At 33.7% G+C, this 57,671-nt stretch carries 54 protein-coding genes (1 of these 54 running past the window's edge); 42 read left to right on the top strand and 12 right to left on the bottom strand.

The window, feature by feature from the left end:
• Positions 1–1,082 carry the 3' portion of a thiolase family protein gene (locus tag CD035_RS09310; protein ID WP_048540497.1) on the top strand. 106 nt of this gene lie to the left of the window's left edge, so only the last 1,082 of its 1,188 coding nucleotides appear in the window; the start codon falls outside the window, past its left edge; its stop codon occupies positions 1,080–1,082.
• A gap of 288 nt (positions 1,083–1,370) precedes the next feature.
• Here the strand turns inward: CD035_RS09310 and mbcS are convergent, their stop codons facing one another.
• Positions 1,371–2,957: an acyl-CoA synthetase MbcS gene (mbcS, locus tag CD035_RS09305; RefSeq protein ID WP_048540498.1), complete on the bottom strand. Its 1,587-nt coding sequence runs from the start codon at positions 2,955–2,957 to the stop codon at positions 1,371–1,373.
• Between the two features lie 387 nt (positions 2,958–3,344).
• On the opposite strand from mbcS, the gene CD035_RS09300 reads away from it, so the two are divergent.
• The 9 genes from CD035_RS09300 to CD035_RS09260 all read left to right on the top strand — a co-directional run bounded on the left by CD035_RS09300 (position 3,345) and on the right by CD035_RS09260 (position 14,306).
• A complete protein-coding gene (locus CD035_RS09300; RefSeq protein WP_048540499.1) occupies positions 3,345–4,874 on the top strand; it encodes an NADH dehydrogenase subunit 5 in 1,530 nt (509 codons plus the stop codon).
• The gene (locus CD035_RS09295; RefSeq protein WP_080964657.1) at positions 4,858–7,407 is read left to right on the top strand and encodes a DUF2309 domain-containing protein; all 2,550 of its coding nucleotides are present in this window, start codon (positions 4,858–4,860) and stop codon (positions 7,405–7,407) included. The genes CD035_RS09300 and CD035_RS09295 overlap by 17 nt, the downstream gene beginning before the upstream one ends.
• A 62-nt stretch (positions 7,408–7,469) precedes the next feature.
• On the top strand, positions 7,470–7,952 hold the full coding sequence (locus tag CD035_RS09290) for a carbonic anhydrase (RefSeq protein ID WP_048540501.1): 483 nt from the start codon (positions 7,470–7,472) through the stop codon (positions 7,950–7,952).
• 29 nt (positions 7,953–7,981) lie between these two features.
• On the top strand, positions 7,982–8,350 hold the full coding sequence (locus CD035_RS09285) for a Na-translocating system protein MpsC family protein (RefSeq protein ID WP_048540502.1): 369 nt from the start codon (positions 7,982–7,984) through the stop codon (positions 8,348–8,350).
• Positions 8,351–8,498: 148 nt separating this feature from the next.
• Positions 8,499–10,151 (top strand): Na/Pi cotransporter family protein, encoded by a 1,653-nt coding sequence (locus tag CD035_RS09280; RefSeq protein WP_048540503.1) that lies wholly within the window; start codon positions 8,499–8,501, stop codon positions 10,149–10,151.
• 307 nt (positions 10,152–10,458) lie between these two features.
• The gene (locus CD035_RS09275; RefSeq protein WP_048540504.1) at positions 10,459–11,535 is read left to right on the top strand and encodes a Gfo/Idh/MocA family protein; all 1,077 of its coding nucleotides are present in this window, start codon (positions 10,459–10,461) and stop codon (positions 11,533–11,535) included.
• Positions 11,536–11,550: 15 nt separating this feature from the next.
• Positions 11,551–12,267 carry a ThuA domain-containing protein gene (locus CD035_RS09270; protein ID WP_048540505.1) on the top strand — a complete coding sequence of 239 codons (717 nt, stop codon included), beginning with the start codon at positions 11,551–11,553 and terminating at the stop codon, positions 12,265–12,267.
• A 17-nt stretch (positions 12,268–12,284) separates the two neighbouring features.
• Positions 12,285–13,325 carry a Gfo/Idh/MocA family protein gene (locus CD035_RS09265; RefSeq protein ID WP_048540506.1) on the top strand — a complete coding sequence of 347 codons (1,041 nt, stop codon included), beginning with the start codon at positions 12,285–12,287 and terminating at the stop codon, positions 13,323–13,325.
• Between the two features lie 12 nt (positions 13,326–13,337).
• Positions 13,338–14,306: a sugar phosphate isomerase/epimerase family protein gene (locus CD035_RS09260; RefSeq protein WP_048540507.1), complete on the top strand. Its 969-nt coding sequence runs from the start codon at positions 13,338–13,340 to the stop codon at positions 14,304–14,306.
• Positions 14,307–15,011: 705 nt separating this feature from the next.
• On the opposite strand, the gene CD035_RS09255 is transcribed toward CD035_RS09260, so the two are convergent.
• From CD035_RS09255 to scdA, 4 genes are all read right to left on the bottom strand, one after another.
• Entirely contained in the window at positions 15,012–15,878 is an 867-nt protein-coding gene (locus tag CD035_RS09255; protein ID WP_048540508.1) for a nuclease-related domain-containing protein, read from the bottom strand.
• Between the two features lie 111 nt (positions 15,879–15,989).
• Positions 15,990–16,427: a VOC family protein gene (locus CD035_RS09250; protein WP_048540509.1), complete on the bottom strand. Its 438-nt coding sequence runs from the start codon at positions 16,425–16,427 to the stop codon at positions 15,990–15,992.
• A 58-nt stretch (positions 16,428–16,485) separates the two neighbouring features.
• Positions 16,486–17,250 (bottom strand): class I SAM-dependent methyltransferase, encoded by a 765-nt coding sequence (locus CD035_RS09245; RefSeq protein WP_048540510.1) that lies wholly within the window; start codon positions 17,248–17,250, stop codon positions 16,486–16,488.
• 15 nt (positions 17,251–17,265) lie between these two features.
• Positions 17,266–17,949: an iron-sulfur cluster repair di-iron protein ScdA gene (gene scdA, locus CD035_RS09240; protein WP_048540511.1), complete on the bottom strand. Its 684-nt coding sequence runs from the start codon at positions 17,947–17,949 to the stop codon at positions 17,266–17,268.
• A gap of 213 nt (positions 17,950–18,162) precedes the next feature.
• Between scdA and CD035_RS09235 the strand changes: the two genes are divergently transcribed.
• The 16 genes from CD035_RS09235 (at position 18,163) to cysC (ending at position 35,163) form a co-directional block, all read left to right on the top strand.
• Positions 18,163–18,726 (top strand): PadR family transcriptional regulator, encoded by a 564-nt coding sequence (locus tag CD035_RS09235; protein WP_048540512.1) that lies wholly within the window; start codon positions 18,163–18,165, stop codon positions 18,724–18,726.
• A 13-nt stretch (positions 18,727–18,739) separates the two neighbouring features.
• The gene (locus CD035_RS09230; protein ID WP_048540579.1) at positions 18,740–19,888 is read left to right on the top strand and encodes an FAD-dependent oxidoreductase; all 1,149 of its coding nucleotides are present in this window, start codon (positions 18,740–18,742) and stop codon (positions 19,886–19,888) included.
• Between the two features lie 70 nt (positions 19,889–19,958).
• Positions 19,959–21,293 (top strand): sodium-dependent transporter, encoded by a 1,335-nt coding sequence (locus CD035_RS09225; RefSeq protein WP_048540513.1) that lies wholly within the window; start codon positions 19,959–19,961, stop codon positions 21,291–21,293.
• Positions 21,294–21,328: 35 nt separating this feature from the next.
• On the top strand, positions 21,329–22,225 hold the full coding sequence (gene cidR / locus CD035_RS09220; RefSeq protein WP_048540514.1) for a cidABC operon transcriptional activator CidR: 897 nt from the start codon (positions 21,329–21,331) through the stop codon (positions 22,223–22,225).
• A 149-nt stretch (positions 22,226–22,374) separates the two neighbouring features.
• On the top strand, positions 22,375–22,758 hold the full coding sequence (locus CD035_RS09215) for a CidA/LrgA family protein (RefSeq protein WP_048540515.1): 384 nt from the start codon (positions 22,375–22,377) through the stop codon (positions 22,756–22,758).
• On the top strand, positions 22,755–23,444 hold the full coding sequence (locus tag CD035_RS09210) for an LrgB family protein (protein ID WP_048540516.1): 690 nt from the start codon (positions 22,755–22,757) through the stop codon (positions 23,442–23,444). Before CD035_RS09215 ends, CD035_RS09210 begins: the two co-directional genes overlap by 4 nt.
• A 339-nt stretch (positions 23,445–23,783) precedes the next feature.
• Positions 23,784–25,406: a BCCT family transporter gene (locus CD035_RS09205; RefSeq protein ID WP_048540517.1), complete on the top strand. Its 1,623-nt coding sequence runs from the start codon at positions 23,784–23,786 to the stop codon at positions 25,404–25,406.
• 454 nt (positions 25,407–25,860) lie between these two features.
• Positions 25,861–26,592 (top strand): phosphoadenylyl-sulfate reductase, encoded by a 732-nt coding sequence (locus CD035_RS09200; protein WP_048540518.1) that lies wholly within the window; start codon positions 25,861–25,863, stop codon positions 26,590–26,592.
• Positions 26,593–26,694: 102 nt separating this feature from the next.
• Complete coding sequence (locus tag CD035_RS09195; RefSeq protein WP_048540519.1) at positions 26,695–28,515, top strand: assimilatory sulfite reductase (NADPH) flavoprotein subunit; 1,821 nt, start codon at positions 26,695–26,697, stop codon at positions 28,513–28,515.
• Positions 28,516–28,529: 14 nt separating this feature from the next.
• Positions 28,530–30,233: an NADPH-dependent assimilatory sulfite reductase hemoprotein subunit gene (locus tag CD035_RS09190; RefSeq protein WP_372587805.1), complete on the top strand. Its 1,704-nt coding sequence runs from the start codon at positions 28,530–28,532 to the stop codon at positions 30,231–30,233.
• 20 nt (positions 30,234–30,253) lie between these two features.
• Entirely contained in the window at positions 30,254–31,024 is a 771-nt protein-coding gene (cobA, locus tag CD035_RS09185; protein WP_048540520.1) for a uroporphyrinogen-III C-methyltransferase, read from the top strand.
• Positions 31,025–31,039: 15 nt separating this feature from the next.
• Positions 31,040–31,780 carry a sirohydrochlorin chelatase gene (locus CD035_RS09180; protein WP_048540521.1) on the top strand — a complete coding sequence of 247 codons (741 nt, stop codon included), beginning with the start codon at positions 31,040–31,042 and terminating at the stop codon, positions 31,778–31,780.
• Positions 31,781–31,805: 25 nt separating this feature from the next.
• On the top strand, positions 31,806–32,420 hold the full coding sequence (locus CD035_RS09175) for an NAD(P)-binding protein (protein ID WP_048540522.1): 615 nt from the start codon (positions 31,806–31,808) through the stop codon (positions 32,418–32,420).
• Between the two features lie 21 nt (positions 32,421–32,441).
• The gene (locus tag CD035_RS09170; protein WP_048540523.1) at positions 32,442–33,350 is read left to right on the top strand and encodes a sulfite exporter TauE/SafE family protein; all 909 of its coding nucleotides are present in this window, start codon (positions 32,442–32,444) and stop codon (positions 33,348–33,350) included.
• A gap of 15 nt (positions 33,351–33,365) precedes the next feature.
• A complete protein-coding gene (gene sat / locus CD035_RS09165) occupies positions 33,366–34,544 on the top strand; it encodes a sulfate adenylyltransferase (protein WP_048540524.1) in 1,179 nt (392 codons plus the stop codon).
• A gap of 19 nt (positions 34,545–34,563) precedes the next feature.
• Positions 34,564–35,163 (top strand): adenylyl-sulfate kinase, encoded by a 600-nt coding sequence (cysC, locus tag CD035_RS09160; protein ID WP_048540525.1) that lies wholly within the window; start codon positions 34,564–34,566, stop codon positions 35,161–35,163.
• Between the two features lie 346 nt (positions 35,164–35,509).
• On the opposite strand, the gene cudC is transcribed toward cysC, so the two are convergent.
• A complete protein-coding gene (gene cudC, locus CD035_RS09155) occupies positions 35,510–36,064 on the bottom strand; it encodes a choline uptake/conversion transcriptional regulator CudC (protein WP_048540526.1) in 555 nt (184 codons plus the stop codon).
• A gap of 208 nt (positions 36,065–36,272) precedes the next feature.
• Here cudC and betB point away from each other — a divergent pair, with 208 nt between their 5' ends.
• Both betB and betA read left to right on the top strand, forming a co-directional pair.
• The gene (betB, locus tag CD035_RS09150) at positions 36,273–37,763 is read left to right on the top strand and encodes a betaine-aldehyde dehydrogenase (protein WP_048540527.1); all 1,491 of its coding nucleotides are present in this window, start codon (positions 36,273–36,275) and stop codon (positions 37,761–37,763) included.
• A 39-nt stretch (positions 37,764–37,802) separates the two neighbouring features.
• Positions 37,803–39,485, top strand: a complete 1,683-nt coding sequence (betA, locus tag CD035_RS09145) for a choline dehydrogenase (RefSeq protein WP_048540528.1) — start codon at positions 37,803–37,805, stop codon at positions 39,483–39,485.
• Between the two features lie 460 nt (positions 39,486–39,945).
• Here the strand turns inward: betA and CD035_RS09140 are convergent, their stop codons facing one another.
• Entirely contained in the window at positions 39,946–40,488 is a 543-nt protein-coding gene (locus CD035_RS09140; RefSeq protein WP_048540529.1) for a recombinase family protein, read from the bottom strand.
• 94 nt (positions 40,489–40,582) lie between these two features.
• Here CD035_RS09140 and CD035_RS09135 point away from each other — a divergent pair, with 94 nt between their 5' ends.
• A complete protein-coding gene (locus CD035_RS09135) occupies positions 40,583–42,034 on the top strand; it encodes a SulP family inorganic anion transporter (protein WP_048540530.1) in 1,452 nt (483 codons plus the stop codon).
• A gap of 80 nt (positions 42,035–42,114) precedes the next feature.
• On the opposite strand, the gene CD035_RS09130 is transcribed toward CD035_RS09135, so the two are convergent.
• Positions 42,115–43,044: a sugar-binding transcriptional regulator gene (locus CD035_RS09130; protein ID WP_048540531.1), complete on the bottom strand. Its 930-nt coding sequence runs from the start codon at positions 43,042–43,044 to the stop codon at positions 42,115–42,117.
• 166 nt (positions 43,045–43,210) lie between these two features.
• Between CD035_RS09130 and CD035_RS09125 the strand changes: the two genes are divergently transcribed.
• Genes CD035_RS09125 through CD035_RS09095 form a run of 7 tightly spaced genes read left to right on the top strand, consistent with a single transcriptional unit; the run spans position 43,211 to position 48,922 of the window.
• On the top strand, positions 43,211–44,458 hold the full coding sequence (locus tag CD035_RS09125) for an NAD(P)H-dependent oxidoreductase (RefSeq protein ID WP_048540532.1): 1,248 nt from the start codon (positions 43,211–43,213) through the stop codon (positions 44,456–44,458).
• Between the two features lie 17 nt (positions 44,459–44,475).
• Positions 44,476–44,832 (top strand): PTS glucitol/sorbitol transporter subunit IIA, encoded by a 357-nt coding sequence (locus CD035_RS09120; RefSeq protein WP_048540533.1) that lies wholly within the window; start codon positions 44,476–44,478, stop codon positions 44,830–44,832.
• A gap of 20 nt (positions 44,833–44,852) precedes the next feature.
• A complete protein-coding gene (srlA, locus tag CD035_RS09115; protein WP_048540534.1) occupies positions 44,853–45,398 on the top strand; it encodes a PTS glucitol/sorbitol transporter subunit IIC in 546 nt (181 codons plus the stop codon).
• A gap of 18 nt (positions 45,399–45,416) precedes the next feature.
• Positions 45,417–46,439 (top strand): PTS glucitol/sorbitol transporter subunit IIB, encoded by a 1,023-nt coding sequence (gene srlE, locus CD035_RS09110; RefSeq protein ID WP_048540535.1) that lies wholly within the window; start codon positions 45,417–45,419, stop codon positions 46,437–46,439.
• A 16-nt stretch (positions 46,440–46,455) separates the two neighbouring features.
• Positions 46,456–47,514: a zinc-binding dehydrogenase gene (locus CD035_RS09105; RefSeq protein ID WP_048540536.1), complete on the top strand. Its 1,059-nt coding sequence runs from the start codon at positions 46,456–46,458 to the stop codon at positions 47,512–47,514.
• Positions 47,515–47,519: 5 nt separating this feature from the next.
• Positions 47,520–48,515 carry a 2-hydroxyacid dehydrogenase gene (locus tag CD035_RS09100; protein ID WP_048540537.1) on the top strand — a complete coding sequence of 332 codons (996 nt, stop codon included), beginning with the start codon at positions 47,520–47,522 and terminating at the stop codon, positions 48,513–48,515.
• A 17-nt stretch (positions 48,516–48,532) separates the two neighbouring features.
• Positions 48,533–48,922, top strand: a complete 390-nt coding sequence (locus tag CD035_RS09095) for a transcriptional regulator GutM (protein WP_025907310.1) — start codon at positions 48,533–48,535, stop codon at positions 48,920–48,922.
• Between the two features lie 87 nt (positions 48,923–49,009).
• On the opposite strand, the gene CD035_RS09090 is transcribed toward CD035_RS09095, so the two are convergent.
• Positions 49,010–49,900 carry a fructose bisphosphate aldolase gene (locus CD035_RS09090; protein WP_048540538.1) on the bottom strand — a complete coding sequence of 297 codons (891 nt, stop codon included), beginning with the start codon at positions 49,898–49,900 and terminating at the stop codon, positions 49,010–49,012.
• A 192-nt stretch (positions 49,901–50,092) separates the two neighbouring features.
• Between CD035_RS09090 and CD035_RS09085 the strand changes: the two genes are divergently transcribed.
• From CD035_RS09085 to CD035_RS09070, 4 genes are all read left to right on the top strand, one after another.
• Positions 50,093–50,422 carry a DUF4889 domain-containing protein gene (locus CD035_RS09085; protein ID WP_025907313.1) on the top strand — a complete coding sequence of 110 codons (330 nt, stop codon included), beginning with the start codon at positions 50,093–50,095 and terminating at the stop codon, positions 50,420–50,422.
• A gap of 112 nt (positions 50,423–50,534) precedes the next feature.
• Positions 50,535–51,014, top strand: a complete 480-nt coding sequence (locus CD035_RS09080) for a GNAT family N-acetyltransferase (protein ID WP_048540539.1) — start codon at positions 50,535–50,537, stop codon at positions 51,012–51,014.
• 153 nt (positions 51,015–51,167) lie between these two features.
• Positions 51,168–51,470, top strand: a complete 303-nt coding sequence (locus tag CD035_RS09075; protein ID WP_048540540.1) for an excalibur calcium-binding domain-containing protein — start codon at positions 51,168–51,170, stop codon at positions 51,468–51,470.
• A gap of 207 nt (positions 51,471–51,677) precedes the next feature.
• Complete coding sequence (locus tag CD035_RS09070; protein WP_048540541.1) at positions 51,678–52,616, top strand: mechanosensitive ion channel; 939 nt, start codon at positions 51,678–51,680, stop codon at positions 52,614–52,616.
• A 385-nt stretch (positions 52,617–53,001) separates the two neighbouring features.
• On the opposite strand, the gene CD035_RS09065 is transcribed toward CD035_RS09070, so the two are convergent.
• Both CD035_RS09065 and bioB read right to left on the bottom strand, forming a co-directional pair.
• Complete coding sequence (locus CD035_RS09065) at positions 53,002–54,363, bottom strand: CitMHS family transporter (protein WP_048540542.1); 1,362 nt, start codon at positions 54,361–54,363, stop codon at positions 53,002–53,004.
• A gap of 148 nt (positions 54,364–54,511) precedes the next feature.
• The gene (bioB, locus tag CD035_RS09060; protein ID WP_048540543.1) at positions 54,512–55,474 is read right to left on the bottom strand and encodes a biotin synthase BioB; all 963 of its coding nucleotides are present in this window, start codon (positions 55,472–55,474) and stop codon (positions 54,512–54,514) included.
• A 173-nt stretch (positions 55,475–55,647) separates the two neighbouring features.
• Between bioB and CD035_RS09055 the strand changes: the two genes are divergently transcribed.
• The gene (locus tag CD035_RS09055) at positions 55,648–56,277 is read left to right on the top strand and encodes an NDxxF motif lipoprotein (RefSeq protein ID WP_048540544.1); all 630 of its coding nucleotides are present in this window, start codon (positions 55,648–55,650) and stop codon (positions 56,275–56,277) included.
• A 30-nt stretch (positions 56,278–56,307) separates the two neighbouring features.
• Positions 56,308–56,682, top strand: coding sequence for a hypothetical protein (locus CD035_RS09050; protein WP_048540545.1), 375 nt, complete (start codon positions 56,308–56,310; stop codon positions 56,680–56,682).
• A 56-nt stretch (positions 56,683–56,738) separates the two neighbouring features.
• On the opposite strand, the gene add is transcribed toward CD035_RS09050, so the two are convergent.
• Positions 56,739–57,671 (bottom strand): adenosine deaminase (add, locus tag CD035_RS09045; protein WP_103354251.1); only part of this gene is annotated, 933 nt, incomplete at its 5' end.

The raw sequence follows: 57,671 nt of genomic DNA, 5'->3' as shown, positions 1-57,671 counted from the left end.
TAAAAGGTGTACTCAATCGTGTAGGTGGTACATTTGATGGAAGTATGGTTCAAGATGTTATCGTGGGGAACTCTTTTCCAGAAGGATTACAAGGTCAAAATATTGCACGTTCAATAGCATTACTTGCTGGATTACCAAATGAAGTTCCTGGACAAACGGTTAATCGTTATTGTTCTTCAGGCTTGCAAACCATTGCGATAGCAGCAAATGAAATTATGTCTGACCAGGCAGATGTGCTTGTAGCAGGTGGCGTTGAATTAATGAGTGCCGTACCAATGGGTGGTAATGAGCCAACAAATAATCCGGAGTTACAAGAAGCGGATACAGGTGTTTCTTATCCTATGGGACTAACGGCAGAAATGGTTGCTGAAGAATATAAAGTTTCAAGAGAAGAACAAGATGCTTATGCAGTTGAAAGTCATAAAAGAGCATCAGAAGCACAAAAATCAGGTAAGTTTGAAGATGAAATTATACCAATTGAAGTGCATAAAGTTAAATACGATGAGAATGGTCCAAATGTGACGAAAGAAATATTTAAACAAGATGAACTCATTCGTCCAGAAACAGATTTAGAAACATTATCTAAATTAAGAACAGTATTTAAAGCTGACGGCACAGTTACAGCAGGTACATCGGCTCCACTTACAGACGGAGCAGGATTTGTTGTATTGATGTCAGGCGACAAAGTAAAAGAATTAGGTGTTAAACCAATTGCTAAATTTGTAGGATTTAAAGCAGTAGGTGTAGACCCTAAATTAATGGGCATAGGACCAGCTTATGCAATACCAGAAGTATTAGAATTAACAAATTTATCAGTAGATGATATCGATTTAGTAGAACTCAATGAAGCATTCGCTTCACAAACAGTAGCATCTATAAACGAAGCAGGGTTAGATATTAATAAGACAAACGTTAACGGTGGTGCAATAGCACTCGGACACCCACTCGGTGCTACAGGTGCTATGTTAACAGGTAAGCTATTGTCAGAAATGAGTAAACGCCCAGACTCCAAATACGGTATGGTAACAATGTGTATCGGTGTCGGAATGGGAGCAGCTGGCATATTTGAATATGTTAGATAATATCAAAAGCATTCGATCATACGGTCGAATGCTTTTTTTGATGGTATAAGGTGGGTGTGTTGGAGATTTGGTGGGAGAGGTGGGGGATTCTTGGCTTAATGTGTGAGTAAAGCCAAGAGATGGATGAAGTCATGGCTTAACGTGTGAATAAAGCCAAGAGATGAGGAAAGTCATGGCTTAATGGCTGAATAAAGCTAAGACATCTCTACATATCTCATCTCAAACAAAAAAAGACGAGACATACATTTTGTCTCGTCCTCCAATCACTACTTTTCAATACTTCTTTTCCTATGATTGTTTATTATATTTTTCTTTTTCAGCTTCTCTTAATTCAACGCGGCGTATTTTGCCTGAGTTAGTTTTTGGTAGTTCGGATACAAATTCGATTGCTCTTGGATATTTATATGGTGCGACGTCACTTTTTACGTAAGTTTGTAGTTCTTTGACGAGTGCTTCGTCGCCTACGATATCATTTTGTAAAATGACAAATGCTTTGACGATATTGCCTCTGATTTCGTCTGGGCTTGCGACGACTGCACATTCTTGTACTTTCGGATGTTTAGTAAGTGAATCTTCTACTTCGAATGGTCCGATTGTATAACCTGAACTAATGATAATGTCATCTTCTCTTCCTTTAAACCAGAAGTACCCATCTTCGTCTAATCTTGCGCGGTCTCCAGTTACATAATAGTTTCCACGTTTTGATTTTTCGGTACGTTCTTCGTCTTTAAAATAGCCTTGGAATAATGATGGTGAATCTAATGATACGGCAATGTCTCCTGTGGCACCGTTAGTTATTGGGTCGCCATCTTCGTCTATTACGGTTACATAACTACCTGGTATTGCTTTACCCATGGCACCTGGTCTGCTTTCTGTATCTTTTAAAAATGCGATAAGTAATGTATTCTCAGTTTGGCCATATCCATCTCTTACTTTAATGTTGAAGTTATGATTGAATTGTTCGATGACTTCTTTATTTAATGGTTCGCCAGCTGATACTGCACTGTGTAAATGTTTCAATGTATAGTCCGAAAGATTTGGCAGTTTAGCCATTAATCGGTATTCAGTAGGTGTACAGCATAATGCGTTAATTTGATGTTTTTCGAGTAAGTCCAAATATTTAGCTGCATTAAATTTACCATTATAAACAAATGCGATGGCGCCAGAACCTAATATTGATAGAAATGGACTCCAAATCCATTTTTGCCAACCTGGTGCTGCAGTTGCCCATACAGTATCTTTGTCTGTAATACTTAACCAATGTTTTGGCGCTGTTTGGATGTGTGCAAATCCCCATCCATGTGTATGTATAACAGCTTTTGGTAATCCAGTTGTACCAGATGTATATGATAAAATTGCGGTATCATCACGTTTTGTTTCATCAACTGTAAGTTCTGAGCTTGCAGTTTGTATTGCTTCATCGATAGAAATCCAATCTTGTTGTTTAGAGCCTACAATAAATTTAGTGAGTTGATCATATTCTTGAATATTTTCAAATTCGCCTGTACATTGATCGATGACTATGACTGCATTGACTTCACCATGCGTAATGCGATGTTGTAAGTCTTTAGTTCTTAACATTTCTGAACTTGGAATGATAATAAGCCCAAGTTTAAGTGCAGCAATGTATACTTCATATGTTTTTATTAAGCGTGGCATCATAATAAGTACTTTGTCGCCTTTTTGAAGACCTTGTGCTTTAAAGATGTTGCCCACTTTATTTGAATTTTGTAGAAGTTTAGCGTACGTAATCGTTTCTACGTTGCCATCGACATCTTCGAATATAATGGCTTCTTTCGTTTCATCTGCTGCATGTCTTTCGATTTCATTAACAATATTGTATGTTTCTGGTGCTATTAAGTCTGATCTATTCATGTTAATCTCCTCGTTTGTTTAAGATATTGTTTTATTTTAACAGTGAATAATCATTAATACGAATAAATGAAACTATAGAATATTTTAAATAGTCAAACTATTGACATTTGATAAAAATAAATATATGTTATTAAAGTATATAAAAATTCATAGCATCTAAACTTTAGCAAGTGGCTAATCGATATTGGCTAATTGAAAAAGTAAAAACGGTGCAATGACTCACAATTAAAAATTTCAAAAAGATTACATATAAATAATAAGGAAGCAATTAAAATAACGGTAAGCGTTAGTTTGATTGAAGCCGACAATTAAAGCAAATCTGCACGAGAGGTTTGTTTTAAATTGTCGGCTTTTTTTATTGCTTTTAACAGAAAAGGAGCGACCGACATGACAGGTTTATTAGTATTATTTTTTATTTCAATTGGATTAGCGCTTATAAGTAGCATCATATATTTACTGCCAAAAGTGGCAAAGGCATATATTAATGTTCACTTAGTAATTGCATTTATACCAGTGCTTATCTCATTAATTGGCTTGTGTATGACAAGCGGAAATGTATATATAGGATTTTGGCATTTAGATAAATTGTCATGGTTGCTCGCACTCTTTATTTTGAGTATTGGTCTTATTATTCAAAGGTTTTCCGTACGTTATTTAGATGGAGATGCACAGTATCGTAAATATTTTTCATTATTTACTTTTATGACAGTGTTTGCTTCGATTGCATGGTTAAGTAATGATTTAAGATTAATGGCGATATTATGGGGGTTAACATTATTTTGTTTAACGCGTTTAATCGGTTTAAACAAACAATGGCACATTACGAAACGTTTAGCGAAAAGTACTAGCATGATCTTTATCGTTAGTTGGATTGCTTTAGTAATCGCGATTATACTGACATACAATGTAACGGGTGAATGGCAACAGTCTACTATATTTAGTGAAAGCCATCTTGACCAATTTGATTCGTGGCAAGGTGTGGTTATTCAGTTGATGTTAGTGATATCGGTCATCATTCCAGCAGCTCAGTGGCCATTTCATAGATGGCTAATAGAATCTGTAGCGGCACCAACTCCTGTTTCAGCGATTATGCATGCCGGTATTGTAAATGTAGGTGGTGTTATTTTAACGAGATTTGCACCGATTTTTACAAATGAATGGATAATTGGATTGCTCATCATTATCGCAACGATTTCAGTATTGATGGGAGCTGGCATTAGTTTAGTACATGTGGATTATAAAAGGCAGTTAGTAGGTTCAACGATTGGACAGATGGGCTTTATGCTTATCCAATGTGCTTTAGGTGTTTATTCAGCAGCTATCGTTCATCTTATGTTACATGGATTATTTAAAGCGACGCTATTTTTACGTTCTGGTTCTGCTGTAAGAACTTTTGATATGCCTTCAAGAATGAATGAAAGTGTGTCATATATATGGGTTCTAGTTGGTCGATTATTATCAATTATGATTGGTATTATCTTTTGGCTTATGGATCCGACGAGTAGTTACCAAATCATTAGTGCACTTATATTAGCTTGGTCATTATCTGTTTCATGGACACAACTAGTCGCATATGGTGAGGGCAAGTTAGGTAGAATCATTGGATTATTAGCACTTTTAATTGTTGGTTTATCTTACTTTGGTGTACATCATTTATTCCATGATTTGTTACTTCAATACGCTACAAGTGTGAATCATACACCTATATTTGCAGTCATTATCATGATTGTATTGCTTTTAATAGGAAGTGCACTGAACTTGTGGGTTGCAAGAAATCATTCATCTAAAATTGTCACGATTATATATTTATGGATTGTACATTTAGGTGAATCGAAAGTGCAAAATATTGAAACACATCCACGCTATTTGAAAAATCATGAGTTTAAAGGAGGTTATCAGCATGACGCAAACAATTGAATCACAAAATGACATCACATATTCAATTAAAGAGGCGAGTCGTGTCATAACACCACTTTCTCCTATTAATATATTTGCAGCAAGACATCCTTGGGCAAGCCTAGAAGATTGTACTTTTGAAAATGTCGCGAGATGGTTTCAAAAGGTACAGAATGTCGATTTGTATCCGAATGAAAGTTTATTATTTGCTGCAATTGAAAAAGGAGAAATTAAACAGGAATATATAGAAGAACGGTTATCGGCATGGCTATCGAATGATAATACGCCATTAAATAAAGTGATGTTAAGAGAATACGCTGAAAGTATCTTGTTTAATAGAAATCACAAAGTAAATCTTACTGAACAAGATCAAAAGCAATTAAGAACATCATTAGAAAATGTTGAACTGAGTAAACAAAAAGAGGATGACATTATTTTAAGTACGCGTATTGAACAATATTCTGGACAGGCATATTTAGATAAGTTGGATGCACAAATGATTAAGTGGAGTAAATTATATCTTGATGATAATCAATCAGGATGGGCAATCCATAAAGATGGTAAAGGTTTCTTCAAAAATTGGAAAAGGTTAGCTCGTTTGGATCCATCTTTATCGAAGGCAGAAAGGCATAAAATAAAAATGCTACCATCAACATCTATTGAAACAATTGAAAGTTGTTTAGACAAACTTGGTATATCAGAAGCACAAGTACAATCATATCTTGAAATACACTTGTTGGCTTTACCAGGATGGGCAGGTATGATGCTTTGGAAAGACGAACATTTATACTTGCTGACGGATTATTTAGCCATAAGATTGGCTTTGGAATGGACATTGATGAGTGAACATGCTCAAGAGCAACAACATACTGAAGAAGATATGTCTCAAGTGCTATCTTGGTTTGAAAGTGGAATCTTAACGTTGGAAAATTGGTTCGCATTATCTCAAGGTGAACGAGAAGATTATGTAACATTTGCGCATCAATTTGATCGCATTACACAACATAAATTATTGCTAGAAGCTTGGGAAGATACGTATGGGTCACAATTACAAAGTGAAATTCAATCTCATTTCCATCATGAAGATGATAAAGCATTTGTCGAGGCACAGCTCGCTTTTTGTATTGATACACGGTCGGAACCTTTTAGAAGACAATTAGAAATGGAAGGTCCTTTCGAAACGATTGGTATTGCAGGATTCTTTGGACTACCAATTGAAAAGTGTGAACTCGGACATCAACATACACACAATGCTTTACCAGTAATGAATAAACCGCAACATAAGATTTATGAATACGAAGATGCACATCAATCCAATCATTACGTTGAAAAGAAAAAAAGTATTTCGTCAATATTTTATACATTTAAAAAAATGAAACAAAATGTATTACCAAGTCTATTGCTTCCAGAACTAACAGGTTCATGGCTAAGTGTACAAACGATAGCGAGAAGCTTTATGCCTAAACGTACGGGAGATTTGGTCAATCGATTTAATAAAAATCTTATGAATAAACCGGAAACGAAACTTTCTATAGATTATGCGTCAAATCGGTTTGGTGATTTACCTATTGGGTTTACGAAACAAGAACAGCTTACTTACGCACGAGAAGCATTGAAATTAATGGATTTAACGGAAGATTTTGCGCCATTAGTTGTCATTTGCGGACATGGTAGTCATAGTGCAAACAACCCTTATGCAGCTTCATTAGATTGTGGCGCGTGTGGTGGATCAGCGAGTGGTTTTAATGGAAAAGTATTAGCGACTTTATGTAATTTGCCTGAAGTTAGAGAAGGACTCAAAAGCAATAACATTATAATTCCGGAAGATACAGTATTTGTTGCTGCTGAACATAGCACGACAACAGATCAATTAGAATGGCTTTATGTACCCGAACTCTCGAATCAAGCTGAGCGTGCTTTAGAAAAATTAAAATCAGCTTTGCCTAAAGCTAGTCAAGAAGCAAATCGTTTAAGACTTGAAGATATTCCGGGCATGGAACATTCAAATGCACAATCCACAACTAAAGCAGAACAGTTAGCAAGTGACTGGAGTGAAATCCGACCAGAATGGGGATTAGCTAGAAATGCAACGTTTGTTATTGGTAAGAGAACATTAACAGAGCAATCTCAATTAAATGGTCGTGCATTTCTGCATAATTATGACTGGATGAAAGATCATGACGGTGAAATTTTAAATACAATTTTAAGTGGTCCAGCGACAGTTGCACAATGGATTAACTTACAATATTATGCTTCAACGGTAGCACCTTACTATTACGGAAGCGGCAATAAAATAACCCAAACGGTGACGAGTGGCATTGGTGTTATGCAAGGAAATGGTAGTGATTTACTGACAGGTCTTCCTTGGCAATCAGTCATGAAAGCTGATGGAGAATATTATCATGCACCGATTCGATTATTAGTTGTAATACAAGCGCCGAATGATTATATTCGTAAATTACTCAATGAAAATACCGCGCTTAACACAAAAGTTAAAAATGATTGGTTATTGCTATCAAGTATAGATGAAAATGGTGAATGGCATAAATGGTAAATAAATGGTAAATAAATGAGCAGGACAACAATTTATGTCCTAGACTCGAGAGGATGTATAATATGAATGATGAAAAAAATATACTCATACTATCTGATTTAAATACACATCTAGAAAGCCAACTTGTTGAATCTTTAAATTTCAACCCTAATCATGTTATGTCGATACAAAGCTATCAAGCAGAAATTTCGCATGCATATGGTGATGTGATGCGATCTATTATTATCGCGATTTATGAATATGATATAGAGAATATTTATATCATTAGAAAGTCAGACGATAAACAAGTGATCGCATTACCTGAAAGTGTTAAAAGTCATACAGAAAAAATTAAAACACTCGATTACTTGTTTAATAACTGTAAGCCTGAGTTTAGTAGTGACAATATTCATGAATGGTTAAATGGTGAAAGTGATATTCACCAAAGTATTAAACAAAGTATTCATCAAGTTTCTAATCATCCACTTATACCATCTGGTATTACAATAAACGGTATGACCATTAATCAAAGCAATATTGAAACAATTGCTGAATATTTAACATAAAGCAAAATAAGCATTAAGGAGAGACAAATATGGAAATGACAAAAGGAGCATGTGAATCAAAAATTAGTAAAGCCATTACACAATGGGAAAAAGAATATTTAGGTAGAGGATCTCTATCTGTAAAGACAGATATTATTAGGGATATGATTATTGTTGATTTACAAGGTGTGCTTACACCTGCAGAGTATAGCGTTTGTGAAACGCAAGAAGGTTTACTGAGTATAAAACGTACACGTTCAAAATTAGTAGAATCAGATATGGATCATTTATATCAAATGATATTTGAAATTACACAACAAGACGTCAAAAGTTTCCATACAGATTTAAGTTCACGAACAGGTGAACGTATGATGATCTTTAAAATGCATCATAATATAGAAGAACAATTTAATAAATAATTGCCAGATATCTATAATGAAAACCTTTTAAAAATTAAGTAGCAAAGAATAATCATAATTTTAATAAAAGTTCATTAAAAATTTACATTAGCTTAACAATTATAGTTTATTATTCACAATGGTTACAATAACTTTAAAGAGGTGTGTTATGGAACTCTCGGCTTTACAAATGATTTTTACATTCATCGGTGGATTAGGTATCTTCCTATACGGGATTAAACAAATGGGGGATGGATTACAAGCAGCAGCAGGCGATAGATTAAGAAGTATATTAAATAGATTTACAAGTAATCCTATTATGGGTGTACTTGCAGGTATGATCGTGACAATTTTAATACAAAGTAGTTCAGGAACAACGGTTATCACAATTGGACTCGTAAGTGCTGGATTTATGACGATGCGACAAGCAATAGGTGTTGTCATGGGTGCCAATATCGGTACGACGGTCACAGCGTTTATTATTGGGATTAACATTGGTGAGTATGCTTTACCAATACTAGCGTTAGGTGCGTTTTTAATTTTCTTCATTCAAAAAAGAAAAGTTAAAAATATCGGTATGATTTTCTTCGGATTTGGATCACTATTCTATGGTCTAGAATTAATGAGTGGTGCGGTGAAACCACTTGCTAATTTAGAAGGCTTTAAACAAATTATGTTAGATATGTCTTCTACTCCGATATTAGGTGTACTTGCAGGTACATTTGTGACGTTAATCGTTCAAAGTTCAAGTGCAACGATTGGTATTTTACAAGGGTTCTATGCCAATGATTTAGTTTCATTGCATGGTGCATTACCAATCTTATTAGGTGACAATATTGGAACGACGATTACAGCTGTATTAGCGAGTTTAGCAGGTTCTATCGCCGCTAAGCGTGTTGCGATGGCGCATGTTATGTTTAATGTTATCGGTGCAGCAGTATTTCTATTAATATTACCATTCTACGAAATGATAATGGAATGGATTCAACACGCTATGAATTTAAATCCAAAAATGGTTATAGCATTTGCACACGGAACATTCAATGTAACAAATACACTTATACAGTTACCATTCATCTTCGCACTAGCTTGGATTGTAACGAAAATCATTCCAGGTGAAGATGTAAATGAAAAATATAAACCGAAATATCTTGATAATAATTTAATTAATCGAGCGCCTAGTATCGCACTTCAAGAGGCTCAAGATGAAATTCAAAATATCGGTAAAATGACTGTTTCAATGTTGAATAATGTTGAAAATATTGATGAAAAAGCAATTAAAAAGCATAAAGATAAACACCTTGCAGTAGATAATATGTATGATAATGTCCGTCAATATTTAAATAAATTATCTGAGAAAAAACTATCAGCTAAAGATGCTGAAAGGCTATCTGTTTTATATGATGTTAATAGAACAATATTGAAAGTATCAACTTTAACAGAATCATACTTAGAAGAATTGCAGAAGAAACAATCAGCTGATATTCAAATTTCATCAAAAGCAGAAGAAAGCATTGAACGATTATATGATCATGTAAAAATTTCATATGAAAAAACGTTTGAAGTATTTGATGTTTATGACAATGTGAAAAAAGACGAAGTTGTTAAACGAAGCCAAGATTCATATGTACTAGAGCATGACTTACGTAAAAAACATATCAAAAGATTAAGCTCTGGCGAATGTTCACCAGAAGGTAGCCTTGTATATATCGACATGATATCAATTCTTGAAAGAATTGGTTACCACTCACGAAATATATCAGAATCCATGATTAACCTCGGAGAGCATTCATACACACAAACAACTGAAGTGAAGATATAAATAAAATAAAAATAAATACCACCTCATTTCGCTGATTTAATCAGTTAGAAATGAGGTGGTATTTTTATAATTTGCGATTTTGGTCTTGGTCTTTTATTTCAAATAATTCACTTGTTTTTTCTATTTATCATACTGAAAATATTTTTAACTTATGAAAATATATTCAGATGTAAAATATAAGTGTCTTTGCAAGTGTTATTCGTTGGTGTTTATTGTTTTTTATTTTAACATAGTTATATAAACAAAAATGTAAGCGATTGCTTAATGTTATTAAATTGAGCATAAATACATAAAAGGGGTTGTACATATGAGTTTGAATGTAGGAATTATTGGTTGTGGTGGTATTGCGAATGGTAAGCATTTACCGAGTTTACAAAAAATAAACGAAGTGAACATTGTTGCTTTTTGTGATATCGATATTGAAAAAGCACAAGTAGCAGCTAAGGAATATGGTACAGATAATGCGAAAGTTTACGAAGATTACCAATCACTCTTAAAGAATGATGCTATTGATGTCATTCATGTATGTACACCGAACAGTTCTCATAAGGAATTAACGGTTGCGTCATTAGATGCAGGTAAACATGTTATGTGTGAAAAACCTATGGCTAAGACGACAGAAGAAGCGCAAGAAATGATTGAAGCGGCTAAACGTAATGGCAAGAAACTTACGATTGGTTATCAAAATAGATTTAGACCTGACAGTCAATATTTACATAAAGCGACAGAGCGTGGCGACTTAGGGGATATTTATTTTGGGAAAGCACATGCTATTCGTCGTAGAGCAGTGCCGACTTGGGGTGTCTTTTTAGACGAAGAACAACAAGGTGGTGGTCCTTTAATTGATATAGGGACACATGCACTCGATTTAACATTATGGATGATGGATAATTACGAACCAGAATCAGTAATGGGTTCAACTTTCCATAAGTTAGGTAAGAAAGAAAATGCAGCTAATGCATGGGGACCATGGGATCCTGAAAAGTTCAAAGTAGAGGACTCAGCTTTCGGTTTTATTAAGATGAAAAATGGTGCGACAATCATGCTTGAATCAAGTTGGGCGTTAAACTCTTTAGAAGTAGATGAAGCAAAATGTTCATTATCTGGTACTGAAGGTGGTGCCGATATGAAAGATGGCTTAAGAATCCACGGAGAAGACTTTGGTTCTTTATATACAACGCAAGTAGAACTTGAGAATAAAGGCGTTGATTTTTATGAAGGCGAAAAAGTAGATGAAGCTGAAGTAGAGGCACGTAGTTGGATTGACAGTATTCTTAATGATACAGAGCCTGTTGTGAAACCAGAACAAGCAATTGTGATTACACAAATATTAGAAGCACTTTATAAATCAGCTAAGACTGGTAAAGCAGTATATTTTGACTAAGAAGGGGTTTTATTAATGAACATAACAGTATGGAATGAATATAGACACGAAGTAGAAAGTGAAGAAATTAAAGCAGTTTATCCTAATGGTATTCACAATGTAATTGCTGAATTTTTAGGTGAAGAGCACGACGTTAAAACAGCAACATTAGATGAAGCAGAACACGGATTAACGGATGAAGTATTAGCTGAGACTGATGTCTTGTTATGGTGGGGTCATAAAGCACATGATGAAGTGAAAGATGAAATCGTCGAAAAAGTAAAAGCACGTGTACTAGATGGTATGGGTCTTATCGTGTTACATTCTGGACATTTCTCTAAAATATTCAAAAGTTTGATGGGTACGACATGTGACTTAAAATGGCGCGAAGCAGATGATAGAGAGCGACTTTGGGTAGTTGACCCAACGCATCCAATTACAGATGGATTAGGGCAGTATATTGAATTAGAAAAAGAAGAAATGTATGGCGAACACTTTGATATACCAGCACCAGATGAAACAATATTTATCAGTTGGTTTGAAGGTGGAGAAGTGTTTAGAAGTGGTGCGACATTTAAGCGCGGAAACGGAAAGATTTTTTATTTTAGACCGGGACACGAAAGTTACCCTACTTATTATAATGAAGAAATTCAACAAGTTATTAAAAATGCTGTTAAGTGGGCGAAAAATGATCGCACACCAAAACATCAATATGGTAATGCACAACCTTTAGAAGAAATTAGCAAGAAATAAAATAGGAGATTATATTTATGGATAAACTTAAACTAGGTGTTATAGGTGTCGGCGGTATCGCACAAAACAGACATATACCAGCTTTACAAAAATTAAATCACTTAGTTGAAATTGTTGGTGTACAAGATATCAATCAAGAGCTCGCTAAAAAAGTATCATCACAATTTCAAATTCCAAATGTCTTTTCTGAATATGGGGAGATGTTTAAAAGTGTAGATGCGGTCGTCATATGTACACCAAATAAATTTCATGCAGAAATAACAGTTGCAGCGTTAAATGCAGGTGTACATGTATTTTGTGAGAAACCAATGGCTATGAATCGTGAAGAATGTGATGCAATGATTGAAGCGGCAAATCAATCCGGTAAAGTGCTCGCAATAGGCTATCATTATCGCTTTACAGATGCGGCGATAACAGCCCGTCGTGCAATTGACGAAGGTGTTGTAGGTGATGCGCTTGTAACGAGAGTACAAGCATTGCGTCGAAGAAAAGTGCCGGGCTGGGGTGTGTTTACAAATAAACAACTTCAAGGTGGAGGCAGTCTAATTGATTATGGATGCCATTTATTGGACCTTGCTTTATGGTTACAAACAGATGCTAAACCAGTCGAAGTATTAGGTAAGACATACAACCGTTTGAGTCAGACGCCTAATCAAATCAATGATTGGGGAACATTTGATCATGAAACATTTGAAGTAGATGACCATGTTTCATCATTTATAACATTTGAAGATGGTTCAACGATGCAGTTTGAATGCTCATGGTCTGCGAATATTAAAGAAGATAAAATTCACTTAAGTATGTCTGGTGTAGATGGAGGCATTAACCTTTATCCATTTGAAATTTATCAACCTCGATTTGGTACATTTTTCAACGAACAAGCATATGCTGAACATAATGAAAATATTGCTGCAGAACGTCAGACTTTAAACTTTGTGAACAGTTGTTTAGGACTAGAGTCGTTGGTCGTGAAACCTGAAGAAGCTAGACGCGTGAGTGCATTAATAGATGCAATTTATGAAAGTAGTGAACAAGGAACGAGTGTTAAAATAAAATAAGGGGTGTTACATATGAAAATTGGTGTATTTACAGTACTTTTTCAAGATAAAACGTTTGAAGAAATGTTAGATCATGTTGCAGAATCTGGATTGAAAATGGTCGAAATCGGTACAGGTGGGAATCCAGGTAACCACTTTTGTAATGTAGATGAATTGTTAGAAGATGAAAGTAAAAGACAAGCATTTATGGACGCTATAAAGAAACGTGGATTAGAAATCAGTGCATTCAGTTGTCATGACAATCCTGTTTCACCAGATAAAGAACATGCTAAACAAGCACATGAGACATTTATTAAATCGGTAAAATTAGCTTCGATCCTAGGTGTCCCAGTTGTTAATACATTTTCAGGTATACCAGGATCAGATGAAGACGCTAAACATCCAAACTGGCCAGTAACACCATGGCCAACAGCATACTCAGAAATATTAGAGTGGCAATGGGAGAAGAAGTTGATACCTTATTGGAAAGAAGCGGCGCAGTTTGCTAAAGATCATAACGTTAAAATAGGGATTGAACTACACGCTGGATTCTCAGTACATACACCACATACACTTTTAAAACTTAGAGAAGCGACAAACGATGCTATTGGTGCGAACTTAGATCCAAGTCATTTATGGTGGCAAGGCATTGATCCGATAGCAGCTATTAAAATTTTAGGTAAAGCTGGTGCGATTCATCATTTTCATGCAAAAGATACTTATATCGACCAAGAAAATGTCAATATGTACGGATTAACAGATATGCAACCGTATAGTTCAGTTCAATCAAGAGCTTGGACATTCAGAACAGTCGGTTATGGACATAGCCCACAAGTATGGGGAGATATTATTAGTGCATTGAGAATCAATGGATATGATTATGTCGTGAGTATAGAACATGAAGACCCAATCATGTCAGTAGAAGAAGGATTCCAAAAAGCAGCACATAATTTACAAACAGTGAATATAAACGAATCATTAGATAATATATGGTGGGCATGAAGAAAACCATGGTTTCAGCTTGGGTGCTGATACCATGGTTTTTATTTTTGAGAGGGGGTGAATCTATGGGGGATGGGGATCAGTAGATTCACTTTTCAAAATTAGAAATATAGGAAAACATATAGTCATTTTATAAATTTGGGCTCAAGTCTTGTCTTAAAGCAGGAGTAAAGCCAAGAGATCGCCTAAGTCTTGGCTTAAAGAGGTAGTAAAGCCAAGAGGTGGCCTAAGTCTTGGCTTAAAGAGGTAGTAAAGCCAAGAGATTGCCTAAGTCTTGGCTTAAAGCAGGAGTAAAGCCAAGAGATCCCCCAAGTCTTGTCTTAAAGCAGGAGTAAAGCCAAGAGATCGCCTAAGTCTTGTCTTAAAGCAGGAGTAAAGCCAAGAGATCGCTTAAGTCTTGTCTTAAAGCAGGAGTAAAGCCAAGAGGTGGCTCAAGTCTTGTCTTAAAGCAGGAGTAAAGCCAAGAGGTGGCCTAAGTCTTGTCTTAAAGAGGTAGTAAAGCCAAGAGATTGCCTAAGTCTTGGCTTAAAGAGGTAGTAAAGCCAAGAGGTGGCCTAAGTCTTGTCTTAAAGCAGGAGTAAAGCCAAGAGGTGGCTCAAGTCTTGGCTTAAAGAGGTAGTAAAGCCAAGAGATCCCCCAAGTCTTGGCTTAAAGTAGGAGTAAAGACGAGAAGAGCCCAAATTCTTTGATTAAGAAGGTACTATTCTATAAATAAAAATAACTTTTATGTTTCCCCTTCTTTTTAAAATGACGTTTACATACTCTTCTGATAGCATGCGCATCCGCACCACACCACAGTTCTGCTTCTTTCAATGTAAATGGCCCATTTTTTAATACGTATAATTCTTTTAAATTTTCTAAGTAGAGTAACTGTCTCTGTATCTGTCTTGAGCAATACATGCAATGACCGAATCTCATCCGTTTTTCTAATTGTATTTGGTTGATTTTACGGCAATGTGGGCATCTTAAGCCTGGTTTGATTTGTTCGAATGGAATTATATGTCTAGGGTAGGTCTTCGAAAAATCTTGTTTAAGTGTTTTGATTTTATTGAGGATGGCTCTATTTTCGTCTACTTTAAAATTATTAAATAGCTTTGGAATTTTGTGTAACTCTGTTGGTAACAGTACCTGTTTACGATTAGGTATGTCAGAGTGAAGTGTAAATGTGGGGTTTGTAAAGACGAGATAAGATATTATATCTCGTTTAATATTGAGATGTGATTTAATCAGTTCGAGTTCATATTCGGCTCTTTTCATTTGTAAAAAAGGGGTTTGGAATATATTCCCGTAACTATTTTTCATTTGATTATCGATGATATAGTAGTCGCCTTTATAGTGTTTGACTTCTAAATTGATTATCATATCATCATCTACAATGAGGAAATCGAGTTGAATTTTGTTCTTTATATTTAATTCAATGTTATGTACATAATTTAACTTAAGTTCTTGTTCTAACATTTGTTGTACAATTTGTTCACCTTCTTCACCTTGGATTTGTCGATAAATTTCTTGGGTGTCTTGATTGGCATCTATTCGACCAAAGATTGCCTTATTATATCGTGTGAGTTCCATCTATCAACCTCCTATTTTTTTACATTTATTATATATAATATTCCACTAAAATACAAATAAAAACATTTTAGAAACCATTTATCCTGATTACCAAAATGTTTTTACCATAACTTATTTGAGTTTTTCAGCTAATTCGATATATATGCCTTCTGGACCCTTGATATAACACAATTTATACATGTCTTCGAATTGCGTAATTTCTCCAATCACATTGGAAGATGTTGTGGCCAATTGTTCTACAACTTGTTCAATATTTTGAACTGAAAATGCAAAATGACTAGCGCCTATATTTCTTGGGAAATGTAAAGATTTGTTAGTCGTTGTTGATTGGTCACGAAATTGTATGAGTTCTATAGCTGTTTCATCGTGAGGAACTTTCATCATAGCAATACTTGCTTCTAAAGCATCTACACCATAAATATTGTCGATCCATTCACCATTAATATTTTGTTCTCCGATCAGTTCCAATCCTAACGTAGTAAAAAATACTTTAACAGATTCTAAATCTTCAACGATAATACCTACATGATCCATTTTATTTAATTTCATGTTTACATCTCCAATTCAGTTAATAGTTATATTATAACTATTATATCTGTTGAGACGGTTATTTCCTAACAGCATGAACAATATAATTCATATCTTTTTTATATCGTTTCATTGTTTTAAACATATTAAAGAACATAGATCGATTTTCTTTCTTTAAGGCATTTTTAATAATTTTAAATGTACCTAGAACACCTTCATCTCGTATCATGCCAGCAGGTGTCATAAGTGTTAATGCGCCGATGTGCGATTCTATTTGTTTGAAACCAGCATCTTGATAAAGTTTGTACCACTCTGCTGTTGGTAGTGGGGTTACTTTCACGTTAATGGCATCACTTAAATGATAGATGATTTCATCTTTAGATTTAACATTAATAATTGCGATATCATGTGTTAATACGATGCCGCCTGGTTTTAAGACACGATAATATTCTTTTAATGCTTGTTCTTTCGCTTTGATTGGCAACATTGTAAGCATCGCTTCATTTAATACGATATCAAATTGTTCATCTTCAAATGGTAAGTTCATCGCATTAGCTTTTTGAACATTAATTAAATGAGATAAGTTTGCAGATGATACATTTTTAATACCTTTTTCTAGAGCTTTAGCATTTAAGTCGACACCTTCAATTCTACATCCGTAAGTTTTCGCAATTTGCATAGCTGTCGTACACATATTGCATCCAACTTCTAATACATATTTATCTCTCGTAAAATGGCCTTTTTTAATGAGCCAATCTGTCGCAATTTTTCCACCGGGTCTTAATCGTTTCTTACCTAACTTTGCTAAAAATGTATGTCCAGCTTCTTTTTCATAATGAATCATTCCTTTAAAAAGTTTTTAAAGTAGATGTTTGTATTTCTTGAATAATACGTGGTTTTCTAAATGAACATGTTCATGTGTGTCGCGTTCTAATTGTTCTAAACGTTGATAGACAAGTCTCCATGTACCACATGCTTCTAGAGGTGGTTGGTAATCATTTGTGATGGCACGTATCTCTCGTAATAATTGTCCTGCTTCGTCATGGTCATCAACTAGGGATGTAATGGTTTCGTTTAATTGATTAACTTGTTTACCTGCTGATACATCTAAAAGTTTAGGGAACGACTGATGATCTTCTTCGTCAATATGTTCTAATAATGCAGACTTCAATTTAGTATATAAGTCCTTTAGTTCTAATAAATATGGATGACTTGGACCGTGAACTTTAGCCAACTTTGTAACATAAGGTGTTAAGTTTTGGAATTCAGTTCTCAATGCTTCATGATATCGAGATTGAATGTACTGAATAAGTGAAGCAGCATCTAAATATTTAATATCAATTCCACCATTTTGTTGATCGACAGGTATGCTATTGAGTTGATTTAACAATGTTTCTAAATCGACCTTTTTATTATTAGACACAGCTTGATCAATGGATACATCACCTCCACAACAAAAGTCGATACCGTATTTACGGAAAATATCAGCAGACTTTGGAATATCTGTTACGACATCAGCAACATGACGCTCTTTAGTAATCATGTAATGACCTCCTTTAAAATATTTACCTTCTATATATCTCAATTATATTATATGAGAAACATTCTCAGTATTAGGGAATTCCATGAAAATAACATAAAATTGTAAAAATATGGTATGAAAAGATGTCGATAAAATTTATTCCGATATATCGCTTGACTCTTTTCGATATATCGGATAATATAACGATATATCGAAAAGGAGAAAGGTGATTATATGTTTAGAAGAAATTTTGAGGGAAGATTTAACAATCACAGAGGCCATATGATGAATCGTGATGGCTTTGATTTTGGAAAAGGTTTTGGCGGTCATCCGGGAAGAGATCGTTTCTTTAAGAAAGGGAACTTACAATTTATTATTTTAAAAATGTTAAAAGAAGAACCGAAACATGGTTATCAAGTCATTAAAGATTTAGAAGAAAGATTTAAAGGATTCTATGCACCAAGCCCAGGTTCAGTTTATCCAATTTTGCAAATGTTAGAAGATAGAGACTTTGTATCAATTTCTAAAGATGGTAATAAAAAAGTTTATACAATTACAGATGAAGGCGAAGCATTTTTAAATGAAAACATCAATCAAGATGAATTTACGAAACGATTAGAAGGATTCCAAAATGTTGATATTAAAGCAATGGAAGATGCACGAAATCAACTTAGAGATTTATTTAAAGAAATTATGTTAGCAGGAAGAGAAGCAGTGGAAGATGATGAGAAAAAAGCGAAATTCGAATCATTTATAAATGAAACAAAAGAAAAAGCAAAAAACTTATATAAAAACTAAAAAGAAGGTAAAAATGTTGAAAAGCAATAAAAATAATAAAGTAGCAATTATTGGTGGTGGTCCTGGTGGCTTAATGCTCGGTTTGTTACTACAAAAACAAGGAATTCCATTTACTATATTTGAAAAAGGTGAACGTGATATTAACGGCAACAGAGGTGGTTCATTAGATATTCACGAAGAATCAGGACAATTGCCGATTAAAGAAGCTGGTCTTATTGAAACATTTAAAAGTATGGCAAGATTTGAAGGCGAAGACACAAAAATTCTTGGACCAGATGGCACATTGTATTTTGAAGATGATGCTGAAGGTGAAGGCGGAAGACCAGAGATTGATCGTGGCGAACTTTGCGATATGATTCTTAACGAAATTAATCCAGAAAACATCCGTTATCATTATGAATTTAAAGCAATCGAAACGTTAAATAATCATAAAGTGAAAGTTACTTTTAATCATAATGTGAGTGAAATCTTTGATGTTGTAGTAGGTGCAGACGGATCCTTTTCTAAAGTGAGACCATTTATTACAGAGCAAGAAATCGGCTACACAGGCATATCAATGGTCGAACTAAACATTTCTGATGTGAAACAACAATTTCCAGATTTAGCTGCTTTTAATAAGAATGGTAAAATAATGGCGCTTGGCGGGGATCAAGCTATACTTGGACAATTAAACGGTGATGGATCGATTAAAGTTTATGTCACTTATCGCATGCCATATAAAGATTTAGATACGTATAAAGCTTTGTCACCCGAACAACTAAAATCACGTTTATTACAAGATTTTAAAGATTGGGATAAAGAGCTGTTAAAATACATTTCATATGCCGATGATAAAGTTCTGTTTAGAAGAATTTATAAATTGCCAATTGGTTTTAAATGGGAACGTCAATCGAATGTGACATTGTTAGGTGACGCTGCTCACGTTATGAGTCCATTCGCTGGTGAAGGTGTTAATACAGCTTTATATGATGCGTATTTATTAGCACGTGCATTTAAAAATCATGACAATTTAGAAGATGTGATAACAGCATACGAAGATGAAATGTACAAAGCTTCTGAAGAGCACGCACAAGAATCTCAAGATAATTTAGAGTTAATGTTTTCAGATAATGCTGCTGAAAAAATGGGCAGTATATTTACAGATGTAGAACAAATGTCATAAAAATTCTTACTGTGTAGATGATTAATTTACGTTATACTTCAATTAAGGAAGAACTGAATGGAGTGATAACATGGTCAATCAAAGAGATCAATGGTCATCTAAGATAGGATTTATTATGGCATCAGCAGGTGCTGCAATCGGTATTGGCGCAATATGGAAGTTTCCTTATGTTGCAGGTCAATTCGGTGGTGGCGCCTTCTTATTGTTATTTATTATATTTACATTATTTATCGGATTACCGATGTTGATTTCTGAATTTATCATTGGACGTGCAACAAACAAAGAAGCTGTTGCTGCCTATGATACGCTAGCACCCAAATCACCATGGAGAATAACGGGAAGACTTGGTGTTATTGGATGTTTCTTATTATTATCCTTTTACAGTGTTGTAGGTGGTTGGATTACAATTTATACAGCATTAGGATTAACAGGCAATCTTATATCTGATGATACAAATTACAGTAAAGTCTTTGAACAAATTATAGGAGAGCCATTTACTGTATTAATCGGTGTGTTTGTCTTTATTTTAATGAATGTTGTTGTGTTAAACTTCGGTATTAAAAAAGGTATTGAACGTGCAAATAATGTATTAATGCCTTTATTATTTATATTCTTTATTATTCTTGTTGCGAGAGCAGTAACTTTAGAAGGCGCATCTGAAGGATTATCGTTCTTCTTTAGTTTCAACTTTGAAGACTTCTCAGCTGAAGGCGTGTTATATGCGTTAGGTCAGTCATTCTTCGCGTTAGCTGTGGGATTCTCATGTATGGTTACTTATAGTTCGTATTTAAGTAAAAAAGAAAGTTTACCAACGTCAGCTATGTCGGTATCGATTATGAATATTATCGTGTCTATATTAGCGGGAATGGCGATATTCCCAGTTGTATTTGCTTTTTCATTAGAACCTACTGAAGGTCCTGGATTATTATTTATCGTATTACCTAATGTATTTGGCCAAATGGCATTTGGTTCAGTATTCTTAACGTTATTTTTACTGTTATTCTTATTTGCGACATTGACTTCTTCATTTAGTCAATTTGAAATTATCATTTCAGCTTTTGAAAAAGAAGGCAAAAGATCGCGTTCAAAAATAGTATGGGTATTAGGATTACTGACATTTATCGCTTGTATTCCATCATCACTGTCATATGGTGTTCTTGCAGATGTTTCGATTTTTGGGAAGTCTATATTTGATGCTACAGATTATTTAGTGAGCAACATACTATTGCCAATTGGCTGTTTACTAATCGCAATATTTATTTCGTTTAGAATGGATCAAGCTATTGTAAAAAGAGAATTCCAAATGGGGAATCAACTTTCTTTAAAATGGTTTAAATTATGGAAATTCTTAATGAGATATATCATTCCGATTATTATACTTATCGTATTTATATGTTCGCTTTAATTCTGTCATGAAATCCATGAAATGAGGTATAGCAAATGGAGTTTAAACAGTTAAAATATTTTGTGGAAATTGTTAGAAATGGTGGTATGACACAAGCTGCAGAACATTTATTTGTAGCGCAATCTACAATTAGTAAAGCTGTAAAAAATCTTGAAAATGAATTTGATGTCACGCTATTTGATCGTTCACAAAAACACATTAAACTAACAGATACTGGCGAAGTATTTTACGATAAAGCAGTAGAATTCTTAACGCTATTTGATCATTTGACGCTCGAATTGAATGATATCTTTGAAGTGCAACGTGGACATATTAGATTAGGGTTGTCACCTATGATTAAAGTGGATCTTATAACAGACAGTCTTGAGAATTTTCATGGTAAATATTCTAACGTCACATACGAAGTTACTGAAGGTGGCGGTAAAGCGGTAGAACATTATATTAATAAAGATGAAGTAGATATTGGTGTGACGACATTACCTGTAGATTCATCTAAATATAACAGCGTGCCACTTTATAAAGAGGAATTGTTTTTAGTAGTGAATAAGTCACATAAACTTGCAGAGAGACATCAAGTATCAATCAGTGAATTGAAAGATGAAGAATTTGTTTTGTTCCACGATGACTACTATTTAAGAGATATGATTATTGAGAACTGCCGGAAAGAAGGCTTCTATCCAAAGACAGTTGCTAAAATATCACAGCTTACCTTTATCAGCAATATGATAGAAAGAGGACTTGGTCTATCTATTGTGCCACGAAGTATTGCTGAACAAATGAGTGATGATGTGACAATGATTGAACTTGAAGGTGAAAAGATATATTGGCATCTCGGATTAATTTGGAAAAAAGGTGCCTATGTTAACAGAGTTACGAAAGAATGGATATTATTTCTAAAAGAATCATTAATCAAGAAACAGGCTGGAACATAATGTTCTAGCCTGTTTCTTGCTATGAACAATAAAAATATAATTGAACTATTCCGAAGTGGAATAGTTGTAATCGATAATATGTATTTTATTAATACTTTGAACCGTCCTATAATATTGTCTATAACGTCTTATTAAAAGGATGAGTTTATATGATTAAATTGTTTATAAAGATACTTTTTCAAGTATCTCTCATATATATGATTACTCAAATTGGTAAATGGCTTCAAGAAATATTACATATACCAATTGCAGGTAGTATTGTTGGACTAGCATTATTATTTTTATTACTTCTAACAGGTATTTTACCTGAACGATGGATAGAAGTCGGTGCTAATAAATTAATTAATGTTATGATTTTGTTTTTCGTGCCTTCAATTGTAGGTATTATGGATATTGCAGATCAGATTGGACCAGGTTATATCATTATGGTCGTGTTACTCATTGTGAGTACAAGTTTAGTAGCACTGTCATCTGGTTATGTTTGTGAGAAGTTTTTAAATATTAATAAAACGGATAAGGAGAATGCATCATGATTATACAATCTTTATTGATGGTACTTTTAACATTAGCTTGTTTTATCATCGCTAAGAAACTACAAATTAAATATAAACATCCTATTCTTAATCCAGCACTGATTGCTTCAATTATGATTGTCGCAATTTTATTAGTCTTAGGTATGAATTACAAAGACTACATGGTAGGTGGTTCATGGATTCATCAATTTTTAGATTGTTCAGTTGTGAGTTTAGCGTATCCGTTATATAAATACAGAAAGTTGATTGTCGCGAACTTCAAAATTATTATTTCAAGTGTATTGGCAGGTATCATGGTTAACTTTGTCCTTATTTATGGTGTCCTATATATAATGGGATATCCGAGTTCAACGATTGTAACAATTTTACCTAGATCGATGACAGCAGCAGTAGGCATTGAAGTGTCTCATCAAATGGGTGGAACAGATACGATAACGGTTATGTTTATTATAGCGACAGGCTTAATTGGTAGTATTTTAGGTAATTTTTATATTAGTAAAGCGAAGTTTAAAAGTGATTTAGCGAAAGGTTTAACGTATGGTAATGCTTCACATGCTTTTGGTACAGCAAAAGCTTTAGAATCCAATATCGAAGCAGGTGCATTTAGTACAATTGGTATGATTTTAACAGCTGTACTCAGTGCGATTATGTTACCAGTACTTTATTTAATGACCACTTATATTTAATGAGATATAGAAGGAGATATGGCAAATTTCATGTCATATCTCCTTCTTTTTTATATAAATTTATATTCATTGAATATGTATAAAAATTCATAATAAAAGAACGTTAGATTTGTTACGTTCGTTAAATTTTAACTTAACACAACCGTTGTAGCAATATTTATAATGATTATAAAAAGTGTATTATATATATTTATTCATAAGTAATGATGCTTTTCATTGTATGTAATTTGCATTTTTATTTAAAGTTCTATAGTGTCTTCATTGTGATTTAAATCATCGTGTTCATTAATAATGATTATTTAACGATGTACATTAATCGACAACGAGGAGTGTTCAGAAGTGAAGAAACATAAAGTAATGGACTGGTGGACATTTTATGGGACGGTTGCAGTATTACTTATCGCTGTTATACCGATGATGGTATTCCCTAAAGCTAGTCAAGAAGTCATCACAAGTATTAATGATGTTATTTCAGACTCATTAGGATCATGGTATCTATTACTTGGATTGATTGTTTTTGCATTTGTATTATACATAGCGTTTGGGAAATACGGGAATGTCACTTTAGGTAAAGCAAGTGATAAACCTGAATTTAATAATTTTAGTTGGATTTCGATGCTGTTTTGTGCGGGTATCGGTTCTGATATTCTATACTGGGGTGTCATCGAATGGGCATACTATTATCAAGTGCCGCCGTATGGGGCAGGTAGTATGACGGATGAAGCACTCGAATACGCAACAATGTATGGCATGTTTCATTGGGGACCAATAGCTTGGGCGATTTATGTGTTACCTGCTTTGCCAATTGGTTATTTAGTATTTGTTAAGAAGAAACCAATTTATAAAATCAGCCAAGCATGTAGACCAATTTTAAAAGGTCAAACGGATAAATTACTCGGTAAAATTGTAGATATTTTATTTATTTTTGGATTATTAGGCGGTGCAGCGACATCATTAGCATTGGGTGTACCAATGATTTCTGCTGGGATAGAGCGACTTACAGGACTTGACGGTGAGAATATGGTTATGAGAAGCATTATCTTACTTATCATTACAGTCATCTTTGCATTTAGTTCTTATACTGGCTTGAAAAAGGGTATACAAAAATTAAGTGATATTAACGTTTGGCTAACGTTCTTAATTTTAGGAATCGTACTGATTGTTGGGCCAACGATATTTATTATGGAAACGACTGTATCAGGATTAGGAAATATGTTGAAGAATTTCTTTAGAATGGCAACATGGTTAGAACCATTTGGTGGTGTAGGAGATAGAAAAGAAACAAACTTTCCTCAAGATTGGACGATATTCTATTGGTCTTGGTGGTTAGTATATGCGCCATTTATTGGCTTATTTATTGCCAGAATTTCCAAAGGCCGTACGTTAAAAGAAGTCGTATTAGGTACAATTATTTATGGAACTTTAGGATGTGTATTATTCTTTGGTATCTTTGGTAACTATGCAGTGTTCTTACAAATTTCAGGACAATTTGATGTCATTCAATTCTTGAATCAACATAGCGCTGAAGCCACTATAATAGAAGTGATGCATCAATTACCATTTCCAAAAGTAATGATTGTTCTATTCTTAATCTCAGCATTCTTATATTTAGCAACGACATTTGATTCGGGGTCATATATATTAGCAGCAGCAACTCAAAAAGAAGTCATAGACGAACCATTAAAAGCAAATCGATTATTCTGGGCGTTTGCATTATGCTTATTGCCATTTTCATTAATGTTAGTAGGTGGAGAACGCGCGTTAGACGTCTTGAAGACCGCATCCATATTAGCGAGTGTGCCACTAACCGTTATATTTGTGATGATGATGGTTTCATTTATCCGGACACTAGGCGGAGATCGAATTAAATTAGAAGAACGAGCTGAAAAATTAAAAGCAGTAGAACGACGATCATTAAGAATCGTTCAAGTACGGGCAGAAAAAGAAGACGATAACTTATAATAAAAATTCCAACAAAATCTTATGGTTTTGTTGGAATTTTTATATCTTAATTTTGTTAGAAGCATTTTTGATGAGAAGTGTGAATAACGATAGGAGTAGTTACAAATTTGAGTAGTTTTGTAAATAAGGGTGCTGTTAGAAACAAATCCAGGAAGTTTTGTAAATAAGGGTGCTGTTAGAAACAACTCCGCGGAGTTTTGTAACTAAGCCCCAGTTAAAAACAAACTAACACTGAAGTGTTCACAATACCTAACATTTTCAGTGAATAATTTCTTCATTAAATAGACTGAAAATTTAAAAAGAATAGTTGACATCATATGATGTATCGGGTATGCTAATCATCATAATTTATTATTTCTTAGTAAACTTATCTGTTTAAAATAATTTCTGCTAAAAACATTGATTTTAAACATAAAAGCTTGTAGAAATAAGTATAAGGAGGACGTTATATATCATGGCCGAAGTGTTAACTTATGAACGTTTTGACACTGATCCTTTTAAAGATATTGATATTGACGATGAAACTAAAGGTGCATATCAAATAATTAAATGGGCGTATGAACATTATGGAGATTCTATCGTATATTCATGTAGTTTTGGGGCAGAGGGTATGATTTTGATAGATTTAATATCAAAAGTTAAACCAGATGCCAAAATTGTCTTCTTAGATACTGATTTGCATTTTCAAGAAACGTACGATTTGATTGACCGTGTGAAAGAAAGATATCCAACATTAAATATTGAACTTAAAAAGCCAGATTTAACGCTAGAGCAACAAGCAGATCAATATGAACCGGCACTATGGACAAGTGACCCGAATCAATGTTGTTATATCAGAAAGATTAAACCGTTAGAAGAAGTATTATCGGGCGCTACTGCTTGGGTCTCAGGACTAAGAAGAGAACAATCTCCAAGTAGACAAAATACCGATTTTATTAATAAAGATGAAAGATTTAAATCTATAAAAGTTTGTCCTTTAATTTATTGGACTTGGGACGACGTATGGGCATATATTGAACGCCACGATTTAACCTACAATGAACTTCATGACTTTAATTATCCAAGTATTGGATGTATTCCTTGTACAGCTCAAGTATCTTCTTCAGGTGATTCACGTGAAGGAAGATGGACGAATTTCAACAAAACTGAATGTGGTTTGCATACAGTAAATAATAAACCTAAGTAATCTAATTAAGAGATTTATTAATCTTTTTTTAGCATAAATCAGACTATTCCCATAAGAATAGTATTTAAAACTTAAATAATTGGACAGGATGAGGTGACATCTTTGGAATTATCAGTAACAAATAGCCCTTTTAATCAAGAGCAGTCAGAAAAGTTAAATCAAGTTTTTGCAACACTTACAACTGAACAAAAGATTTGGTTGAGTGGTTACTTATCGGCGTCAGTCGTGCAAGGTGGTCAAGCAAGTGCACCTGTTGTTGAGCAATCTACAGCAGTAAGCAGTGAACCTAAGTTTAAGAAGCGAGATATTACGGTATTGTTTGGTTCTGAAACAGGTAATGCTCAAGGTTTAGCTGAAACGTTAGAAAGTAAATTAAAAGAAAAATCATTCAATGTCAATCTTGCATGTATGGAAGATTTTAAGACAAAAGATTTAAAGAAAGTAGAAGATTTATTTATTATCACAGCGACTCATGGAGAAGGAGATCCACCAGATAATGCAATTACATTCCATGAGTTTTTACATAGTCGTAAGGCACCTAAGTTGAATGATGTTAGATTCTCAGTGTTAGCACTTGGAGACGAATCATATGAATTCTTCTGTCAGACGGGTAAAGATTTTGATAAGAGATTAGAAGAGTTAGGTGCAGAGAGAATACATCCAAGAGTAGATTGTGATTTAGACTTTGATGAACCTGCTGAGAAATGGATGGAAGACATTTTAAATTCAATCGGACAAGTATCAGGTCAAACGGCAGAGGAACCCGTTAAATTAGATGCTGAAGATTTATCAGCTACTCAAACATATTCACGCTCTAATCCGTATGAAGCTGAAATTTTAGAGAATATTAATTTAAACGGTAGAGGTTCAAATAAAGAAGTTAGACATATCGAACTTTCTTTAGAAGGTTTCAATGATTCATTTGAACCAGGCGATTGTATCGGCATATTTCCTAAAAATGATCCCGAAATTGTATCAGAGTTAATTGAAACACTTGTTTGGGATCCAGAAGAAATTGTGCCAATTAATGATTCAGGCGATACATTAAGTTTACGTGATGCATTAACTAATCATTTCGAAATTACAAAATTAACAAAACCAATCGTCACAAAGGCTGCGAATATCTTCGGTAATGGTGTGTTATCTGAAAAAGTTAAAAAAGATCGATGGATTTACGGATACGTTGAAGGTCGCGATTTAATAGACTTATTAAATGATTTTCCACCTGAAGATTTGCAACCAGATGCTTTGCATCAAATATTGAGAAAATTACCAGCTCGTGAATATTCAATCGCAAGTAGTCATCAAGCAGCACCTGATGAAGTACATCTTACTATAGGAGCAGTTCGTTATCACTCTCATGATAGAGATAGAAAAGGTGTTTGCTCAGTACAATTTGCAGAACGATTACAACCAGGTGATACAGTACCGATTTACTTGAAGAAGAATCCGAACTTTAAGTTCCCTAAAACAAGTGAAACGCCTGTCATTATGATTGGACCAGGTACAGGTGTTGCGCCATTTAGATCATATATTCAAGAAAAAGAAGAATTAGAACTTACTAATAAAGCTTGGTTATTCTTCGGTGAACAACACTTTACGACAGACTTCTTATACCAAACGGAATGGCAAGGTTGGTTGAAAGATGGCGTACTTGATAAATTAAGTGTCGCGTTCTCAAGAGATTCAGAAGAAAAAGTATATGTACAACATAGAATTGAAGAAAACAGTAAAGAATTTTATCAATGGATTCAAGAAGGTGCAGCAATCTATGTATGTGGAGATGAAAAACATATGGCTAAAGATGTGCATCAATCCATTTTAAATGTCATTCAAAAAGAAGGACATTATAACGAAGAAGAAGCAGAAGAATTTTTAACTGAATTAAAAAAAGAGAGAAGATATCAAAGAGATATTTATTAAGAGGGGGCAATATTGTGAGCACTCAAACTAATTTATCCGACAAATTAGATGAAATGGAACACATTAAGAATAGAAGTAATTATTTAAGAGGAACAATTAAAGAAGGTTTAGCAGATGAAATAACTGGCGCAATAGCTGAAGACGATACTAAATTACTTAAATTCCATGGTAGTTATATGCAAGATGATAGGGATATTCGTGATGAGCGTCGTAAACAAAAGTTAGAACCAGCATATAGTTTCATGATTAGAGTTAGAGTTCCAGGTGGTACGGCTACTGCTGATCAATGGGTTGCGATGGATGATATTTCAACAGAATACGCTAATAACACAATCAAACTTACAACAAGACAAGCGTTTCAATTCCATGGCATCTTGAAAAGAAATTTAAAAAGTTCAATGCAAAGTATCCATCATGCAGTCATGGATTCATTAGCAGCATGTGGTGACGTTAACAGAAACGTCATGTGTAATCCAAATCCATATCAGTCAGGCGTGCACAAAGAAGTAGATACACTTGCTACACAAATAAGTGATCACTTATCACCTCAAACTGGTGCGTATCACGAGATTTGGTTAGACGATGAAAAAATTATCGATACAAAAGAAGAAGTTGAACCAATGTACGGTAAGACATACTTACCAAGAAAATTCAAAATAGGTATCGCTGTACCACCATCAAATGATATTGATGTTTATTCACAAGATATCGGATTGATTGCAGTTATTGAAGATGATCAATTAGTCGGATTTAATGTGACAGTCGGTGGCGGTATGGGTATGACACACGGTGATACGAAGACATACCCTCAAGTAGGACGTCTATTAGGCTACTTCCCTAAAGAAGAAGCGGTAGATGTTTGTGAGAAGATTTTAACTATCCAACGTGATTATGGTAATAGAGAAAACAGAAAGAACGCACGATTTAAATATACTGTTGACCGTCTTGGTGTTGATTTTATTCGTGAAGAATTGAATAAACGTTTAGGTTGGGAAATTGAAGAGGCAAAACCATTTGAATTTAAACATAATGGTGACCGATACGGTTGGACTGAAGGAAGCGGAAAATGGCACTTTACATTATTTATTCAAAATGGACGTGTCAAAGATACATCTGACTACAAATTGAAGACAGCACTTAGAGAAATTGCTGAAATTCATACTGGAGACTTCCGTCTAACGCCTAACCAGAATTTAATCATTGCCAATGTAGCTAAAAGTAAAAAACAACAAATTCAAAAAATTATTGATAAATACGGAATTACAGATGGTGAACATTACACAGGACTTAGAAGAAATTCAATGGCATGTGTTGCGTTTCCAACGTGTGGTTTAGCGATGGCTGAATCAGAACGTTATCTACCAACACTTATTAATAAAATAGAAGGACTTTTAGATGAAGCAGGGTTAAATGAAGAAGAAATAACGATTCGTATGACAGGGTGTCCAAATGGATGTGCAAGACCAGCATTAGCTGAAATTGCATTTATTGGTAAAGCGCCAGGTAAATATAATATGTATCTTGGCGGTGGATTCACTGGAGATCGTTTAAATAAACTATTTAAAGAAAATATTGGTGAAGATGAGATTTTAGAAAGCTTAAAACCAATTCTGATTCAATACGGTAAAGAAAAAAATGATGGAGAACACTTTGGAGACTTTGTTATCCGTAAAGGCATTATTAAAGAAGTGCATTCAGGACAAGACTTCCACAGTTAATCAGAAAATGGGGTGTAAGAATGGGGAAAGTATTTTTGGTTGGTGCAGGACCGGGCGATCCAGATTTAATAACGGTTAAAGGTATTAAAGCCATTAAACAGTCTAATGTCATATTATATGACCGACTCGTTAATAAAGCATTATTAGATTATGCAACTGAAGACACGAGAATGATTTATTGTGGTAAAAGTCCGAATAAGCATTCTTTAACTCAAGATGAAATTAATGAATTGCTCGTAAAACTTTCTCTAGAAGGTTACACCGTAACAAGACTTAAAGGTGGCGATCCATTTATCTTTGGTCGTGGTGGCGAGGAAGCAGAAACATTAAATAGCTATGATATTCCGTTCGAAGTGGTTCCAGGTATTACTGCTGGTGTTGCAGCACCAGCTTATGCTGGTATTCCAGTAACACATAGAGATTATAGTTCATCTGTTGCCTTTATAACAGGTGTTATGAAAGACAGTGTTGATGAAGATGAATATTGGAAACACTTAGCACTAGGACCTGAGACACTTTGTATTTATATGGGTGTAAAGAAGTTGCCTGACATCCAAAAATTATTAGTGAAACATGGTAAAGATATTCAAACACCAGTAGCATTAATTCATTGTGGAACTTCACAGAAACAAGTAACAGTGACAGGGACTTTAGAAGACATCGTAGAGAAATCAGAACAAATCACAAACCCTGCAATGATTGTTATTGGAGAAGTCGTCAAACTAAGAGAACGCATGAGCTGGTTTGAAGAAGTGGCATCAGAACAGAACGTTCCACAACTTATTTATTAATACTGGAGGGATACAATGATAGGCGTGTTATATGTCAGTCACGGTAGCAGAATTAAAGAAGCGACAGATGAGGCAATTTCTTTTATAGAATCAGTGAAACAGTCTATTGATATACCTTTACAAGAAATTTGTTTCTTAGAATTAGCACAACCGGATATTCAGCAAGGCGTCGAAAAGTTAATAGCAAAAGGTGCAACCGAGATATCCGTTATACCCGTATTATTACTAAGTGCAGGTCACTATTTTAAAGATATACCGAAAGAGATAGATGAAATTAAGACACAATATCCAGAAGTAACATTTACTTATGGAGAGCCTTTAGGTGTTCAACCAAGATTAACAGCCATTCTTAAAGAACGTATTGAAGAAACGAAAGTCGAGATTCAAGAAGATGCTAAATTACTTGTTGTTGGAAGAGGGAGTTACAATCCGCAAACGAAGATAGATATAACAGCTATAGGTCAAGCTTTATATGAATCGACAGCATTTAAAAATGTAGAAGTATGTTACTTAGCTGCCTGTGAGCCATCTTTTGAAGAAGCTTTGCAAGATGCATTACATGAAGAATATTCACAAGTATTCATTGCACCGTATCTTTGGTTTACAGGTGTCTTGGAGCGTCACATAGAGCAAACAGCAGCAGAACATAATACGAAAAGCGACATCATCGTATGCGAACATTTAGGTCATCATCCATCCATACAAGCAGCATTGAAAGATCGCGTATTAGAAACACTGACGACTCAAACAGTTTAAATATCAGATTAAAGGATGATTTATTGTGGCATACATTCCAATCAATTTAGATTTACAAGATAAAATCGTCAAAGTTATTGGTGGCGGTAAAATTGCTGAACGTAGAGTGAACGCACTGATAGATAGTGAAGCGTTGATTCATGTTATTTCACCAGAACTTACAGACCATTTAAAGCAATATGAAATTGAAGGGAAATTGAAATGGCACAAAAAGGACTTTGAAATATCTGATATAGAGCATGTTGATTTTATTATAAATGCCACGAACTCACCAGAAATAACCGATGTCATTAAAGATAATACCCCTAAACATTGTCTGATTAACATGGTTGGTGATGCACAAGATGGCAATGTGATATTTCCTGGGACATTAAATAGAGGTAAGTTGCAGATAAGCGTCACATCAAATGGTGCAAGCCCAAAGTTAGTGCGTAATATTTTGAAAGAATTAGATCAACAATATTCAGTAGATTATACAGAATATGTAGATTTTTTATATGAATGTCGCACAATCATTAAATCACTAGAAATAGAGCAAACAGAAAAAAACCAATTATTAGAGAACATTTTGTCTCATCAATATTTCGATACGGATGAGCAAAATAAATTCATCAATTGGTTGAAACGACAACTTAAATAGAAAGCCAGAGAGGAGTAGCGTATGCGAAAGTTAACAATATTTGCATTAGTAGGTTTTTTAGCACAACTTATAGACGGTTCTCTTGGGATGGGATTTGGTGCAACCTCTTCATCATTACTATTAACTTTTGGAGTGGCACCAGCAATCGCATCTGCAACCATTCATTTTTCAGAAGTGGCAACAACAGCAGCATCAGGACTTTCACACTTAAAGTTTAAAAATGTTGATAAGTCTATTATTCTAAAGCTTGCTTTACCAGGCGCGATAACTGGATTTATCGGTGCGGGTGTATTGAGCAACTTGCACAGTGATTTTATTAAACCATTCATCGCCTTATTCTTATTATCAATGGGAATTTATATTATTTATCAATTTGTATTTAAAAAACAGCAAAACCAACAAGTGAAAGATGGCAGATTTTCAGCTTTATTACTTGTTCCACAAGGTGCAATTGCAGGATTCTTAGACGCAATTGGTGGTGGTGGATGGGGTCCAGTCAACACACCATTATTACTATCAAGAAATAAAATTGAACCAAGATATGTTATCGGAACAGTTTCAGCGAGTGAGTTCTTTGTGACAATTTCAACTTCATTAGGATTTATTATCTTCTTAGGTTGGAATCAAATAAATATTTTACTCGTCGTTGCGTTAGCATTTGGTGGCGTCGTAGCAGCACCGTTCTCAGCATGGCTAGTGAAGACTTTACCGGTGTATGTTTTAGCAGTACTTGTCGGTGGTCTAATCATATTTACAAATAGTAGTGTTTTATTAGGTACTTTAATTAGCAGTGAAGCAACAGTCAATATTATAAAAGGTATTATTATCCTTGCTTGGTTAGGTCTAGTACTATTCACACTTTACCAACATAATAAATTTCCTTTTAATATTCAAAATCAAAAATCAAAAGAAGTAGATCAAATTAATTAATAGGAGTGAATATTGATGGTATCAGCAACTCAAAAGACTAAAGAAACAATCGAAGCTCATGGTGGAGAATTAATTAATCGCCAAGTAACAGGTCAAGAAAGAGCAGAACTTATTGAAGCGGCACAATCATATCCTAAATTAACATTAAATCCTTGGAGTCTATCAGATTTAGAATTAATCGCAATTGGTGGTTTCAGTCCACTGACAGGGTTTTTAAGCGAGAAAGATTATATCAGTGTCGTTGAAAATCTACGTCTAGAAAACGGACTTGTATGGAGTATTCCAATTACATTACCGGTTACTGAAGAAGAAGCAAACAACTATGAAATAGGTTCAGACATCGCTTTATATGGAGAAGACAATCATTTATATGGTGTGTTAAAACTTGAAGAGAAATATACGTATGATAAAGCTAAAGAAGCTCAAAATGTATACGGCACAACAGATGTGGATCACCCAGGTGTGAAACGTGTATATGAAAAAGGTAATGTTTATTTAGCTGGTCCAATCCAATTAGTTGATCGACCAAAGCATGATGAATTTAGTGATTTCCATTTAGACCCAAGTGAAACACGTGAATTATTTAAAGAATTAGGATGGAAAACAGTTGTAGGTTTCCAAACGAGAAACCCAGTTCATCGTGCGCATGAATATATTCAAAAAATAGCACTTGAATCAGTTGATGGATTATTATTAAATCCTTTAGTTGGTGAAACGAAGTCTGATGATATTTCAGCTGAAATAAGAATGGAAAGTTATCAAGTTATCTTGAAACATTATTATCCTGAAGAAAGAACACGTCTTGTTATTTATCCAGCAGCAATGAGATATGCTGGCCCACGTGAAGCCATTTTACATGCATTAGTACGTAAGAATTATGGCTGTACGCACTTTATCGTCGGTCGTGACCATGCAGGTGTCGGTGACTACTATGGTACATATGACGCACAAGAATTAATTTCACAATATGAAAATGAAATTGGCATTCAAATCTTTAAATTTGAACATGCATTCTTCTGTACAGTTTGTGACAACATGACAACAGCAAAGACATGTCCTCATGACAAATCAAATCATGTTCATTTAAGTGGAACAAAAGTAAGAGAGAAACTTCGTAACGGTGAACAATTACCAAAAGAATTCTCAAGACCAGAAGTAGCAGATGTATTAATTAAAGGTTTAAGACAAAATTAATTTCTTTAGGAGTGGAATAATGAGCGCGTCAACAAATATTACATGGCATGATTCTGAAGTAACAAAAGCACAAAGACAAGAACGTAACGGTCATAAAAGTGTTGTGATTTGGTTTACTGGTTTATCAGGATCAGGTAAATCAACAATATCTGTAGCATTAGAAAAAGCATTATTTGAACAAAATATCACGTCATATCGTTTAGATGGAGATAATATTCGTCATGGATTAAACCAAAACCTTGGATTCAGTCCAGAAGATCGAAAAGAAAATATCCGCCGTATCGGTGAAGTTGGTAAATTAATGGTAGATGCAGGTGTTGTCACAATGACAGCATTCATCTCACCATATGAAGAAGACCGTAATACAGTTAGAGATATCCTTGAAGACGGTGAATTCATCGAAGTCTTCACTAAATGTAGTTTAGACGAGTGTGAATCAAGAGATCCAAAAGGACTGTATAAGAAAGCAAGAAGCGGTGAAATTAAAGAATTCACTGGCATTAATGCACCATATGAAGAACCATCAAACCCTGAAATAGTCATTGATACAGAAAACGAAAGTGTAGAAGAATCTGTAGAGAAAATCGTTGCATACTTAAAAGAAAATCAATATTTATAATGATAAAGCTCACAACGCTAGCTAGTGTTGTGAGCTTTTTGTATTGTGGTGGAGTGCTTATGAACAAGTTTGGCAAGAAGTGTTCATAAGGCTGTCACTATTTACAATTTTCACGAGTTTTGTAAATAAAGTAGCCGTTACAAGCAGTTCTGGCCAAAGGTGCAAATACTGATACCATTAAAAGCAGTTCTAGCCAAAGATGCAAATACTGATACCGTTAAAAGCAGTTCTGGCCAAAGGTGCAAATACTGATACCGTTAAAAGCAGTTCTAGCCAAAGATGCAAATACTGGAGCCAACAAAAATAACAAAAGCGCGGGGTATGCATTGCTACCTCGCGCTTTTACTTATTTGTCATCATGACTTGGTATTGGGAAATACTTATATATCTCTCCAGTTTTAATAGCGTTACTGATATTTGCTAACCATTCATAATATACTTTTGATTCTTCTAATTGTGTATGAATGGTGATTGCTTCTTCTTTAGTTTCTTCATCGACATCATCTGCATCTATGATTTTTTGTAGCAAGATTTCTGCGTCTTTAACAGAATCCATATTAATAGAAATTTCTCGATCCCATTTTCTAGAGAAAAAGTTATTAAAGAAGATAAAGAAGTCTTTTTCAGCGATGAAATGTTGTTTTCTACTTCCTCTTGTAAATTGTTGTTTGACGATATCAAATTCTTGTAGTTTCTTAACACCAGCACTCATGCTTGGTTTGCTCATTTGAAGTTGTTCACGCATTTCATCTAGTGTCATACTACCTTCAAATACCATCGTCCCGTATAAATTTCCGACACTTCGATTAATACCATATAAATCCATCGTTTCTCCAATACCGTTAATCACGATGTCTTTAGCTTGGTCTAATTGTTTTTCGTAGTTATCTGAACGTACCACTACATACACCTCCAATAGTTACCTTAATTGTACCATGAATCCTTTTACATTGTAGTTGCTTTTCCATTACTTGTCTATTTGAAATACCTATTAAAAACAAACCATAAATGAACTTTGGAAATTTGACGCCTTTCATAATTCTATGCTAACATAAAATCTGTAAAGTTCGTTAAATAAAAATTTAACAAAGTTAACGGAGGTATTTTGAATGGGACATATAGAGCATTTATCTAGACGTCAATTTATAAATGGTGAGTGGGTAGAAGCTTCTAATAAAGCGACTCGCGACATTGTGAATCCATATAATCAAGAAGTTGTGATTTCAGTAGCAGAAGGTACAGAAGAAGATGCTGAAAAAGCAATTTTAGCAGCTAGGCAGTCGTTTGAAGCTGGTGAATGGTCAGGTGAAACGACTGAGAATAGAAGTCGTAAAGTTAGAGCCATTGCAGATTTAATTAAAGAACATAAAGAAGAACTAGCAGAACTTGAAACATTAGATACTGGTAAGACATTAGAAGAATCATATGCAGATATGGATGATATTCATAATGTATTTATGTATTTTGCAGGTTTAGCAGGACATGATGGTGGTGAAATTATTGATTCTCCAATACCTCATTCAGAAAGTAAATTAGTAAAAGAACCTGTAGGCGTTGTAACGCAAATTACGCCTTGGAATTATCCGTTACTTCAAGCTTCATGGAAAATAGCACCTGCTCTTGTAACAGGTTGTTCGTTAGTTATGAAACCAAGTGAAATTACCCCATTAACAACAATTCGTGTATTTGAATTAATGGAACAAGTTGGATTTCCTAACGGGGTCATCAACCTTGTACTAGGTAAAGGTTCTGAAGTTGGTGAAGTATTAGCATCTCATAAAGAAGTCGATCTAGTTTCATTTACAGGTGGTATTCAAACAGGTAAGCATATTATGAAACGTGCAGCAGACCATGTAACGAATATTGCACTAGAACTAGGTGGTAAGAATCCGAATATTATATTCGATGATGCAGATTTTGATTTAGCAATTGATCAAGCATTAAATGGTGGCTACTTCCATGCCGGTCAAGTTTGTTCAGCAGGGTCACGAATTATCGTACATAACGATATTAAAGATAAATTCGAAGCAGCTTTAGTCGAACGTGTTAACAAAATTAAAATCGGTAATGGCTTTGATGAAACAACTGAGATGGGACCATTAATTTCAGGAGAACATCGCGATAAAGTTGAAAAATATATAGAAGTTGCGAAAGAAGAAGGTACGACAATTGCTGCTGGTGGTAAACGACCAGACAGGGCAGACTTACAAGATGGTTTCTTCTTTGAACCAACTGTTATTACAAACTGTGATACATCTATGAGAATTGTCCAAGAAGAAGTATTTGGACCTGTCGTAACAATTGAAGGATTCTCTAATGAACAAGAAGCGATTGAATTAGCGAATGATTCTATTTATGGACTCGCAGGCGGCGTATTTACGCAAGATATCGCTAAAGCAAATCGTGTAGCCAATAAATTGAAAATGGGTACTGTTTGGATTAATGACTTCCATCCATATTTTGCACAAGCACCATGGGGTGGATATAAACAATCTGGTATTGGTAGAGAGTTAGGTAAAGAAGGTTTAGAAGAATATTTAATTTCTAAACACATTTATACAAATATTCAACCTGAGCCGGTGAATTGGTTTAGTAAATAAATACAACAAAGAAGAACGAGTATATAGGAGGATTTTGAGATGAAGCAATCTTATGATTATATAATTATTGGAGGCGGAAGTGCCGGATCTGTATTAGGTAATCGTTTAAGTGAAGATAAAGATAAGACCGTATTAGTATTAGAAGCGGGTAGAAGTGACTATCCATGGGATTTATTGATTCAAATGCCAGCAGCACTTATGTATCCATCAGGTAATCGTTTCTACGACTGGAAATATGAAACAGATGGCGAACCTCATATGGGTGGTAGAAAAGTAGCACATACAAGAGGTAAAGTACTCGGTGGTTCAAGTTCAATCAACGGTATGATTTATCAACGAGGAAACCCAATGGACTATGAAGGTTGGGGAGAACCTGAAGGCATGGAAACATGGAAGTTTGCGAATTGTTTACCATATTTTAAACGATTAGAAAAAGCTTTTGGAGCAGATAAATCAGATCAATATCGTGGTCACCATGGTCCAATTAAATTAAGAAGAGGACCAGCAACAAACCCATTATTCCAAGCTTTCTTTGAAGCGGGCGTACAAGCTGGATACAATAAGACACCTGATGTAAATGGTTTTAGACAAGAAGGATTTGGACCATTTGATAGCCAAATTCATAATGGTCGACGCGTTTCAGCATCACTTGCTTATTTAAGACCAGCTATGAAACGTAAGAATTTAACTGTTCAAACAAGAGCTTTTGTTACAGAAATCAATTATGAAGATAGACGAGCAACTGGTGTAACATTCAAGAAAAATGGTAAGACACATACAGTTGCTGCAGGAGAAGTCATTCTATCAGGTGGTGCGTTCAATACGCCACAATTACTTCAACTTTCTGGAATTGGTGACTCTGAACATTTAAATTCATTAGGTATAGAGACACGTGTTCACTTGCCAGGTGTAGGTGAAAACTTTGAAGACCACTTAGAAGTATATGTACAACATGCATCTTCTAAACCAGTGTCTGAGCAACCAAGTTTAAATAAATTTAAAATGCCATTTATCGGATTACAGTGGATATTCGGTAGAAAAGGACCAGCAGCAAGTAACCACTTTGAAGGTGGAGGATTTGTAAGATCTAATGATACAGTTGATTATCCAAACTTAATGTTCCACTTCTTACCATTAGCAGTACGTTATGATGGACAAAAAGCAGATACGAAACATGGTTTCCAAGTACATATTGGACCAATGTATTCTAACTCTAGAGGTAGCTTGAAGATTAAATCTAAAGATCCATTTGAAAAACCTAAATTTGTCTTTAACTACTTATCTACAAAAGAAGACGAACAAGAATGGATAGAAGCAATTAGAGTTGCAAGAAACATCTTGAAACAACCAGCTTTAGCACCATATAATGATGGAGAAATATCTCCAGGACCTTCAGTACAAACAGATGAAGAAATTTTAGAGTGGGTTAAAAAAGATGCAGAAACAGCACTTCACCCATCATGTAGTGCAAAAATGGGACCAGCATCAGATCCAATGGCTGTAGTTGACCCATTAACAATGAAAGTACACGGTATGGAGAACTTGAGAGTAGTCGATGCATCAGCAATGCCACGTACAACAAATGGTAATATCCACGCACCAGTATTGATGCTAGCAGAAAAAGCAGCAGACATCATTCGTGGTAAAAAACCATTAGAACCAGAAGAAATAGATTACTATAAACATGGCGTCCACCCTAAAGACGCAGGCGTTATGAAATAATAGGAGAAGTAAGAAGGCTGAGACAGAAATTGTCTCAGCCTTTAGTTGTTATATGGGAAGGCGCTAACTACCATAATTCTGAAAAGTGGTAATAAGAACGCGCTAACTATCATAATTCTGAAAAGTGGTAATAAGAACGCGCTAACTATCATAATTCTGAATAATGGTAATAAGAGAGGGTTTTTCTAAGGGACATTACTCCGAATTCTGTCCCTAACAGAGTGTCTAAGGGACATTATTCCGAATTGTGTCTCTAACAGTATGTCTAAGGGACATTATTCCGAATTGTGTCTCTAACAGCATGTCTAAGGGACATTATTCCGAATTGTGTCTCTAACAGCATATCTAAGGGACATTTTCCAGAATTGTGTCCCTAACAGCATGTCTAAGGGACATTTTCCAGAATTGTGTCCCTAACAGCATGTCTAAGGGACATTTCCCAGAATTGTGTCCCTAATTATTATTTATTTAAGTGTCTATACAATGTTGCTCTGCTAATGTTTGTCGCTTCTTTAATTTCTTCTAAAGTATATTTCTTAGAATGGTACATTTCGATGGCATTTTTTAAATTAAGATCATTTCGTTTTGGTCTTCCGATAGTCTTACCTTCTGTTTTGGCTTTTGCAATACCAGACTTAGTTCTGAATTTAATCATATCACTTTGAAACTGATTAATTAGATTTAAAATTTTATTAAAATTCATTTGTTCATGTTGGCTAATTGTTATTTGAGCATTAATAATATGAATGTCCACATTGATTTCCTGGGCAATTGTAATGAGTTCTTCTAATTGGTATGAGGTATCTGCAAGAATACATAAATCAGTTATGTATAATTTATCCCCGCTTTGTAATTTACTATAAAATAAAGTATTTAATTCTTTTCTGATTTCAGTTTGTGCATGAGATTCTTCAATAATTGTTAACGAAAATTTGCTTAACTTTGAATGTTGTTCAGCGACTGTATCATATAATTCGATTGGTCTAATATAACCATAATTCATAAATTTCACCTCAATAGTTTCATAAATGTATACATATGAAACTCTTTTGTTTATAATAGCACTATTGAAAATATATAAAATAGGAGTATGTATAATGTTTAAATCTTATATAGAAGAATGGCTTTCTAATCCAGGGAAAAATTTACTAGCTGGTATTGTTGTAGCGCTAGCACTTATACCTGAAGCCATTGCGTTTTCTATAATTGCAGGTGTAGATCCAATGGTAGGATTGTACGCTGCTTTTATTATTGCTACGACAACTTCAATAGTAGGCGGTAGACCTGCTATGATATCTGGAGCTGCAGGAGCTGTTGCGCTTATTGTAACACCTTTAGTAAGAGAACATGGTGTCGATTATTTATTTGCAGCAACGATACTCATGGGTATTATACAGTTATTATTAGGAATTCTCAAAATTGGTAGACTCATGAAGTTTATACCAAGGTCAGTCATGATTGGATTTGTAAATGCCTTAGCGATTATGATTTTTATGTCTCAACTCGAGCATATATTCGGTATTTCAATAAGTACATATATTTATATAGTTGTTACATTACTTATTGTTTATATTGTACCAAAATATTTCAAAGCCATTCCTGCACCACTTATCGCAATTATTTTATTAACAACGCTATATATGGTAACAGGTTCTAATGTAAGAACAGTTGGCGATTTAGGTACGATAATAAGAGCATTTCCGAATTTCTTAATACCACAAGTTCCTTTTAACTTAGAGACATTAACCATCATTTTGCCGTATTCTTTATCAATGGCAATTGTAGGATTAGTAGAAAGTTTATTAACTGCTAAAATTGTTGATGAAGCAACAGATTCTCATAGTAATAAAAATAAAGAATCTAGAGGCCAAGGTATTGCTAATATCATCACAGGATTATTTGGAGGAATGGGTGGCTGTGCTATGATTGGTCAATCTGTCATCAATGTAAAATCAGGTGCAACGAGTAGATTATCAACATTTACGGCGGGTGTCTTCTTAATCATTCTTATCCTATTATTAGGAGATGTAGTTGTACAAATCCCAATGCCAATTTTAGCGGGTATTATGGTGATGGTATCAATAAGTACATTTGATTGGAAATCATTTAAGTACGTTAAGCAAGCTCCAAGAACAGATGCTGTCGTTATGATTTTGACAGTGATAATCGTGTTGTTTACACATAACTTAGCTATAGGCGTTATTGTCGGCGTAATATTTAGTTCGTTATTCTTTGCTACTAAAATATCGAATGTTCATGTTCATCAAACGATAGAAAATCATTTTTATAAATATTCATTCACCGGACAAATATTCTTTGTTTCAATCGATTCAATGATGAATCAGTTAGACTTTTCTATTGAGAATAGTCAGATTGAATTAGACTTTACACACGCTCATTTATGGGATGACTCAGCAGTCAATGCAATCGATTCAATGGTGAAAAAATTCGAAGATAAAAACAATACGGTATTTGTTAAACAATTAAATACAGATAGCAGAAAAATTATTTCCGAATTGAGTCAGCTCAATGAAACACATTTAACATAAGGAAATAACAAAATAAACCAGTATAAATGCATTATAAGATGGATTTGTACTGGTTTTTTAATGTGAAGTTTTTTGTTTTATCAGTATTTCTCCAATATATTAATCGCTGTTTCTTCGTCTATTACGAGCACATCGATTAATTCATTTTTTAATGCCGCATGTATGGCTGATGCTTTATTTATACCACCTGCGACACCAATTTTGAGTGGAATCTTTTTGTATTCTTCAAAAGAAATACTGATTACTTTATCGTTCCATTCACAATCAAGTTGTTTACCGTCTTTGTCGATAAAATTATAGAATATATCACCTGTTGCATTAATTTTAGAAATATCGCTTATTGATAGTTCATCGTTATAAGCAGATACCATTGTTGATTCTAAAGGATTAGATCCTATTCCGACAATTGCTATTTTTGTTTTGGAATAGTTTTCAGTAATGTTCTGAACGAATTTCTGTTTCATGATAAATTCTTTCGAATATTTATCATCTACAACGACTGGTGCATGCAAGAATAAACTTTTTGTACCTAATTTTTTGCTAAAGGTATCAACTATGTGGTTTGCATGTATGTCTATTGTGACATTCCCCATACCACCGACTAAAGGAATTAATAATGAATTTGGAAAAGTTTTATGAGTGGTTAACATTTTTGCGACTTGATCAACAGTAGTTCCTGCTGAAACGGCTAATGTATCACCATCTTTTAAGTTTCTTAAAATGTAGTCGGCTGCGCTTTTCCCTAATGTAGATTTTAAGTAGTGGTTTTTTTGAACACAAATGACTTCTTTTATTTTGTATTTTTCTTCTAATTCTTTTTCCAATTCTAGTAAATCATTTTCATTAATCTTAATTTCGACTATACCTTTTCTTTTGGCTTGGTTTAAATGCCTCGATACTGTAGGTCGACTTATTTTCATTTTTTTTGCAATTTCATTTTGACTGAGTCCTTCTTGATAGTACATTTTGCATACTTTAATCATCATTCTTGTATCATCTAATATAGACATAATTTAAATCCTTTCTATTCCTTATTTATAAATATAACATGATTAATTGGAAATTATTAGAATCATTTTATGTAAATTTACATTTGACTTTAAGCGCTTACATTGTTATTATAACACTCAAGAACATAATTTCAATGATTGAACAAATGTAAAAGGAGATGTTTGAATGACTATATACAGCCAATTGCAAGAAAGAGAAAGTGAAGGTAATCCAATACGTGTCGGTATTATTGGAGCAGGTCAAATGGGATTTGGTATGGTATCACAAATTGCGCATATTCCAGGAATGGTAATTGTAGGTATAAGTGATATTAAATTAGAAAATGCAGAGAAAGCTAAAGATGCATTTAATGAGTCTAGTGAAATTCAGGTAGATATAAAAGTATCAAATGATTTTAAAGAAATTATTCATGACGAAGCACCAGAAGTAATAGTTGATGCAACAGGTGTACCTGAAGTTGGCGCACAAATTGCTTTAGAAACATTATTAGCTAAGAAACATTTAGTATTGTTGAATGTTGAAGTTGATATCACAATTGGACCAATCATGAAGAAATTGTATGATTCAGCTAATTTAGTTTATACAGGATCTGATGGAGATGAACCTGCAGTAACACTTGGATTATTTGAATTTGCTAAATCAATGGGATTGGAAGTACTTGTTGCAGGTAAAGGTAAGAATAATCCGCTTATCCCTACAGCTAATCCAGATACTGCAAGGGAAGAAGCATTGAGTAAACATATGGCACCTCATATGTTAGCTGCTTTTCAAGATGGTACAAAAACAATGGCAGAGATGACATTATTATCTAATGCAACTGGATATAAACCAGATGTTGTTGGTATGCATGGATTAAAAGGAGATTTAGATTCTGTACTAGATGATTTGAATTCAAAAGAAAATGGTGGCGTATTAAATAATTTTGAAGTAGTTGAATACGTCGATGGGTTAGCACCAGGTGTATTTATTATTGTTAAAGGTAAGAACGTTGGTGTGGCAAACGAATTAAATTATTTATTGAAAAAAGGTGATAGAGATCACCATATCTTATATAGACCTTTCCATTTAGCAAGTTTAGAAACACCATTAACAATTGCTAAAGCAGTATTAAACCATGACTATGCCATTATTCCAATTGAAGGGCCAGTATCAGAAACAGTTGCAGTTGCTAAGAAAGATATAAAAGCCGGCGAAAGCATTGATGGTATTGGTGGTTATTGTGTAAGAGGGTTGATGGAAACGCATGAAGAAACTGTAGAAAAAAAACATATTCCGATTGGCTTGATTTCAGGAAATGTAACAGCAAATCAAGATATCATTGAAGGTGAATTCTTAACAGAAGATAATGTTTCATTAGATACAAATACAACAGTTTGGAAACTTAGAAAATTACAAGATCAAACATTCAAATAATATAAAGAGGTGTCAAAATGTTTAGTTCAAAAATAGTAGAAATAGGATCGTTAGTAGAAGAGTTTAAACAGGAAAAATTATTAGTATTATTTGGAAAGGATGCACCACCTGAATTAGCTGACATATCAGTCTTACATGTACCTGAAGAAGACACTGGTCATAATTTAGTTGAAGGTAGCACATTATCTATTGGAAATAATGAATATCATATTGTTCAAGTAGGATCAGAAGCCAATGAAAATTTTGATACATTAGGTCATGTTTCAATTTATTTCTCAGATGTTGAAAATACAGAAATTTTACCTGGCGCGATTTTAGTAACACCATCTCATTTTCCAGAGCTTGCTTTAAATGAAAAGATTAAACTTTATTAAAAATATAGGGGTGATGTTTAATGAATTTCTTAACAAAAGTAGCTGATGGTTTCATAGGAATGTTTGAAGAAGGCGCAGAAGTGTTTATGGGATTTATGACGGATATTATTCCATTGTTAATCGTATTAATCACGGCAATCAATGCATTAGTAAAATTGATTGGTGAAGACAATGTAAATAATTTTATTCAGAAAATCACTAAATTTACAATTCTAAGATACACACTTGTTCCATTTTTAGCTGTATTCTTCTTTACAAATCCTATGTGTTATACGGTTGGGAGATTTTTGCCTGAACGATATAAACCAGCATATTATGATTCAACGGTTTCATTTTTACATCCAGTAACAGGACTTTTCCCACATGCCAACTCTGCTGAATTATTTATTTGGTTAGGTATTGCGCATGGCTTTTCAAAAGCAGGTGGGAATCAATCATCACTAGCTTTAATGTTTCTATTAACTGGTTTGATTGTCATATTGATGAGAGGCTTTATAACTGAAAAAATTAGTATGCATTTATTCAAAAAACAAGGTTTAAATCATATTCTAAACGAAGATCAATGATTTAAGGGGGGATAAGAAATGTCTAAAATAGTGAAGGTTAATAAAGGGAAACAAGGTTGGGGTGGTCCCTTAACATTGAAAGCCACTGATGAACTGAAATATGTAGTGAGTGTAACCGGTGGTGGTATTCACCCTGTTGCCAAAAAAATAGCAGAAATGACGGGAACAACTGCAGTTGACTCCTTTAAAGATCCAGTGCCAAAAGAAGAAACAATGGTTGCAGTAATTGATTGTGGTGGTACAGCTAGATGTGGAACTTATCCAAGAATAGGGATTCCCACGATAAATGTAAAAGTTATGAGTCCGTCTGGTCCTTTAGCTAAGTTCATGACAGAAGATATATTTGTATCTGGTGTAACACCGGAAGATTTAGAGAATGTAAGTGATGGAGAAACTCAAGAATTAGCTGCTACTAAAAGTGAAAGTGAGACACAATCTGGAAATGAAGATATAAAAACAAAAATCAAAGAAGCAAAACAAGAACATCAGCAAGAGGAAGAAGTATCTAAAAACAAAATGATGCTTATCATTGATAAAATCGCTAAAGGTGCAGGTAAGTTTATGAATATTATGTATCAATCTGGTAGAGATACAGTTGATACAGTAATTAAAAATATTATACCTTTTATGGCGTTTGTCGCAACGTTAATTGGAATTATCAATTATACCGGAATTGGTGATATTATTGCCAAATTACTGAGTCCTTTATCGGATAATCTCATCGGTCTTGTAATATTAGCCTTTATTACAGGGTTGCCATTCTTATCTCCATTATTAGCTCCAGGTGCAGTTATTGGTGCTATTATCGGTACATTAATTGGTAATGAAATTGGAAGCGGAAATATTGAAATGAGTATTGCTTTACCTGCTTTATTTGCCATTAATGCACAAGTTGGTTGTGACTTTATACCAGTTGGATTAACACTCGGAGAAGCAAAACCTGAAACAATCAGTGTTGCAGCACCAGCTGTTCTATTTTCAAGAACAATAACCGGACCACTAGCAGTATTAATTGCATATGGCATGTCATTTTTCATATAAGTGAGGATGATAGAGTATGAGTATAGAAAAAATAGACTTTGGTGTTTTAGAATCTCAAGGAAAATCTAGTGTTAAATCGATGTTATTACCTGAATTAGGTGAACATGACGTATTACTTCGTCAAGAAGCATGTAATATATGTACAACTGATTATCAGCAATGGCAAGGTAAAAGAGAACATCAAGGTTATCCTATGGCAGGAGGGCATGAAGTTTCTGGCATCATTATTGATAAGGGACAAAAAGTCTCAGAAACATATCAAATTGGTGATCAAGTAAGTGTGCTATATGACTATTGTGGGAAATGTGACGAATGTCTTAAAGGAAAAATAACAAACTGTCAGAACATCCCTCAATTCGGTAAAAATTACTCAGATGACTACTTTGGTATATTTGGATTTGCAAATTACTTTGTAAGAAACGCTAAAAGTATCGTGAAAGTGAACAATGATGTATCTCCGCAAGAAGCAGGATTTGTTGAACCACTATCATCAGTTATACGAGGTATCAAGAAGTTAAAGATCACTAAAGATGATCATTTAGTTGTGATTGGTGCAGGCACGATGGGGCTGCTAAATGCTTTAGTTGCAAGAATTAAAGGAGCAAACGTTATTGTGAGTGAAAGGAATCCAGTCAAAGTGAAGAAAGCAAGAGAACTGGGTTTTGAAGTAATAGATATTAATGAAGTAGATTTAAAAGAAAAAATCATGGCGTTAACTGGTCAAGGTGCTGATATTGTAATTGTTGCAGTTGGTACGGCTTCAGCAAATCAACAATCATTAGATATTATCAAAAATTCAGAAGGACAAATTCTATTTTTTGCAGCGGGTTATCCTTCACCAGAACTTAATGTCGATTCTAATTATATACATTATCGTGAAAGTTACTTTGTTGGAACATATGGATCTAGTATAGAGGATTTTGAAGATGCAGCAGAATTGATTAGTAGCAGAAAAATTGATGTCAGTCCTCTAATAGAAGAAACATTTTCACTCAATGATATTCAAAGTGCTTTTGAAAAAGCGAGCACAAGAGGTAGTTATAGAGTGTCAGTAAAATTACAGACAGAGGAGTAGATACGATGAAATGTTTGGCTATTAGTGACTTATTTATTGATAAAGATATGATGGACGTAGGTTTACAAGAATTGAAAAATAATGGTATCGATGTAACTATACGAGAATGGAAACACGATGATTTAGAACAACTTCAACTCGATAATATTAAATTAGAAAAAAATGGACCAGACGCAGTTGAATTACCTGAAGAATTATTAAATAATGCTGAAACTTTTGATATTGTTATTACTCAATTTGCACCAATTAATCAACAAACAATAGATAAATTTACGAGTTTAAAAATACTTGGTGTGCTACGTGCAGGTATTGAAAATGTGGATCATGCGTATGCAGAAAAAGCAGGTGTTAAAGTTTTTAATACACCAGGTAGAAGTATTACAAGTGTATCCGAATTTACAGTAGGTATGATTTTATCTGAAATTAGAAATATTGCTAAAGGTCATTTTAACTTGAAGCAAGGTAAGTGGGAAAAACACTATCCAAATGGAGTACTAGCACCAGAAATTAAAAATTCTAAAGTTGGTATTATCGGCTATGGTGCTATCGGTCAACGAGTAGCTGACTTACTTAGACCATTTGGTGGAGAAATATTATATTTTGATGAGTATTATGATGGTCAAAGTGAAGATAGACAAGTTAATAATCTAAATGATTTAGTCAAAGAAGCGGATATCATTACAATGCATTATAGACTTACAGATACAACAAAAGATATGTTAAATAAAGAACACTTTAAAATCATGAAAGAAAGTGCTGTCGTCATAAACACTGCTAGATCTGGACTTATAAATGAAGAAGATTTGATTAAAGCATTAGAAAGTCGAGAAATAGCAGGTGCTGCAGTAGATGTATATGAAAAAGAACCGCTACCATTAGAACATCCATATAATAAATTAGATAATATTACGATTACACCGCATATTGCAGGCTCTACAATAGGGAATTTTGCGAACTCACCAGTTATATTAGCGAAAATCATTTTAGAAAATATTAAATAGAAAAGTAGGTTTAATATATGGAAAATTTCGGGTTTATTATACTATTAATTATCGTTGTTCTATTACAAGCAGTTGCAAACTATTACCATGGAATATATTATCAGAAAAAAATTAAAAAACTCACTGCAAAATATTCAGAAGGCTATTTAGGAGTGGGGATTACTAAAAAGTTTTTAAGACCTGGTAAAGTGGCGATAGTAGTTACAGATAAAGAAGGTACAATTTTGGAATGTAATATCTTGTCAGGAATCATGGTGCTATCAAAATTCTATAAATATAAAGAATATGAAGGAGAATCCATTGATTCAATGAATTGGGAGAAAAAGAAACATAAAAAAGTAGTAGAAGAAGCTATTAATAAAGTAGTATTCCAGAAAGTAAATCAAAGAAAAAGTGTATTGAATTAAAAAGTATTAAAAGTTTTATTCCGAATATAACCCCAATATAAAAAAGGCTCGGACACTAATAAATTGTCCAAGCCTTTTGTTATGTTTTTAATTCTTATTGACTGAAGCGTCATAGATTGAATCTACTGCGTCTTGTAATCCGTTATTAAATTCTTCTGCTGATTGTCCAGCGAATAGGTCAGTTACTAATGCGCGTGAGAAACTTGCAATAAGTCCGTCATTTTCTTTCAGTAATTCATTTGCTTTTTCTCTTGAGTAACCACCTGATAATGCAACGACACGAACAACGTTAGGGTGTTCGATTAATGATTTATATTGGTTTGGTTTTGTTGGAATTGTTAATTTCAACATTACGTATTGATCGTCGTTTAATTTATCTAGTTCTTTCGCGATTTCTTCTTTTAAGATATCTTCGATTTCTTCTTTATCTTTAGCATTAATGTTCACTTCTGGTTCGATAATTGGAACTAATCCTGCTTCGATAATTTGTTTACCAATTTCAAATTGTTGTTCTACAACTTTAGCAATAGCTTCTTGATTTGCTTCAAGAATATTTGAACGCATTTTTGTACCGAATACATTACGTTCTTTTGCACGTTGTAATAACTCATCTAAACCAGGAATGACTTTCATTAACTGAACGCCATTTTCTTCATCTGCTAAACCTTTGTCTACTTTTAAGAAAGGAACGATACCTTTTGAAGCTAAGTAGTCAGAAGTATATTGACCTTCAACTTCACGGTCCATTGTTTGTTCAAATAAAATAGCACCTAATATTTTTTCAGAAGTAAAGGCTGGAGATGTTACGATACGTGTTCTCATTTCATGAACAAGTGTAAACATTTCATCTTCATTGCTGTATTGATTTTCTTCAATACCATAATCTTTAAGAGCTTTTGGAGTACTACCACCACTTTGATCTAGTGCAGCTATAAAACCTTTACCATTTTTTATTTTTTCAAATTGTTCTTGGTTCATTTTTTCCACTCCTTTAGATATTTTCAATTATAGTATGATGATTTTTACCATTTATCGCAAGTTATTCAACTTTTAATGATTTTTTTAAGAGAGAAAAATACTAAATAAATATGTCGAATTTAAGAAGATTGATGCGTGATTATTTCATAAAATGCTTATACGCATTATGATGTACATTAGGGAGGATTCTCAATGAATAAAAAATCAGCAATATTATTAATAGGTGGCTTAGCTATCGTAGCTTTAGCAGTCGCAGCTTTATTGTTATTTTCAACGCAAAAAAGTACTTACTACGGATATATGGAGAATAGTACAACTGCAGAAAAAGTAGTAAGTGAGAAAAATAATGAAGTTACGGAAAATATCAAAATCGAATCAACAAGTGATTTCAAACCTAAAAAAGGTGATTTTGTAAAATTAATTTCAAACGATAACGGCAAAACATTTTATAAAAAAGAAGTCGTCAAACATGATGATATACCACATGGTTTAATGATGAAAATACATGATATGGAAATGTAAGGAATATAAAGTCTGAGACGAATGAGAATGTCTCGGACTTTTACTATTTTATTTAATAGACACTTATAGTAAAATTACATTTAACTTCTATAGAATGTGGGTGGTTAAAGTGATGTTAATCAGAAATAAACAAGAATCAGATATTGAAGCGATTGCTAAAGTTCATTATGAGTCTTGGTTGACGACATATAGAGGAATTGTTCCAGATAGTTATTTGGATCAATTAACGTTATCATCATATATTGAAAGACACCATAAATTTAATGCACCGTGTATTGTTGCAGAGGTTGATGGAGAAGTGATTGGATTTCTAATGTATGGTAAAGACAAAGATGAAGATACAAGTGATACATGTGGTGAAATTATGGTCATTTACTTACTTGAAGCATATCAAAACCAAGGAATAGGCACACGTTTAATGCAAGAAGCGGAAGAACAAATGAAGGATAAATATGATGAATTAAGTCTTTGGGTTTTTGAAGATAATCATCCTACGATTAAATTTTATGAAAAACATGGCTTTAAAAAAGATGGTAAAATAAGTGATTTTAGTAAAGCATTAAAAGAAGTAAGAATGATGAAAAGAATATGATACATAGTTGCCATGAATTTTAAAGTTCATGGTCTTTTTTATATTAATAATCCAGAAAAAATAAAAGAAAATAATTTTAAAGAATTTTGCTAAATACAGTAGAAAATTACAATCAATTGTGCTATATTTATAAAAAATTAAAGGGGAAGAAAAATGAGAACAAGAAATAATATTTTAAAATTACTGCTAGCTATTATCTGTGTGTTATCTTTTACAATGCCTTCAATTCATAGTCAAGTTGATGCAGCTACAAAGAAAGTTGTAAAAAAGAAAACAACACAGTTACCACCAAGCCAAAGATATAATTACAAAAAACCGGGTGCTAAGGAAAAACGTAACTATCAAAATTGCACAGATTTAAGAAAAGTATTTCCAAATGGTGTGACTTATGGTCATCGTGCATACTTACCAAAATTTGATAGAGATAAAGATAAAATTGCGTGTGAAAGATACTAGGTAGAAGTATTATTAAAGGGGATTGTGTTTTACGTGAAACGAGCAGATGTTTGATCATCTGCTCGTTTATTTTTTTAAAAATATTAATTACTTATTCAAATTATTTAGGCTTTCAGAATAGTTTTTTAAACAAATCAAAAATTATTATAAAAAATATGATTAGTATTATTATACTAGGGTAACATATCAAGAAAGGAGGAATTAAATATGAGTAAAATAACAGATTCATTCTTAAATGCTTTAGACAGCATTATAGCATTCATACCAAACTTAATTAGTGCAATTATATTATTAATTGTCGCTTGGTTAATTGCAGTAATTGTTAAAACAATTATTGTGAAAGGTTTAAACGCAGTTGGTTTTGAGAAATGGCTAGAGAAAAAGGGGTTAACTGAATCAGGAAGTGGCAAATCAGGATCTGAAGGTTTAATTCAGACATTTGGTAAATTAGCTTACTTCATTATATTCCTATTATTCTTACCATCAGTGTTTGATGCATTAAATATGACTTCTGTATCAACACCGATTAAAAACATGATGGGTAGTGTATTAGACTTCTTACCTAGAATTATTGTTGCGATTGTTATATTAGTTGTTGGTTTATTCATCGCAAAAGTATTAGGTACATTAGTTAAAAACTTATTAACAAATTTAAATGTTAGTAAATATAATCACTATGTAAACTTTGGTGAGAATAAAGAAAGTATTGATATTCCTTCAGCTGCAGGCTGGGTAATTTCAACAATCATTGGTTTATTCTTTGTTGTTGAATCATTAAATACAGTTAATTTAGAAGTATTAAATACAATTGGTGAAGCAATTATTGGATACTTACCATTAGTAATTTCAGCAGCAATTATCTTATTAATTGGTTTCATTGGTGGTAACTTACTATCTAAATTAATTAAAAAATCTACAGGTAACGTATTCGTATCTGAAATCGTTAAATATTTAGTAATCATCGTTTCAGTATTTATGACATTAGATCAATTAAACTTTGCTCAAAGCATTGTTAATGTAGCATTCTTACTAATCTTAGGTGCTGTAGCAGTAGCATTTGCTATCTCATTCGGTATCGGTGGTAAGTCATTTGCAGAAAAAACATTATCAAAAATTGAACGTAAAGCTGAATCAAATGACAAATAAAAGATGATTAGAAAAAGCTGAGACATCCGTGTCTCAGCTTTTTTGTGTGAAAATATTTAATGGGTGAGTGAAGGTAAGAGTTGTGGCCCAAGTCATAGCTTAAGTACTGAATAAAGCCAAGAGAATGTCCAAGTCATGGCTTAATGTCTGAGTAAAGCCAAGAGATAGTCGAAGTCATGGCTTAATGTCTGAGTAAAGCCAAGAGACAGCCGAAGTCATGGCTTAAGTACTGAATAAAGCCAAGAGATAGTCCAAGTCATGGCTTAAGTACTGAATAAAGCCAAGAGATATTTCAAGTCATGGCTTAAGTACTGAATAAAGCCAATAGATAGTCCAAGTCATAGCATAAACCCTAAACATCCTCACTTTTTTCAAAAATCACATTCTATATCGTAACAATGCCCATCAAGATAGCGATAAATAGCATTAGGATGGAGAAACCCCAAACCCAGAAGAATGCGTATTTGATATATCTACCCATATTTATTTCTGCAAGTCCAACGGCTAACCATACTGCTGGTGCGAATGGGCTGACGAATGTTCCGATTACGTTACCTATCATAAGTGAGAAGGCTGTTGATTGTGATGGAACGCCAAATTGACTGGCTGTTGATTCTACTATAGGTAAGATTGCGAAATAATAAGCATCTGTACTTGTTAATAAATCTAAAGGAACACCTAATACACCGATTATAATGTGTAAGTATGGTCCTACAACTGTTGGTAATACTGCAATTAACGATAGTGCAATCGATTCTAACATACCTGTTTCATTAAGTATTCCTAGGAATACACCTGCTGCTAATATAACAGCTGCCATCATTAAGGCATTTGGTGCATGTGCTCTAATACGCTCCATTTGTTCATCGACATCTCTAAAGTTTAATGGTAATGCGACTGCAACACCGAGCATAAATGCAAATTCAGGAGGTACAATATCTAATAACATCATAGCTACGACGATGACTGTAAGTATTAAATTGAGCCAAAGTATGTAAGTATGCTTTGTAGCTTCACCTTTAATAGTAGCATTCTCTTCTTGGTCTTTTTCATAGTTTGCAATAATTTCATCCATATTGATTTTCACAACATCCTCATTAGGAAAAGCTTTAGCAATACGTCTTTTTTCACGGATTCCTAAATAGATAGAGAATAGAATTGCGAGTACGATTCCGACTAATTGAATAGGTATAACTTGATACCATAAGTCGTTGATATTATCGACTTTAAGGACAGAAGCGGTTCTTGCCATTGGTCCGCCCCAAGGTACCATGTTGATAATTGCTGCACTTAATGCAAGAAGTAGTACTAATAAATATGGGCTCATTTTTAGTGCCCTGTATAATGGTAATAAAGCAGGAATTGCTAATAAGAAAGTAGTGGCACCAGCACCGTCTAATTGTGCAAAAGTACCGATAATCGTTGTGACAATCGCAACGATAATAATATTACCTCGTGTTAATTTAATCATTCCTCTAACAAAAGGTCTGAATAAACCACTATCTGAGATAATACCGAAATAGATAATCGCAAAAATAAACATGATTGCTACATTAAATACTTGATCAATACCGGATTCAACATATTTTCGAATATCTCCAAATCCATGACCAATAACTAATGCGCCAATTACAGGTATTAAAATCATTCCTACAACTGGACTAATTTTCTTCATAATTAACATTGCGACAATTGAAATAATAATAACGAGTCCAACTATTGTCAGCAGCGTATTTGGTTCTTCCATTTTTATCCCCCTCAGTTTAATATAGCGCTTACATTATTAAAAATTAAAAAGCTTTCTACAACACATTAAAGTGTAATAGAAAGCATATGTTTATTATAACATTTTACATTAAAAAATAATATAATAAATTGAAAATTCTAATAATAATTTAATAATCAATTTCAAATCCTAAATCTTGAATCATGTCATAATCCATTTGATTTGGTTGACCACCAGTAATTAAATAATCTCCAACAAAAATAGAGTTTGCTACCATAAGAGATAATGATTGAAGCGTTCTTAAATTTACCTCACGACCACCAGCAATACGTATTTCTTTCGTAGGATTAATGAGCCTAAACATACATAGAATTCTAATACATTTCATAGGTGTTAAGTCATCCATACTTCCAAATTTCGTACCTTTTATAGGATGTAAGAAATTGACTGGAATACTATCAGCATCTAATTGATTCAATGTAAAAGCCATATCGATAATATCTTCGTCAGATTCACCCATACCACAAATCACACCAGAACATGGAGAGATATTCTTTTCCTTCATTATATTAATTGTATTTACGCGATCATCAAAACTATGTGTTGTCACAACTTCATCATGATAATTAGCACTAGTATTTATATTATGGTTATATCGGTCTACACCACTGTTTTTAAGGGACTCCGCCTGTTGTTCATTTGTTAATCCGAGACAAGCACAAATCTTAAGTTGAGGATGATTTCTTTTAATTTGTTCAACAGAATCAGTAATGTGAGAAACCTCTTTATCACTAGGACCACGACCACTCATAACAATACAGTATGTTCCAATTTTATTTTCAGAAGCCACTTTAGCACCATCGACAATTTGATTCTCTGGAATAAGTGCATATCGTTGAGATTTTTGTTTAACATCTCTTGATTGACCACAGTAACCACAGTCTTCAGGACAAATACCACTTTTGGCATTTAAAATCATATTCAGTTTTACTTTTTTACCATAATAATGATATCGAACTTTATAAGCTTCTTGAACAAGTGTTAATGTATCAATCGATTCATCTAGATAAATTTTTAAAGCCTCATCAAAAGTTAAGTGATGACCATTGATGATGTTATTTCCTAAAGTCATTAAAATTCCCCCTCTTTAATTATTAATAGAATACTAATAATATCCTTTATTGTAAACCTAAATTATTAATAGGTTAACAATTAAGTAATAATTACTAAAATATGGTAGAAATTAAAATGAACTAGTGATAGCATATATATTGAAAGATTTAAATTATATATAGGAGAGATAAAATGAAGAAGTTTAAGTCAGTCATCATATATAGTAGTTTAGCTTTATTGCTTGTAGGATGTGGAAACGAAGAAAGTTCAGCAAGTAAAAATAATGAGCACAATCAATCAGAACAGGAGGCAAATAAACATGAAAATGCAAAGTTGCCAACTGTTTTATTTGAATCTGATTTAACAAATGAAAAATTATCAAAGTCAGAAATACATAAAAGTATTCAACGTTATTTAGATACAAATGAAAGTATTTATAAAGTGACAACAAAGATTGAAGAAAAAGTATGGGACGAACAACCTTTAACGAAGAGAGAAGCAGATCAATTAGAAGAAGGTAGAAAACTTTTAGAAAAGAATGACCAGAACTTCTCAAATTATATAGGAAATAATACACTCCCAAAAGGTTATCAAAAAGAAACAAATAGAATCAGTCAGTACTTTACCAGTTACAATCAAACAATTAAAAATTTAGATCAACAAGTGCAAAAAATAGAAGATAAAGCAGAAAAAGGTACCATCTCAACAAAAGATATAAAAGATATCGTACCAGATAGTCAAAAGGTAAATGGCAGACAACAAGCAAAAATAGAAAAATTCCTTAAACAAATCAATGTGAAGACGAATGCGTTTAAAAGGTAAAAGGTTATTTTGAAAGATGGTGGGTGTATGATGAAACAGTTAATTAAAAATAGAGAGTTATTAACGGGGGTATTTGTATTTCTAATTATTGCCTTAAGTTTATTATTAGGTTTATTCCTAAGTCTTGAACAAGTACTTATTTGTTTATTTCCGATTTTTATTATTTTTCTTTTATTTAGAGATTGGTTGAGAGGACGCGAGAAAGCAAAGGATTTCAAGAAATTTATGATATTTAGATTAGTTGTAATGATAATATTTTTGGTAATAATGTCATTATACATATTGAGTATGTACCAGAATAATCAATTTACGAATCCGTTATATATTTTTGGTTGGTTTATTGTATTATTCATTACTGACATTATTGAAAATAAATATTTCATAAAAAAAGAATCAAGTAAATAACAATCAAGAAACTTAAAAGGCTGGGACAGTATGATCTGTCTCAGCCTTTTGGTATTTTAATATTTCGTCTTTAATTGTTCTTTTTCAATGTCTGATATAAACGCATGGTCTATTGCTTTAATATTAATGTCTTTCATTTCTGGTATTGTTAACAACTGATGGTTGTATAAGAGTTGGTATTCTTGGTTTAAGTTTGTATTCGAAACTGTTCTATTATCTGTATTAATATTAAATGGGATACCTTGCTCTATGAGCTTTCTAATATTAAGTTCTTCTACTGATTGGATTGCTTTTGTTTGTAAGTTACTCGTCGGACAAATTTCTAATAATGCGTTGTGTTGTTTAATGTACGATAATGCTTGATTATCTTGAATTGCTGCAACGCCATGTCCTATTCTCTGTGCACCGAGTTCGATTCCTTCTATTATATTATGTATACATCCACATTCACCGGCATGCAATGTTAAGTAATGGCCAGAATCTGTAGAATGTTGTATAGCTTCCTGTATGACCTTTGTTGGAAAGGCTTCTTCAGGACCCGCAAAATCAAAACCTACGATGTGACGATTGTTTGTATTTAACTGATCTACTGATTTAAATAGGTCGATGTTTGTTTGGTTGTCGTGATGTCGCATGCCACAAATTAGCAAATTGACTTTAATATCATATGTATCTTCAGCTTCGATTGCTCCGTTGTTAACAGCTTCTAATATTTCTTCAATGTTTAAGCCTTTATCTGTATGGAAAAGTGGTGCAAATCGGATTTCTATATATTTAACGTTGTCGTGATGTGCTTGTCGTGCGACGTCGACAACAGCTTTTTCTAAGCTATCTTTTGTTTGTAGCACTTTTAAAATGGTGTCGAAAGATTTTAAGTAGTCGTCTAAGCTTTCACAATTTTGATCTACTTGAATATCTTCTAAATTAATAGATACATGTTGTTCTCGTGCGAGTTGTTGGATTAATTCGATGCTGACAGATCCGTCTAA

The organism is Mammaliicoccus sciuri (genome assembly GCF_002901825.1).
GTDB classification, from domain to species: Bacteria; Bacillota; Bacilli; order Staphylococcales; family Staphylococcaceae; genus Mammaliicoccus; species Mammaliicoccus sciuri.
The sequence above is the reverse complement of the archived record's forward strand: the minus strand, read 5'-3'. Positions and strand labels throughout refer to the sequence as shown.

Bases quoted from the DNA above. Each gene is read 5' to 3' on its own strand.
- CD035_RS09300 (WP_048540499.1), top strand. From the start codon at position 3,345: ATGACAGGTTTATTAGTATTATTTTTTATTTCAATTGGATTAGCGCTT.
- srlA (WP_048540534.1), top strand. From the start codon at position 44,853: ATGAATTTCTTAACAAAAGTAGCTGATGGTTTCATAGGAATGTTTGAA.
- CD035_RS09235 (WP_048540512.1), top strand. From the start codon at position 18,163: ATGTTTAGAAGAAATTTTGAGGGAAGATTTAACAATCACAGAGGCCAT.
- CD035_RS09200 (WP_048540518.1), top strand. From the start codon at position 25,861: ATGGCCGAAGTGTTAACTTATGAACGTTTTGACACTGATCCTTTTAAA.
- CD035_RS09120 (WP_048540533.1), top strand. From the start codon at position 44,476: ATGTTTAGTTCAAAAATAGTAGAAATAGGATCGTTAGTAGAAGAGTTT.
- CD035_RS09105 (WP_048540536.1), top strand. From the start codon at position 46,456: ATGAGTATAGAAAAAATAGACTTTGGTGTTTTAGAATCTCAAGGAAAA.
- mbcS (WP_048540498.1), bottom strand. From the start codon at position 2,957: ATGAATAGATCAGACTTAATAGCACCAGAAACATACAATATTGTTAAT.
- CD035_RS09140 (WP_048540529.1), bottom strand. From the start codon at position 40,488: ATGAATTATGGTTATATTAGACCAATCGAATTATATGATACAGTCGCT.
- CD035_RS09065 (WP_048540542.1), bottom strand. From the start codon at position 54,363: ATGGAAGAACCAAATACGCTGCTGACAATAGTTGGACTCGTTATTATT.
- CD035_RS09270 (WP_048540505.1), top strand. From the start codon at position 11,551: ATGAACATAACAGTATGGAATGAATATAGACACGAAGTAGAAAGTGAA.
- CD035_RS09290 (WP_048540501.1), top strand. From the start codon at position 7,470: ATGAATGATGAAAAAAATATACTCATACTATCTGATTTAAATACACAT.
- CD035_RS09225 (WP_048540513.1), top strand. From the start codon at position 19,959: ATGGTCAATCAAAGAGATCAATGGTCATCTAAGATAGGATTTATTATG.
- srlE (WP_048540535.1), top strand. From the start codon at position 45,417: ATGTCTAAAATAGTGAAGGTTAATAAAGGGAAACAAGGTTGGGGTGGT.
- CD035_RS09050 (WP_048540545.1), top strand. From the start codon at position 56,308: ATGAAACAGTTAATTAAAAATAGAGAGTTATTAACGGGGGTATTTGTA.
- CD035_RS09075 (WP_048540540.1), top strand. From the start codon at position 51,168: ATGAGAACAAGAAATAATATTTTAAAATTACTGCTAGCTATTATCTGT.
- CD035_RS09285 (WP_048540502.1), top strand. From the start codon at position 7,982: ATGGAAATGACAAAAGGAGCATGTGAATCAAAAATTAGTAAAGCCATT.
- CD035_RS09275 (WP_048540504.1), top strand. From the start codon at position 10,459: ATGAGTTTGAATGTAGGAATTATTGGTTGTGGTGGTATTGCGAATGGT.
- CD035_RS09295 (WP_080964657.1), top strand. From the start codon at position 4,858: ATGACGCAAACAATTGAATCACAAAATGACATCACATATTCAATTAAA.
- CD035_RS09265 (WP_048540506.1), top strand. From the start codon at position 12,285: ATGGATAAACTTAAACTAGGTGTTATAGGTGTCGGCGGTATCGCACAA.
- CD035_RS09135 (WP_048540530.1), top strand. From the start codon at position 40,583: ATGTTTAAATCTTATATAGAAGAATGGCTTTCTAATCCAGGGAAAAAT.
- CD035_RS09170 (WP_048540523.1), top strand. From the start codon at position 32,442: ATGCGAAAGTTAACAATATTTGCATTAGTAGGTTTTTTAGCACAACTT.
- CD035_RS09230 (WP_048540579.1), top strand. From the start codon at position 18,740: ATGTTGAAAAGCAATAAAAATAATAAAGTAGCAATTATTGGTGGTGGT.
- CD035_RS09180 (WP_048540521.1), top strand. From the start codon at position 31,040: ATGATAGGCGTGTTATATGTCAGTCACGGTAGCAGAATTAAAGAAGCG.
- CD035_RS09245 (WP_048540510.1), bottom strand. From the start codon at position 17,250: ATGATTCATTATGAAAAAGAAGCTGGACATACATTTTTAGCAAAGTTA.
- scdA (WP_048540511.1), bottom strand. From the start codon at position 17,949: ATGATTACTAAAGAGCGTCATGTTGCTGATGTCGTAACAGATATTCCA.
- CD035_RS09130 (WP_048540531.1), bottom strand. From the start codon at position 43,044: ATGTCTATATTAGATGATACAAGAATGATGATTAAAGTATGCAAAATG.
- sat (WP_048540524.1), top strand. From the start codon at position 33,366: ATGGTATCAGCAACTCAAAAGACTAAAGAAACAATCGAAGCTCATGGT.
- bioB (WP_048540543.1), bottom strand. From the start codon at position 55,474: ATGACTTTAGGAAATAACATCATCAATGGTCATCACTTAACTTTTGAT.
- CD035_RS09125 (WP_048540532.1), top strand. From the start codon at position 43,211: ATGACTATATACAGCCAATTGCAAGAAAGAGAAAGTGAAGGTAATCCA.
- CD035_RS09055 (WP_048540544.1), top strand. From the start codon at position 55,648: ATGAAGAAGTTTAAGTCAGTCATCATATATAGTAGTTTAGCTTTATTG.
- CD035_RS09085 (WP_025907313.1), top strand. From the start codon at position 50,093: ATGAATAAAAAATCAGCAATATTATTAATAGGTGGCTTAGCTATCGTA.
- betB (WP_048540527.1), top strand. From the start codon at position 36,273: ATGGGACATATAGAGCATTTATCTAGACGTCAATTTATAAATGGTGAG.
- CD035_RS09260 (WP_048540507.1), top strand. From the start codon at position 13,338: ATGAAAATTGGTGTATTTACAGTACTTTTTCAAGATAAAACGTTTGAA.
- CD035_RS09100 (WP_048540537.1), top strand. From the start codon at position 47,520: ATGAAATGTTTGGCTATTAGTGACTTATTTATTGATAAAGATATGATG.
- CD035_RS09215 (WP_048540515.1), top strand. From the start codon at position 22,375: ATGATTAAATTGTTTATAAAGATACTTTTTCAAGTATCTCTCATATAT.
- CD035_RS09080 (WP_048540539.1), top strand. From the start codon at position 50,535: ATGTTAATCAGAAATAAACAAGAATCAGATATTGAAGCGATTGCTAAA.
- betA (WP_048540528.1), top strand. From the start codon at position 37,803: ATGAAGCAATCTTATGATTATATAATTATTGGAGGCGGAAGTGCCGGA.
- CD035_RS09280 (WP_048540503.1), top strand. From the start codon at position 8,499: ATGGAACTCTCGGCTTTACAAATGATTTTTACATTCATCGGTGGATTA.
- CD035_RS09210 (WP_048540516.1), top strand. From the start codon at position 22,755: ATGATTATACAATCTTTATTGATGGTACTTTTAACATTAGCTTGTTTT.
- CD035_RS09250 (WP_048540509.1), bottom strand. From the start codon at position 16,427: ATGAAATTAAATAAAATGGATCATGTAGGTATTATCGTTGAAGATTTA.
- CD035_RS09095 (WP_025907310.1), top strand. From the start codon at position 48,533: ATGGAAAATTTCGGGTTTATTATACTATTAATTATCGTTGTTCTATTA.
- cysC (WP_048540525.1), top strand. From the start codon at position 34,564: ATGAGCGCGTCAACAAATATTACATGGCATGATTCTGAAGTAACAAAA.
- CD035_RS09090 (WP_048540538.1), bottom strand. From the start codon at position 49,900: ATGAACCAAGAACAATTTGAAAAAATAAAAAATGGTAAAGGTTTTATA.
- cobA (WP_048540520.1), top strand. From the start codon at position 30,254: ATGGGGAAAGTATTTTTGGTTGGTGCAGGACCGGGCGATCCAGATTTA.
- CD035_RS09070 (WP_048540541.1), top strand. From the start codon at position 51,678: ATGAGTAAAATAACAGATTCATTCTTAAATGCTTTAGACAGCATTATA.
- cidR (WP_048540514.1), top strand. From the start codon at position 21,329: ATGGAGTTTAAACAGTTAAAATATTTTGTGGAAATTGTTAGAAATGGT.
- CD035_RS09255 (WP_048540508.1), bottom strand. From the start codon at position 15,878: ATGGAACTCACACGATATAATAAGGCAATCTTTGGTCGAATAGATGCC.